This is a genomic window from Embleya sp. NPDC001921, assembly GCF_053594475.1.
In genome coordinates, this window is the sequence record NZ_JBSFEO010000070.1 from 1 (window position 1) to 41,825 (window position 41,825).

Below are 41,825 nucleotides of genomic sequence, written 5' to 3' on the forward strand. Positions count from 1 at the left end.
TGTCCCGGACCAGTTCGGTGGCCTCCTTGGCGAGCGCGCTGTCGGGGATGTCGACGTCGGCGATGCGATCGGACATGAGGGCGGTCCTTTCCGAGGTGGTGCCGGGCGGGGACGCACTGCGGACCGGCCGGGCACGAAGATGGTCGGCGGGTGCCCGAAGGACGGCACACATGCGTCCATGGCCGCCCGTACCTTGGTTGCGGTGGTTGCGGTGGTTGCGGTGGTTGCGGTGGTTGCGGTGGTTGTGGTGGTTGCGGTGGTGAACGGTGGAAGCGGGGGATGGGCATTGGGCACGCGTGGTGCTCCTCGGCGGCCCGCACCAGGTCCCCGTGGGGCTTGGTGGTTGCGGGCCGGGCGCATCCGGTGCGCCCCACGCTGTACGCGGGCCGCACCGGATGCGGATGGTCAGCGGTCGTGGTGGCGGACGACGGGCCAGTCGATGTCGGTGCCGGCGGCCCTGTTGAAGTAGTTGGTGAATACGTTGAGTGCGACATGGCCCAGGACCTCGGCGACCTCGGCGTCGTTCAGGCCGGCCTCGCGGGCGGTCTCGAGGTCGGCGTCGTCGATGCCGCCGCGGGTGCGCACGATGGCGGCCGCGAGTGCCAGGACGGCGGCGGTCTTCGGGGCGTCCGAGGCGCCTCGGCGGGCGTTCTCGGTGTCCCGCGCCGACAGGCCGGCGAGGTTGGTGCCGATGTAGGTGTGTGCGGAGAGGCAGTAGTCGCAGCCGTTCTCCTCGGCGACCAGTAGCGCGATCTGCTCGCGGACCGGCGCGGCCAGGACGCCGCCGGCGAGCGCGCCGGAGAAGTCGAGGTACGCCTTGAGCACGACTGGGCTGTTGACCATCGCCTTGGTCATGTTCGGAGTGACGCCGAGGGCCTTCTGCACGCCGGCGAGTAGGTCGGCGGCGGCGCCGGTGGCGGTGTCGGGCTGGATCAGGGGCAGACGGGACACGGTTGTGCCTTTCGGATGGTGTGCGCTGCTGCTCGGTCGAGTTGCCGGGAGGTGCGTGGCGCGCGCGTTGGCCGAGGGGCCGACGGGGGCGCGCCACGCGACATCCATTTAATGTTTGCAATTGCTATTGAGCATTAGATATTCGAGGTGATTCCGACTCCGGCGAATTTGAAGGCGCATGGTCTGGCCGGGCGGGTTCCCCGAGCTTCGGCTCATGATCGAACCTACGTGCGTCCCCGGCGGCATACGAGAGACCAGGCACGCCGGCGAGAGGACCCGACGCGCCACCGCCCGCAAGACCGCTGCGGCAGGTCGGATCAGGTCGCGCTCTCGGGGTATCCGCAGTTCGTCACCGCCGGCCTCGCCTGTGGTCTCACCCTGGGCGATGTGACGTGGATCGACGGGTGCGGTGTTGTGCCGGCGGTAGACGGCGCGGCCCAGGGCTCGGAAGTCGCGGCAGCCGGTACGGGTCGTGATCGAACTCAGGGGCGGGTCGCCGTCACAGAGCAGATCCGTGACGAACTATGCGCGTACGGCGTCGACTTCCCCGCGCAAGGTGATGCCCTGCTCGCCGAGCCGGCGTTGCCGGGTATGGGGGCCGACGGCCATCCATTTGCGCGACCACAGCCGGCGAAAGCGCGGGATCGTGCACGGTGGTGCGAAGGATGGTACGGAATGTGCATGTCCAGTCGGGCACCCGCCCAGACGACGACGGTGAAAACCTCGTGTTCGGAACGCCGAAGGCGCGCCGACGCGCGGTACGTGGCGGCCAACTCCTGGGCGTCGGCAGACCGTTCGACCACCTCGTCCGCGAGGTCCGGAGCGGGCTTGCAGGCGGGGATCCGGGCCAGGCCCGCCTGATGGCGGCGGGCGGCGCGGGCGCAGTTGCGCAGGATGTCGACGGCGATCCCGAACAGCCGTGGGCGCGGGCTTCCACCTTCGGGGGTGACCTTGGCGCGCAGCCGCCAGGCCTCCGGGAAGGTGAGCGAGACGATGTCGTCGGCGAGGGAGGGATCGCCCGTGATAGGGGTGGCGTGCCGGTGGATGACCCTGGCCTGGGTGTCGAACAGCGCGGCCTCGACACACGGCCGGACCCGCACCGAACGCTGGTCGAGTTCGAGGAGGAATACGCCGCCGCCCTCGTCGAGGCCCGTGACCACGGCGACCTGCAACCCCTCGCACGCATGCTCGGTCCCTGACAGAACGAACTGTGCATGCGCCGCAGCCCCTCTGGGCGCAGACGCAGGCCGCGATCGAGCGACTCGACGCCGGCCTCCCGGCCGAATCCGTACCCGCGATCCCACCCGACACGCAGTAGGAGCGACGGCCATGGCCTACCGGGTCACCTCCCCGTCCCAACCACATCCGTGTGGGCGTCGCGGATGATGACCACGCCGTTTTCGTCGACGGCGTTCGGCGTGTTGTCGAAGACGCCCGTCGTCCTGGTGCCGTCCAAGACCGTGTGCCGGCCCGTCGACCCGGGCGAAGTGGCGGACCGGCCAGTCGAGTTGGCCCAGGGTGCGCCGGCCGGGCGGGTCGCGGACACGGGCGGGCCGCGCGTCTACGAGGCGACGGACCCGGCGCGCTCCTGGGCTGACGGCCGTCGGCCGGCGCCGCCGGATCCTGCCCGTGCGCGTCCCGGGCAAGGCGGGCGCCGGGTTCCGCGCCGGGACCGGTCACGCCGGAGAACGCGGTGGGCGTCCGGACCCGGGAGGACTACCTCGCCGCGAAGCCGTCCTGCTGAGGGCGGCGCGATTCGAGCGCGTTCGCGGATCTCCGATACCCGGGCGATGTCGCAACTCAGGCATCGAAGTGGGTGGGCGCGACCACCGTGTCCGCGCCGTGCAGGCGCCCGAGTTGGACGATCATCCACGCCGACGCGGCCCAGGGCGCCGCGGCGGCCGGGATGGCGAGGAGGATGTCCGTACTGCCGTTCGGGTGGCCGAGTACGAGGGGCAGCAACAGCGCGCCGCCCGCGCCGAGTGTGGCAGGTGTCGTCGGCGGGGTGGAAGAGGACCCCCGGTGCGCCGTCCGGCGCGGTGTACTCGAACGTGCCGGTGGCGGCTTGTGCCGATCCGAGCGTGGAAAGGCCGAGGAGTACGGCGCCGGTGAAAGCGCCCAGGGCGGTGGGGACGCGACAGGGCATGGCCACTCCATGTGTTCGATCGTTTGCGAGTGTTCGGCCGCTACCCCGCACGGTGCATGTCCATCGGCGTTGTCGACCACACGGGTGAGGGCGAGCCCACCGCTCCCGAGCGGCCCAGGGCGGTCCTGTGTGTAGGACGGTCACAGACCAGGCTTTCCCGTCCGGACACGTGTCGCCGGTGCCCCCGGACACCTTTGCCGCGACATTGTTCGGGCTGTCCGTGGGCTCGTCGGAGGCCGCCCGGGCCCAACCGCGGTAGGGCACCGCCGATGTCTGCGACCTTTCGCAGGATGATCGTGCCGGTCACCGGGGCCTGTCCCTGTCTGATTGCGGTAGGTGTGGAGCGGGAGCGGCGGGGCAGGCGTGCGCCGAACCATTGCACGGACGACTCCCGGGCGGCGGCTGCTGTCTGCCGCGTGGGGGTCGTCGATAGTCGACATCCGAGGAGGATTTCCGTGAGCACCGGCGACAACGTGTGGGGTCACCGCCCCGAGTCCGGCTACACCGCGGGAACGAGCCTGGCCGGCTACAAGGTCGATGCCACCGACGGTCACATCGGCAAGGTCGACAAGCACAACGACGACGTCGACGCGTCCTACCTGGTGGTCGACACCGGCGTGTGGATCTTCGGCAAGCACGTCCTGCTCCCGGCGGGCACGATCGCGAGCATCGACACCGAGAACAAGGTCGTCCACGTCTCGCGCACCAAGGAGGAGATCAAGAACTCCCCCGAGTTCGACAAGGACAAGCACCTCGACGACCACGACCACCGCGGCCGCACCGGCGACTACTACGGCAACACCGCACCGGGCGCCCCGGGCACCGGCGCCGCCGGTATGCCGTAACCGGTGAAGCGGATCCGGTTTCGACGCCGACCCGCGAGGCTGTCCGCCGCAGGCGGCGCCATCCGGCATGCCGTCCCTGATCGACAGTCGGCGAGGCCGACGTGCTCCGAGTCCGCCCTTACGACCCACGTCCGCGGGTACCGACACCATCGATCCGGTACCCGCACGCATCGAGAGGCCGGCGGAATCCCATGGCAGGCAAGTTCGAGGTGTACACCGACAAGAACGGCAAGTTCAGGTTCCGGCTCAAGGCCGGCAACGGCGAGATCGTTGCCACCGGCGAGTCCTACGAGACCAAGGCCGCCTGCCTCAAGGGCGTCGAATCGGTCAGGACCAACGCGGCCGACGCCAAGGTCGAGTCCCTCGCCTGACCCCCGCCGGGCCCGCCGCCCTCGCGAGCGCGGCGGGCCCGGGTCCGCCCCGTCGGCAGCGCCCCGGCGCGCGCCCGAGTGCGCGTTCTCCACGCGCCGGCCCGCCGGCGTGGATCGGCGGTGCCTTCACCGAAATCACCACGGGTGGGAGCCCGGATATGACCATTCCGCCACGCAACCCGCCCACAGGGGCCCTGAGTTGGACCCTGACGCACAGTGTCGGTGTCCTGGGCCGGGTCCGCGCCGCGGTCCGCGACGCTCTCGGCGCCTGGGGCTGGCCCCCAGAGCGCGCGGACGACGTCGTCCAGATCGTCTCGGAACTGATCGGCAATGTTCTTCGCCACACCCACGGCGAGGCGGAATTGACCCTGAGCCCGACCCCCGACGGAGTCGAGATCGCGGTGGGCGACCACGCCCGCGACCTCCTCGTGCTCCAACGCCCCGCGAACGGCGACGGCGGCTACGGCCTACGCCTGCTCGACATGCTCACCACAACGTGGACCGTCGAACAACACGAGGCGGGCAAGCACGTGCGCGCCCGCATCCGACGGTGAAGCCGCGCGACACGGCCACGCGATCGAGGGCGACGAGGTGGACGACTCCGACGAGCAAGGCGGCGATCCGATGAGCGTGGCCGAACCCGACCCCGTTTCGACCACACACATCCCACGTCCGGGCGTCGCGGTCGTCGACGTTCGCGGCCATCTCGACCACCACACCGCGCCCCGACTGCGCGGCCACGGCTTCGAGCTGATCGACCAAGGGCACCGCCATGTGGTCCTGAACCTGGCCGGCATGCGGTTCTCCGACTCCACCGGCCTGGCCGTCCTGGTCGCCCTCCTCCACCGCGCCCGCGCCCACCGGGGGAGTGTCGTCGTCGCGGCTCCGCCCGAGCGCTTCCGCAAGATGCTGCGCGTGACCGGCCTGTCCCTCGTCGTCGCCGAACACGACGACGTCGACCACGCCTTGGCCGCGATCGAACCCGACGACACCGCGCTCTCCGGGGCGCGCCACAACGCCTAGGACAGGCGCCCACAGTCCGGACGCCTGCCGCGTGTGTCGCCGAGGCGGGCGTCGAAATCCGCTGCCGCCGGCACCCACGGGCCGACCGCAGCGACAAGGTCCAGGTCGGCACGATAGGCCTGATCAAGGCCATCGACCGGTTCGACCCGGCGTTCGGGTACGAGTTCCCGACCTTCGCCATCCCGACGATCTCCGGCGAGATGAAGCGCTTCTTCCGCGACACCTCCTGGGCCGTGCACGTCCCGCGCCGCCTGCAGGAGTTGCGCCTGGAACTGGCCAGGGCCCGCGACGCGTTCACCACCGAACACGACCGCGAACCCACCAGGGCCGAACCCGCCACCCTCACCGGGACCAGCGTCGAGGAGGTGCCGAGGGCCTGACCGCCTCGGCCGGCTACACCGCCGCGTCCCTGGACGCCCCCGCCGGCGACGACGACGGACCCGTCGGCGCGTACAGCGCGCGGGCGTCGTTCGTGGACCCGGGCTTCGACATGGTCGAGAACCTGCACGTCCTCAAACCCGCCATCGCCGCCCTCCCCGAACGCGAACGCGACATCGTGTCCATGCGCTTCGGCCAGGAGATGACCCAGGCCGAGATCGGCGAACGCCTGGGCCTGTCCCAGATGCACATCTCCCGGCTGCTCACCCGCATCCTCGACCTTCACGGCACAGCTCTCCCGAGTCGGGCCACCATGTCGACCGCGCCGTGTACGGCCCCGGGCTGCGTGCCGGCGGATCTCCCGACCGGCCCGCGGTGAGCGACGCGTTGCACGTCGTGCCGGCCGAGAGCGCCATGGTCGCTGCGGGGAGCGGGAACGCCATGGCCTCCAGGCTCATCCTCCGCGCGCACGCCCAACCGGGCTGGTTCCCGTACGCCCCGGCCTGTGCCCTGGTCGAGGCCGACCGGATCCGCCCCGGCACCGCCGAGCACATCGCCGCGCTGCCCGGCGTCGGCGTCCTCGAACTGGGCCTGTCCGCCGCACTGGCGATCGCCCCCGACGACACCTGGGGCGCGGCACACGCCCGCCACGCGGCCCGGCCCACCCCCGAACGCCCCGACGGCGCGTTCGTGGCCACCACCATCCCCGACCGATGGGCCGGACAAGCAGTACGCGTCCTCGACCTCAGTCTCTGACCCCCTCGGCCCCGGCGACACCCGCCGTGGCGAGTTGGGGGATACAGGGTTCCGATCCGCGGTGCGGCGCCGTTCGAGAGCGTTGCTCCCGGGCGGAAGCACCATGTGATGGTGGATGCTTCACCCCTCCCGCCACCGGCCGCCCCACCCACCCGCCGCTGCGCCGTGGGTGGGCGTCAGTTCTCCGGCCTGCATTTCCGGTGGTCGTGCAGCCGGGCGCGCGTCCCGAGCACCATGTGGGCACCTCACCGGCCCGCTCCGGCGCGGCGTCACATGTCCGGTGATGCCTCTTCGGGACATGTCCCGAACATGTTCCGAACAGGCCAGGGTCTGTTCCCGGCGCTCCCGGGCTTGCCAACCTGAGCGACGCCAGCGGGTCGGCCCGACCACAGGGCCGGACCCATTCGCGCCGAACCGGATGGAGAGAACATGAAAGCCTGTCGAAGGATTCTCGCCGGCACGCTCGCCGGAGTCGCGACCACGGTCGCGGTCGCCTTCGTGGCTCCAATGGCGCAAGCCGAGCCGCAAAGCACCGCGGCGACGACTCGGGTCCAACAGACCGACGGCCAGGTCGGGACCCTTGGCTTCGGCGAATGCGCGGACGTCCTCAGCGCAGCCGGCTACACCGTGAACTATGCGAGGGCGGCCGCCTGTTCCGTGGGAACGGTCGGCACCGTGAGCGCGATCGCCGCGTGCGGTGTCGCACTCACAGCCACGTTCGTGAACCCGTTCGTCGCCGGAGCGGCCTGCGCCGCAGCAGCCCTTCCGTAGTCCACGGCTGACCATTTCGGGGCATTGTCCTCGGTGCGGTCGAGGTGAGCCGACGTCGAAGTGTGGGAGAGTTCCCGGCCGGCCCGGAAGAGAGTGGATCCGTGTCGGCGGGAGCTCTCCCCGCCATCTCCGAACCAGCGGAGCCCGGGGGCGGTGGGCACGGGGATATCCTCCGGTAGGTGCGAGGGGTGTGCGGGTCGGCCGATAGGCAGGCGGCGGGCCCTGGTTGCGTCACGTCGTGACCCGGGGCTTGCGTGCGGGGCGGGGCCCGCGCGCTGCGTCACGCCGGTGCGCCGTCGACGCTTCCCGCGCGCCACGTGGCAGACCTGGAACTCCTGCTCCGCACGCCGTAGCACGCCGGTGTGGGGCCGGACTTCACTTCCCCGCAAGCGTGTCGGCCGGCTTCGGGCGCGGAGCGCAGCCGCCGGCCAAGTGGTGGTTCGTCGACTTCGTGGGGCCGTGCGGCGGGAAGTGGCTCGCGCGGATCTCGCCGTTTCGTTGCCGTGTGCGCCCGGCTGCTCCTACGCTCCGATGTGTAGTGTCTCGGATACTGGAGGTGACGTGGTGCCTGGAGATCACGGTGGTGATCCCGCTCCGATCCTTGAGCCGCCGACGAACCCGCGCCCGAATCCGTCCCCGACGCCGAGCCCGGACGGGGATCGCCCGCCGGGTCCGGGTCGTCGCCGCAAGGACGACTGACCGGTGGAACCGGCCTCGATCGCGGACCTGTTGGTGTCGATGGACCGCATGCCGGCGGGCTGGGAGCGGGCGTTTCGCGACGTCGACCGCGCGCACTTCGCCCCGGACCGGGTGTGGCCGTTCACCTACGACGGCCAACAGCACGCCGTGGACCGCGCGCTGGACCCCGTCGCGTGGGAGGAGGCGGTGCGGGGCAACACCGCGTTGGTGACCCAGTGGGACGACGGCCGGCACGTCGGGCCCGCGCCGGGCCTGGTGGCGTCGTCGTCGGCGTCGATGCCCTCGGCCGTCGCCGACATGCTCCTGGACCTGGACGTCCACGGCGGGGAGCGCGTCCTGGACATCGGCACCGGGACCGGCTACACCGCCGCCCTCCTGGCCGCCCGCGGCTGCGCGGTCACCACCGTCGAGGTCGACGAACACCTCGCCGAACAGGCCCGCAAGAACCTCGCCCGCGCCGGATACCCGGACGTCACCGTGATTACCGGCGACGGCGCCCACGGCCACCCCGCCGGGGCCCCCTACGAGCGGATTCACGTTACCGCCGGAGTCCGCCGCATCCCCGCGGCCTGGCTCGAACAGGCCCGGCCGGGCGCGATTCTCCTCCTGCCGTGGGGCACCGACTACAGCCCCCACGACGCGGCACTGCGCCTGGTCGTGGAAGGACCGGGCCGGGCGAGTGGGCCGTTCACGATGGCGTTGTCGTTCATGAAGCTGCGCGCGCAGCGCGCCGCGCCGGTCGCGATCGATGTACCCGAGGGGTGGCCGGACGTGGCGCGTGCCGGCGGCACCGAGCTGTCGTTGGCGGATGTGGTCGGTGGTCCCTACGATCCGGTCGCCTTCGTGATCGGTCTGCGGGTTCCCGGGTGCGTGCCCGTGCTCGTTCCCGGCGAACGGGCCGGTGACGGCACGCTGTGGTTGACGGGTGGCGGCGCGGTTGCCTCGGTGGCCGCGGCGGGCTTTGCCCGGGGTCGTCGTCCGAACGTCCTTCAAGCGGGGCCGCGTTCGCTGTGGGACGAGGTCGAGGACGCCTACCGGTGGTGGGATCGGGTGGGCCGCCCGGAGGTGTTCGACTTCGGCCTGACCGTGACCGCCGACGCGGGAGAGGTCCACCAGGTCCCCTGGTACGCGAGCCCGGATCACGAGATCCCCGGCATATGAGGAATGTTTTCCCGCGAGCTGTGGGGTGAGGAATCACGCGCTGGGTGAAGCTCTCCGGGCCGGTGTGCTGTGCGGATCGCCGGCTGTTGTGCCGGTGGGGGTTGTCGAGCTGCAACCCGCAGTTCCGGCCGGTTTTCCTGCCCGATTTTCCTTGGCTTGGGATGTAACCGGGTGCGGGGCGGCGGCCCGCCGGCTAGGCTCCGGCCCATGACCTGGCTGCCTGCTGATTTTGTCCATCCGGTCCGTGTGGCACTGCCCGGCCACCACCACCTGCGCCCGATCAGCGGCGCCGACACCGAGCTCGACTACCCGGCCGTGATGGGCTCGCGGGAACGCCTGTGGTCCATCTACGGCGAGGCCTGGGGTTGGCCGGTGGCCACGATGACGTTCGAGCAGGACCGGGAGGACCTGGAGCGGCACGCGGACGAGATCGCGGCCCACAAGTCGTTCAACTACGCGCTGTTCGACGACGCGGGCACGGCCCTGCTCGGCTGCGTCTACATCGACCCGCCGGAGAAGACCGGCGCCGACGCCGAGATCTCCTGGTGGGTGGTGGACGACCGGGTCGGCACCGAACTCGAACAGGCACTGGACGCGCTCGTCCCGCAGTGGATCGCACAGGCATGGCCCTTCGAACGCCCGCGGTACGTCGGACGCGACCTCTCCTGGCAGGACTGGCTGGCCCTTCCCGATCTCGCCTGACCCGGCGGCCCCGGACGCCGCAGAAGCCGCCGCGGACCCGCGCGGCCGACTCCCGGGCCTCCGACTCCTCGAACAACGACCCCATCGGTTGTCAGGGCCGGTTGTTTCTCCCGCCGCTGCGCCGTACCCGACCCTGCCGTCTTGGGGTTCACGCGTTCGGGAGCCGGTGGTTGCATCTCCCAGCGTCGTTCTGGTCGTTCGGCCCAGCCCATTGCCGGTCGGGTTCGACGGGTGATGTCGAAGTCGTAGCCGTGGATGCGGTGTTCGTCCCTCTATCGCAGGGCGGCGTCGACCTCGTCCCACAACCTCCTGGGCCCGCCCTGGATGGCCTTGCCACGGCCGGATCGTCCTCGCCGTCGACGTCGGCCCGTGGCTGCGCTCGGACGCTCCCAGCAGTGCGGAACGCCTGTGCTGCCACGTCTACGGGCGGGCGAGGAGCAACTCCGAGTTGATCCCGGGTCGGCCCTACTCGTTCGTCGCCGCGTCGGAATCCGGACGCACCTCCCGACCCGCAATCCCGGACGTCATCCGCGTGGGACCCGCGCACAGCGCGACGGCCGTGACCGCGAACCAACTCCGTTGCGTGGGGGACAGGTTGACGTATGCGGGTCACTTGACTGAAGGCGACCCGGACATCGTCGTCGTCATGGACGCCGGCTACGACGCCGCCCGCCCGGCGCTCGTCCCGGCCGACCTGCCCGTCGAGATCCCGGGCCGAATCCGCCCGGACCGGGTGATGCTCCACCCTCGACTCGGTCGTGGCCGGGCGTCGGTGGAGAAACGGGTCGGTCCTCGGACCGCGACGAAGAACGGGACGGCACCGGCGGGAACGTGCCGTCGGTGGTCCTGACAAAGCCCGTCCGGGAGGTCTTCGACAACCGTCGAGACCCGGTAGAGGTTGACGATCTTCGACCCGGTGGGGCGTAACACGCGGCCCTGGTCGTTCTGTTCCATCAGAAACGGGCCGGGCTTGAACTCGTCGCAGTACGCGCGCAGGAGGTCGAATCCTCGAGGAATGCCCTGGGAAAGTCGACCCGCCTCGAAGGAGAGCCCCGAGTGTGGCTGTGTGGGTCATGCCCCGCTGTCGACGGCCTCGCGTATCGCGTTGACGACGGCTCGGTGGCGCGCTGAAGTCTGTTTCGCCGATGCCGAGTTCGACGACGTGCACGACATGTCGTCACATCGGGAAGCCCGTCCACCCGCACGACGGGAAGGTAACCAACCAGTTCGAGTCGGGCCTCCCGGGTGCTCCGCATTCCTCCCGTCGAGCAGCATTGCCGGACGACCAGCGATGATCACTCGATCATTGATTCTGATCGAACGATCAAATCACAAAATTGTGAACAGAATTCGTTGTTTCGATCAGATGGTCGTCCTAGTGTACGAACGGGCGCCCACTTTCCCCTGTTCTCCTCCCCAACCTCGGGAGTTCCCGTATGTTCGGTTCCTCCGTTCTCAGACGTGCGGTCACAGCCGTGGCGGGTCTGTCCGCGCTGGCTGTCGCGATACCCGTTTCCGCTGCCGCCGCCGAGGTCGATACGGCCTCCGGGCGGGCCTGGTACCTGGACTGTTCGGCCGCGGCGAGCGGTGACGGCAGCCTGACCGGTCCCTGGAACGCGTTGGCGGACGCCAACGCCCGTGTATTCCGGCCCGGTGACCGGCTTCTCCTCAAGCGCGGTGCCACCTGTAACGGCACTCTCAAGCCGCGCGGTTCCGGAACCGCCGGCAACCCGATCACGCTGGCCGGCTACGGCACCTCCACCGCCCGCCCCGTCGTCGCCGGTACCGCCTCCTCCGGCGAGAAAGCCGCCGTCCACCTCTACAACGTCGAGCAGTGGGAGATCCGCGACCTGGAGATCACCTTCCGCGACACCAACACCACCAAGCGGGAACGCAACGGCCTCCTCGTGGAGATCGCGGACCTGGCCGATGGCGTCGGCACCCACTACCTCGCCGACGACGTCTACGTCCACGATGTCCACGGCGACAGCACCAAGTGGTCCAACGGCATCCAGTTCCGCGTCTCGGGCACCACCACCCCCACCCACTTCGACGACCTCGTCGTCCAAAACTCGCGCATCGCCAACGTCGACCGCGAGGGCCTCACCAACCGCACCACCTGGATGTGCCGACCCATCTACGGCAACACCGACGGCTGCGGCGGCGTGAACAACTGGCGTGCGAACACTCGCGTCGTCTTCCGGGGCAACACCATCAGCAACACCGGCGGCGACGGCATCGTTCTGCGCGCCGCCGAGCACGGCCTCGTCGAACGCAACCACGTCCACGACATCGCCATGCGCCCCATGGGTTCCAACGTCGGTATCTGGACGATCAACTCCGACGACAGCGTGATCCAGTTCAATGACGTGCACGGCGTGCGAAAGCTCCCGGACAACGGGGACGGGCAGGCGTTCGACTCCGACTACGGCAACAACCGCGCCGTCTTCCAGTACAACCACAGCCACGACAACGAGGGCGGCTTCATGCTCTTCTGCGGCGGCTGCGGATCAGGCTCGACGACCAACGGCACGGTGGTGCGCTACAACCTCAGCCGCAACGACAGCGGACGGATCTTCGACGTCACCCGGGACAACAACGCCCAGGTGTACAACAACACGGTGTACCTGCCGGCCGGCGCGACCACCGCGGTGGTCTACCAGCGCTCCGCCACCAACAACATGGTGCTGAGGAACAACGTCTTCCACAACCTCGGCAACGGCGGCTACACCGGCCCGAAGTACACACCCGCGAACTTCACCTGGACCGCCAACACATTCCACGGCAACCACCCGGCAAACGAACCAGCCGACCCGCAGAAGTCCACGAAGGACCCCCTCCTTGCCAACCCCGGTGGCATCGACCCCGTCGACTACCGGCTGCGCCCCGGCTCTCCCGCGCGCCGATCCGGCACGCCGATCGCCGACAACGGCGGCCGTGACTACTTCGGGGCCCCAGTTCCGGACAGATGCCGCCCGGACCGGGGCTTCCACCAGTTGAGCCTCGCGCAGGTCTGCCTCACGGCTGATTCCGCCGAAGATTGACCGGCAAGATGCCCGGCTCGATGTCGACCGCGCCGGGCATCTCCCCGTCCTTCGCTGCGCGGCCACGACGCGGATTGCCGCAGTCGGCTCCGCGAGAAGCCGCAGTGCCGCACGAGGCACGCACCTTCAACTCCGGCGGCAGTTCCACATGGTGGATCGGCAACTCCGGGCCGCTCCCGAGCCGGCGCAGCAGCTCGGGAGCGGCCGTGCCCACCGTGCTCTTGGGGGTGCGACCGTGGTGAGTGGAGGAGCCGATAGCGCGGCGAACACGTCGTCGTAGGCGGTCAGCGACACGTCGTCGGAAAGCCGCAGGCCGCGCGCGCAGCAGCGGCGAGAGCATGATCGCGTCCCTGTCGTTGTGCACCAACGCCGCACGTACGCCTTTCGCCGCGGCGTCCGCGACTCGCGAGGCGATCTTCTCCGCGTCCGCACCCGGATGCTTGATGTCGATGACGGGATGCGCGGGCATCCTCCGACCGACGCTGTCGGATCGTCATCCCCAAGTCGGGATTCCTCGGCGCATTCGGCCAGTTGCTCGCCCACGACCGCGGCCGGGTCGACCGGGTCGAGGCGTTCCGGACCCGGATCGCGGAGAGTCGGGGACACCGGGCCCTCGATGAGGTGTTCGCTGCGCCGGTCGGCGGCCGGCAGTTGATTCCCGACCTGGGGAAGGGCCCGGGCGTCGGGTCCTCCAAGCCGATCCGGACCGCGGCGTGTCACCACGAGCGGGGTGCGCAACTCGTGCGAGCCTGTGAGACGAAGCAACGCTGGGAATCGAACGCGGCGTCCGGACGCGTCGGCAGTGCGTCGAACGTGTCCGGCGGCTGCCCAAGTTCGCCTCGGGGCAGGTCAAGGCGATGGGTTCGTGCAGGTGGTTCGCAGAGATCCGCCGGGTCGTGGTCGTCATCTGGTGGACCGGGCGCAGGGCCCGGGCCACCGTCCATCAGTCGACTGCCATCGCCGGCACGACGGTGATCGGCAACGCCGGGAGCGAGCAATCCGGTTGCTTTTGGGACGCGGCCAGACCGGCACCGTCGCCGAGGTCACGCAGCCGCTGCCCGGTGGCCGACTCGGTGGACTTCGCTACCACCTCCCCGCCGCTTTGAGGGAGTGATCCGGGGTGGGGGTGGTCAACGCTCACGCGCATGGTGGTCATTGGACCGATGGTCACCCCGTGTTGTCGAACCCTCTTGTGGTGTGCGGGACTTCGCGCCGACGGGACGGTCGGGTGGTCGTGTGCCGTCGGACTTCCACGCGGAAATCCCCGTCCGTCGGCGTGGGTGCCCGCGCTGCAGCGTCGGCGAGCCTGACCGGTGGCGGACGTCCGCCGGCTCTCGGCGCCTTGCCTTGCCTCGCCGCCCACCCCCGGCCCGCCGGCCGCTTCGCGCGCACCGCGATGGGGCGGGCGCTGGAGGCCGAGGGGGCCCCGCGCGCCGAGGTCGAGGGGCCCCGCGCGCCGAGGTCGAGGCCGCGGTGCGGCTGCTGGACGAGGGCTGTCGCACGGTGACGTCGTCGGCACCCGGAGGCTCAGGGGTGCGGACCCAGAACTCGATCGAGAGCGGCGGAACGGTGAGGGAGAGGGTGGGGCCGGTCAGCGTGCCCAGCGTCCGGCTGTGGGTGGTGGGGCCGTAGCGGTGGCCTTCGAAGGCGGCGGCGGTTTGGGTGTCGATGTTGTAGGTCCAGGGCCGGCCGGCGGACCGGTTGGTGATCGCGAAGATCTGCTTGCCCTGGGGAGTCTTCCAGGCCATGACCCGGTGGTCCGTGTAGGCGCTGCCGTCCTCGTGGACCGGCTCCTCGACGTGGTGGCGCACGGAGTCCCAGGGCATGTACCGGACGAAGCCCGCCACGGCGTTCCAGTTCTCCGGGTTGAAGTCCCAGTGGCCGGCCTTGATGTTCGGGTAGCGGCTGAAGTCGGTGTCGCTCGGGGGGCGCCAGAAGCCGAGCGAGTAGCCCTTCGACTCCGAGTTCGTGGTGGGCTTCAGGGCGTGCAGCCAGAACCAGGTGGGGGCGTTCTGGAAGGTCATCCAGTTCATGATCGAGTGCGCGGTGTTGATGGTGCGGTTGAACGAGCTGGTGGGGTGCAGGTACTCGAACTCGTTGTTGAAGACCGGCCGGCCGAGCGCACCCGAGGTGTAGTCGCCGGTGACCTGCTCGTCGGCGTTGGTGCCGACCCGGTGGTAGGTCCAGGCGTCGACGTAGCGCAGCGCCTGCGCGTCCGCGATGAGCGCCTTTCCGCGGTCGCCGCTCCAGCCGCCGCGGCTGTCGGCGTGGATCATCACGTTCGGGTACTTGGCGCGGATCTTCGGGGCGACGGCCTTGAAGGCCGCGAGGTATTGGGCGGGCTCGTAGAAGCAGGAGGAGTAGCGGGCGGGCGAGTCGGGCTCGTTCTGCAGGCCCCACATGCTGATCGGGATCCCGCGGGCGGCGAGGTAGTCGAGGTCGGCGACCATCGCCTCGCCCAGCGCGTCGAGATTCGCCGGGGCGAAGGAGGCAAGCCCGTAGGCGGTCTTGCCGTCCGCGCTCTTGCCGACCAGGTCGTTGTTGGCCTTCCAGGCGGGGGCCGGGGACCAGTACTCGGCGGCGACACCCTCGATCTTGGCCTCGCGAACCATCTCGGCGAGCAGCGCGGTCTGGCCCTCGTAGCGGTCGACGAGGCGCTTGCGGTCGGCGGTCACCCCCCGGTGGTAGAGGCCCAGGGCAAGCCGGCAGTAGCGAAAGCCCCGGTCGGAGCGGATCTTGAGCATCTGCCGGTAGAAGCGGGTGCGTTCGCTGGGCGTCAGGTCGTAGGGAACGCCGCTGACCAGGTCGGGCATGCCGTTGTTGCCCGAGCCGATCGAGTCCGACTGGATCTCGAAGCCCAGGCCCTTGATGGTCTGGCGGGCCCCGTTGTCGTAACGGATCGTGTAGTCGCCCGAGTCCAGGCCGGCGGCCCGGGCGGTGGGGAGGTTGAGCCAGGTCGCGCCGGCCACGGCGGCGCCGCCGGCGATCGCGCCGCGCAGCACGCCGCGGCGGCTGATCGGGCTCGGTTCAGGTCTGGGCATGTGCTGCTCCGGGTGGGGAGTGGCCGGTGGGGGCGGGGCGTCGCACCGACAGCGGGTAGGGCCTCGGCCGGGTTCGGCGGACGGTCGGCCTCCCGCGCGGCAGCCTCGGTCGCAGCAAGGTATGCGATATACGACTTGCACGCCAGAGGCTGCCGGGACGAATTCCCGCAACCCCGCCGAGCAGACGCAACAACCAAACGCGACGGCCGGCAGAGCCCGAGGAGCAGCCGGCAGACCGCCCCGGAACTCGATGAGGCGGCAAGAGCGAGCACAAAGGTGGTGCTGCCGGAACGTGGGCGCCCACAGCCGTTGAGGGCGGGGCTCGGATCGTGCACGGCCAGGGAGGTGTTCGGCCGTTCGGGCTGTCCGCGCCGCCGGGTCGGTGGGTGACTCCCGCGGAAGTAGGCCTCGGCGGCCCGGCCGAGCAGTGCGCGGCGGCTGCCGGATTCAGCCCAAATAGCCTTTCAGTGGGAATCCAGGCATGGGTTGAGGCGTCAAGTCGCTTGGCTGCCAGTGGTGTTCGGCAGGATTTGCGCCATACATGCATCCTCGCATCCGCGAAGCTCCGGCCTTGGGCGCCTGATTGCTCCGCTCATCGCACCCCGGATTCCGTCTGGCTTGTCGATGTACAGAAACCCCTATCGGCCAAGTACCTTCCGTGGCGCCGCTGTTCGTGTAGGAGCTCGTCCGTGAGCCGGCGGAAGCCGCACCCCGGCGACCTGTCCGACGCCCGATGGGCCCTGATCGAGCCGACGTTGACGGCCTGGAGAAAAGCCCGGCTCGACCGCAGACCCACCGGCCGGCCAGAGTCGACCTCCGCGACGTGTTCAACGCGATTCTCTACGTGAACCGCACCGGAATTTTCTGGAAATACCTCCAGCACGAATTTCCGACCCACGCCACGGTCTACGCCTACTACGCGGCCCGGCGCGACGAGGGAATCTTCGCCCGGCTCAACTACGACCCGACCGCACCGGCCCGCGTGAAGGAGGGCCGCAAGCCCGAACCCACAGGCTCCGTCATCGACACCCAGAGCGTGAAGACCTCCACCAACGTGCCCGTTACCAGCCAAGGAACGGACGCCGCAAAGAAGACATCCGATGCGAGGAACGCGTCAAGCGGCAAGGGAAAGATGGGGTCCTCGTGGGCCGGAAGCGGGGCATCCTCACCGACACGATCGGCCTCGTCCTCGCCGTGACCGTCACCGCCGCGAGCCTCTCCGAAAACGCCCTGGGAATACGCCTCCTCGGCCAGGCCGAGAAGACGTACCCGACCATCGCCAAGAGCTGGGTGGACATCGGCTTCAAGAAAGCCGTCGTCGAGCACGGCGCCCGGCTCGGAATCGACGTCGACGTCGAAGTCGTGGACAGAAAACCCGGAGTCCGTGGCTTTCACGTCCTCAAAAGGCGCTGGGTAGTGGAGCGGAGTATCGGATGGATCATGATGCGCCGATGTCTCGCCCGCGACTACGAGACCCTCACCGCCGGCTCCGAAGCCATGATCCACGTCGCCGCGATCGACAACCTCGCCAAGCGCATCACGGACGAGACCACACCAACCTGGCGAGGAACCTACTAGGGCATAGGGAGTAATTCGCCCACACCAAACGCTCTTTCAGCGGAAGTCCGCCGCGTGGTCCACCGCCCACTCCCGGAAGGATCGGGCCGGGGTACCCGTGATGCGCTCCACCTCGTCGTTGACCGGTTCCGGGTGGTCGAGCATCTCCAACTGGGCCGGCAACACGGCCTCCACCAGCTCCGCCGGCCAGCCCGCGGCCCTCATCTGCGCGCCGGCCTCGTCCAGGGTGATCTCCTCGAACCGCACCGGCCGCCCGATCGCCTCGCCGATCAGCGCCACCTGGCGTTCCTGGGTGACCGGTTCGGGGCCGGTGATCAGCGGGCGGGCGCCGAGCAGGGCGTCGGTCGTCAGCGCCCGAGCGGCGACCGCGGCAATGTCCGCCTCGTGGATCAGCGGACGGGCCAACCGCGCCAGCGGCGCCCGTACCGCACCGGTGGTGCGGACCTCCTCCGCCCAGCCCAGCGTGTTGCTCGCGAACCCGGTGGGCCGCAGCGCCGTCCACTCCAGGCCCGATGCCTCGATCAGCCGCTCCAGCTCGGTGTGGAACATGGTGATCGCCTCGCCCGGCTTCTCCTCCTCGCTCCCGACGCCGGCGGACGACAGGTACACCACCCGTCGGGCGTGCTTTCCGATCGCGTCGATCACATCCGATGCGCCCTCGGCGCTCATGAAGGGCCACACCAGGAAGACCGCGTCGACGCCCCGCAGGGCCGTGTCCAGCGACGCGGGATCACCGAGATCGCCGCGTACCGCCCGCACACCTTCCGGGAAGTCCGCCTCCCCTCTCACCAACGCCCGCACGGGCACGCCCGCCGCGTGCAGTCGGGACACCAGCGCGCCGCCGACCTTTCCGGTCGCGCCGGTCACCAGGATCTCGGGCCGTGTCATCGGAATCTCCTCGTCTCGCCGTTCGATGACATGACTCTCACACCTCAAGGGAGGTTGAGGTCAAGCGGCATCCTCGCCATCGACCCGGAGGACGAGGGTTCGAGGGAGCGGACCGGCGGCCCGACGCGCCATTCGTTCCAGAGCTGTTCAGCAACGGTGTCCGCGTCGACGACACCTTCGCCGCGTGGCTCACCGCCCACCGCGTGCGCGTCCTGCCGGTCTCCCTCCACGGCCAGGCCGCCACCCACAACGCCCTCGCCCTCAACCCCGCCGGCTAAACCCAGGCCATCGGCGGCATCCGCGCCGGCGTCGCCGCGGGAATGACCGTGATGGCCGAGGCCCTGGTCTCCGCCGACAACCTCCCCGAGATGCCCGCCATGGTCGACGCTCTGCGCGAACTCGGCGTCGTCCACGTCTCGTTCATGCCCTACGCGGCGACCGGCCCCAACGACCCGTGCCGCCCCGTCGCCGCGAGCTCCGTCGCCGACGTGATCAACCACTGCCGCGAACGCACGTCCGGGACCGTCGACTTCCGCGTGCCGTGCGAGCCCCGCCACTGCCTCACCGACACCCCCACCGCCATCACCGCGCCTGTGGACGAGGCGTTCGACGACCACTCGCCGCCGGAGTGGGATTTCCCGGTGGATGGGCCGCAGGGCCACTCCCGGTTCGGTCGTCGGTGCCGAATCGACCGGGTACGCCTCCATGAGCACGGCCGCCGCGGCTCCCGGGCGTTCGACGGGCGTTGACGTCCGTCGGCGGCCGCCCCGCCCAGGCACCTCGGTCCGTCCGACCGGGCTGGGCAGGGCCGAGAGGCGGAATAGGAGCGAAGCCGAAGCACTCCGGCACCCGCCGGCACCGGGTGGCGTTCTACGACTCCCTCAGCGGAGGTTTCGGAAGAACGCGCGGACGTCGGCGACCAGAAGGTCGGGGGCCTCCATGGACAGGAAGTGGCCTCCGCGGTCGAGTTCCTTCCAGTGCACCACGTAGTGGTCGCGTTCGGCCCACCGGCGGATGCTTACGTCGTGGGCTGAGACCAGGACGCCGGTCGGTACGGTGCCGCGCTCGGCGGTCGGCCAGGATTCGGTGCCGCCGTCCGTCCCGTCGTTGTATTCTTCGGCCGGGACTTCGGGTTCCGCACCCCAGGAGGCGGTCTCCTTGACCGACTGCGTCCCCCAGTCGCCGTCCCCGCTCCAGGAGTTCGCGGAGATCTCCTCGTAGTACACCTGCGCGGCCGACGCGGCGGTGCCGGTGAACCAGTAGAGCGCCACATCGGTGAGCATGCGATCGCGATCGACGCTGTCCTCCGGCAGGCCGTCTTCCGGGTCGGTAAACTCCTTGAACTTCTCGACGATCCAGGCGAGTTGACCGACGGGCGAGTCGTTGAGGCCGTACGCGACGGTCTGCGGCCGCTTGGCGTTGCACTGCAGGTAGCCGTCGTTGAAGTCCTGCATCGCCTGCCAACGGCGCTGTTCGACCTCGGTGAGGCCCTCCGTCTCGCCCTCCAGGCCGATCGGGAAGGTGATCAGGGCGTTGACGTGGATCCCCACGACGTGTTCCGTGTCCTGCCGGCCCAGTGCGGGGGCGACCCACGCGCCGGTGTCGTAGCCCTGGACCCCGTAGCGCGCGTACCCGAGGCGGGACATCAGCCGCGCCAGCACCGTGGCCATCCGGGCCGCACCCATCCCGGGCCCGGCCAGCGGCGTGGAGAAACCGAACCCCGGCAGTGACGGGACGACCAGATGGAACGCCTCGGCCGGGTCACCGCCGTGCGCGCGCGGGTCGGACAGCGGCCCGATGACGTCGAGGAAGTCCACCACCCCGCCCGGCCAGCCGTGCAGCAGCATCAGCGGCAGCGCGTCGGGCTCGGGCGAGCGCACGTGCAGGAAGTGGATGTTCTGCCCTTCGACGGTGGTGACGAACTGCGGGTGCTCGTTGAGCGCGGCCTCCTGCGCCCGCCAGTCGTAGGACGTCCGCCAGTACTCGGCAAGCTCCTTCAGATACCGGACCGGCACTCCTCGGCTCCAGCCGACCCCGACCACCTCGTCCGGCCAACGAGTGGCCGCCAGACGCGCGTTCAGATCGTCGAGGTCGGTCTGCGGGACGTTGATACGGAAGGGGCGTACGCCCTCTGTCGTCGTCATGCCGACCACGCTACGAGCCGCTTAGGGCGATTTCGTTCCTAAGCTTCGGGCAGTGTTGTCCTCATGTTGGAGACCTCCGCGCGACTGCTCAAACTGTTGTCGCTACTGCAGACCCACCGCCAGTGGTCGGGCGCCGAACTGGCCGAACGCCTTGAGATCACCCCCCGCACGGTTCGGCGCGACGTGGAAAGGCTGCGCGAACTCGGCTACCCGGTCCACGCCACCCGGGGGACCGCCGGCTACCGCCTCGGTGCCGGGGCGACGCTGCCGCCGCTGCTCCTCGACGACGACGAGGCTGTCGCGGTGGTGATCGGGCTGCGTACCGCAGCGGGCGGATCCGTGGCCGGTATCGAGGCGAACTCACTGCGGGCGCTCACCAAACTGGAGCAGGTCCTGCCATCCCGGCTGCGACACCGCGTCCAAGCTCTGCACGCTGCGACGATCCGGGCCGGTGTCGCTCCCACGCCGCAAGTGTCGCCGAACACGCTGATGGCCATCGCCGACGCCTGCCGCCGGCACGAACGACTGCGCTTCGACTACGCCGGCCCACGCGACGGCGACTCGGTCCGAACCACGGAACCGCACAGCCTCGTCAACTTCGACAGGTACTGGTACCTGGTCGCCTGGGATACCGACCGCCGGGACTGGCGCACCTTCCGCGTCGACCGGCTCACCCCGCGCACGCCGACCGGACCGCGCTTCGCGCCACGGGACCCGCCCGACGGCGACGTGGCCCGCTACCTCACACATCGACTGTCCTGGCGGACCTGGCCCTGTCAGGCGACGGTCACGCTGCACGAGTCCGCCGAGACGATCCTGCAACGCATCTGGCCCGGCATGGGCGTCGTCGAACCGCTCGACGACGGCAACTGTCTGTTGCGCCTGGGCGCCGAAACCCCCCGGGACCTGGTCTGGATGATCACTTCGGTGGACGTCGACTTCACCCTCGACGAGGCGCCGTCCGAGGTCGCCGACGCGCTCCGCAGCCAGGGCGAGCGCTGCCTACGCGCGGTGCGGTAGCGACGGCACCACCTCCGGCGGGCGGTCGCCGTCGCCGTCGCCGTCGAAGGCAGACTCGTCTGCGCTACCGAAGTCTTCTCATCGAACGTGGCGGAGGCGGGCGGCTGGACGGCGGTGCTCGCTCAGCCCGATCCGCGCGGCCAACCGGGAGGCGGCCCCCGGGCCCCGACGAGGCTGTCGCGGAAGCACGCCACATCCTCGCTCTCCCACAGCACGACGGTCACCGTATACGCCCGGCGGCGCACATCGCGGCGGCGGTTTGCTTGGTGTCGGTACGGCCGTGGTCCATGACAACGACCGGAAGTGAAAGGTGCCGGCGGAGGCTCCACCGGTCCTGCCGGCAGCCGCACGCCCCCGAAAGACGACGTTGATCGCCCTTGAGTGAACCGGCCGCCCCGACCATCGGCGAAGCGGCGGCCCACGAGCGGCCGTCCCGGTCGCGGGCAGTTGCTCCCCGATGATGAGCGCGGCCGTCGCCGCGCCGGCATCGCAGCGGCGACAACCCCCTTCTCTCGTCCATCCCCAGAGGCATCCGTGCCCGATCTCCATCGGTGCGGGACGCCCCGAGCCGCCTCCGGGACGGAGACCCGGGGCTTCCGGGACACCCGAAGCCGGAGCAGATTGCCTCCTCTTCGGGCACCGCAAAATCTGTTGTGTCGAGAGTAGACATTGGGTTGTGGTGTGGCTATTGTTTCTCTCGTAGCCCAGAGAGACCGAAGGGCCCGGCAGAGAACGAACTGCCGGGCGGCAGTACAGGTGTTCGCAGTGCGCAGGACGGTTCGGTGGTGGGGTTCCGAAGCCACGGTTGGAGTGAGAGGGCGACGGGACCGACGGCCGAACCGGGTGGCCCGCGGCAACAGGGGTCACCGCAGGCAGTGTCGTGGTCGACGCAATGCAGTACCGGTAGGTGCAGGTCGCAGTACCCGGCAGTGGAGTGGGTGAGCAGTACCTCGGTGAAGGCGTCGGCTGCGGGCGCGCGCACCGGGAGGTTCGACGGTGGGGTTCCAAGCCGAAGCAGCACGCAGGACGGGCGACGGGGCCGGCTGTCGAAGGGTGGCGCTGTGAGAGGCCACCGAAGGTTCGCACCACCCGTAGTGCGCAGTGGAGCAGGTCAAGCAGTCGATATTCGAGGGAAGAACGGAGGAGCCGAGCGCCATCGGGATCGCCCGGGCGGAAGTCTTGGGCCCGGGTACCGCAGGACATCGATAGTGAGGTGGTCTCCGGTCGAGCAACCGCGATCCCCGCACCCCCGACGGCAGTTCGGTCGGGTGGGCGGAAAAACGAGGCCGGCGCAGTAGTCACGGCCGGCAGGTGGTGTAGCAGTTCCTTCGGGGCCCCGGTGCCGCACGGCGCCGGGGCCCCTCTACGCGTTCCCGAAGATGAGGAGCAATCCGCAGCGGCGCGGCGCTCCCGGCCCGCTCTTCCCTCGGGGCCGGGGCCGCGTTCCTCCCGGCGGTCGCCGCAGTCCGCAAGTCATCGACCAGCCCTCTGTACGCCACAACCCGGCGAAGCCGGGTCCCCGGTGCCGGACGAAGGCCCCAACCGGCCCTGGCGTTGCCGCGCGAGACCCGCAGGACTCCCCGGGCGGGAGAAGACGGGCTGATCGAGACCGCCCACGCCACGCGGGTGCCGGTCGGGCGGATCCGACCCAACCCCCGGACGCGGCACCGCCGACGGGCGGTCAACGCCGCCACCGCGCCCGGGACTCGCCGGGACCACCGGGCGAACGAAGCGTCACCTTCGGCCCGCGAACGCCGCGCCCCGGCCCGCGAACGCCGCGCCGACCACCACGCCGTCGACGCCCGGGCAACGCGATCACCCCGTCGACCTGCGGCACCTCGCGGGCCGGATCACCTACCAACCGACCTTTAGCTACTCGCGCGCGGGGATACCGGCACCGGACGTCGGGCGACGACGGACCCGCCGCCCCGATCGCCGCCGTCACCCGCCCGCCCCGGGCGGCCGGCCCGCGGCGGCACGTGGGCGGGGGTCGAGCGCATCGGCCGAAACATCCGGTGGCCCGTCGGCCCCGCAGGAAACGAGGAGCCGCACCGCGGGGTTCGGAGCGACAAGAGACCAAGCGCAACCGGGGAACCATTCCACATCCGACGATGCCGGAAAATCTGTCGCCCCGGGAGTAGACATCGAAGAAGTCGGTGGGTATGTTTTCTGTCGTAGCCAAGCGAATCAGTGAGGCGCGACAGAGACGAACTGGCGCGCGTTGTTGAGGGTTCGACAGCAGAGTCCCGGGGCCGTTCGTTGTTCGGCAAGGGTTCCGGAGGCTGGTTGTCGGGCCGAGGAGAAACCGAGGGGCGCCCCCATGGGCCGCCGTGTAGGACGAGCAGTACCCGGCAGTACCTGCAATTCGGTCGTAACCCGCGGTGGCAGTACACGTTGCACACGCAGGACAGGAGAGGAAGGAGTGAACGCCATCCGGATCGCCCGCTCGGCGCGGTGAGACTTCGGCCGAGTGGGATCCGTGGAGACGCCGGTACGAAAGGTGGTCTACGGTCACACAATTGCGATCCCCGCGCCCCCACTCGTTGGGGCGGATGCGGAACAGGTAGGCCGACACGTCGGTGTCGGTGGATGGTGTGGATTTCTTTCGGGGCCCTGGTGCCGTACGGCACCAGGGCCCCTCGACGCGTTTCCCGACGACTTTGACGAATGTGAACTCAAGAGAGGCGCCGATGGCCCCCGATTCCGGCTCGACCCCAGCCAAGCCCGACCGGCTCGACGACGACGACTACCCCGCCTACACCATGGGCCGCGCGGCCGAACTCATCGGCGCCTCGCAGGGCTTCCTGCGCGCGATCGGCCAGTACGGCCTGATCACCCCCCTGCGCTCCGAGGGCGGCCACCGCCGCTACTCCCGCTACCAGTTGCGCATCGCCCAGCGCGCCCGCGAACTCGTCGACCAGGGCACCGCCGTCGACGCCGCCTGCCGCATCGTCATCCTCGAGGACCAACTCGAAGAAGCCCTGCGCCTGAACGCCGAACTGCGCGACAGGCACGGGACCCGGCCGCACGAGAAACCCTGACCCGCCGAGGACGCCCGGCGCGGATCGCCGCCACCGAAACCGTCGGGCCCAAGTCTCCCCGAGAACCCGCCGAGGTCCTCGTCGCGAGCGGCAACCCCTACCGGAACACGGCAGAGCCCGCGGCCAGGATTTACCCGGGCCGAGGGCCCATCCGACGACAGGAGGCAGACGATGGAACGAGATCCGGGAGACATGGCCGCCCTGGCGAAGCGACTGGCCGCGGCGGCGGAACAGTTGCGCCTGGCCGTCAAGGGCATGGGCGACCTCGGCTGGACGACCGACTCGTACAACAGGTCCCACCTGCGCGACATCGCGAGCTGCCTCACGAACAGCGCCACGCGCATCGCCGCCCGCCACGGACTCCCCGGTACCCGCAGCACCGCGGCCGGGCACGCGCGCTGACGGACGCGCCGCAAACCCGAGGACGAACCGGTCGATTCCCAGACGCCGGAATACGCAGGCAACCACTGCCCGAGCCACCCGGAAAGGCGCGGGCTCGGCCGCTGTGACAGTCGCGGGGGGCGGCTCTGTTACTTCCGGATGCCGCCCGACCGGCACGCGCTCGGCGACATCGTCGTGATCGACCGCCGGAGACGCGGGCAATCAGAACAGGATGCCGTGCGAATCCTCTTTCGAACGGTGTGGCCACGGCAGGCGGTCTGCTCCGGGCGAGTCGCCACGCCGTCCTGGAGGACCTTCCGGCTCTGATCACCGCGCACGCCCGACCGCCGGGCCTGTCCCGTCCGCTGGTCTACCTCGTGGACGTGCAGCGACAACTGCTGCGCCCGGTCCTGGGCCGGGGACAGGGCGAGGGTGCCGCGGACGGGGACTCCGAGGCGGAGCTGCGCGTCGATGCCACGCCGGTCGGTCGCGCCTTCCAGTGCGCCGAAATCGTGGAGGCCCCGACCGGCGCCGACGAGGACGGGCTGCCGGAGCCGCGGATCAGGCGTTTGTGGCTGCCCCTGAGGGACGGGGCCGAACGCCTGGGCGTTTTGGGCCTGGAGACGGACGACGCCGACGACCACGATGGTCGCGGCTTGCGCCGCCGACGGGTCCGGGGCGGCGAAGGGTCCCGAGGACGGCGAAGGCCCTGAAGTATCCGGCCGTGTCCGCCGGTTGGGCGGGTGTGGCCGGCTCTTCAGGGCCGGATGTCGCGGGGCGCGGGTCAGGCGGCGGTGGCCGCGCGGGGTGCGGGGCGGGTGGCCGGGCCGGAGCGGCGGGCCTGGGCGGAGCCGCTGCGGCGTCCGCGTGAGGAGGAGCCGCTGCCGGTGCGGCGGGGGCGCTCCACCACCGGCGCGGTGATGACGACGGGGATTCCGGAGGGCGCCTGGGCACCGGTGATCCGGGTCAGTTCGGCCTCGCCGGAGCGGACCTGGGTGGTCTGCGGCGTGATCCCGGCGTCGGACATCAGGCGGACCATCTGGCGGCGCTCGCCGGGCAGGACCAGGGTGACCACGCTGCCGGACTCGCCGGCGCGGGCGGTACGACCGCCGCGGTGCAGGTAGTCCTTGTGGTCGCTGGGCGGGTCGACGTTGACGACCAGGTCGAGGTTGTCCACGTGGATGCCGCGCGCGGCGACGTTGGTGGCGACCAGGACGGTGACGTGGCCGGACTTGAACTGGGTCAGGGTGCGGGTGCGCTCGGGCTGGGACTTGCCGCCGTGCAGCGCGGCGGCGCGGACGCCGCTGTCGAGCAGGTGCGCGGTGAGCCGGTCGACCGCGTGCTTGGTGTCGAGGAACATGATCACCCGGCCCTCGCGGGCGGCGATGTGCGTGGTGGTGGCGTTCTTGTCCGATCCCTGCACGTGCAGTACGTGGTGCTCCATCGTGGTGACCGCGCCGGCCGAGGGGTCGACCGAGTGCACGACCGGGTCGTGCAGGTACTTGCGCACCAGCAGGTCGACGTTGCGGTCCAAGGTGGCGGAGAACAACATCCGCTGACCGTCGGGGCGTACCTGGTCCAGGAGTTCGGTGACCTGGGGCATGAAACCCATGTCGGCCATCTGGTCGGCCTCGTCCAGGACGGTGACATCGACGTCGGCCAACACGCAGGCGCCGCGGTCGAGAAGGTCCTTGAGCCGGCCGGGCGTGGCCACGACCACCTCGGCGCCCGCCCGCAGCGCGGTGATCTGGCGGCCGATCGGCATGCCGCCGGTCACCGTGGCCATCCGCAGTCGCAGCGAACGGGCGTACGGCGTCAGGGCGTCGGTGACCTGCTGGGCCAGCTCACGGGTGGGCACCAGCACCAGCGCGAGCGGGTGCCTGGGCTCGGCGCGCCGGCCGGCGGTACGGGCGAGCAACGCCAGGCCGAAGGCCAATGTCTTGCCCGACCCGGTCCGGCCACGGCCCAGCACGTTGCGGCCGACCAGCGAGTTCGGCAGCGTCGCCGCCTGGATCGGGAACGGCTCGGTCATGCCCATACCGGTCAGCGTCGCCAGCAGCTCGGACGGCATGTCCAACTCGGCGAAGGCGGCCACCGCGGGCAGCGCCGGGGTGATGGTCACCGGAAGCGCGAACTCCCCTCGGACACCGGAGGAGCGACGGCCGTAGCCGCCATGGCCGCCGGAGCCGCCCGAACGGCCGTAGCCGCCGGAGCGACCCGAGGCGCCGGAACGGCCGTAGCCGCTGCCGCCGGAGGCCGAGCGGGCGTAGCCGCCGGTGCCGCCGCTACGGCCGCGGGAAGAGGAGGTGTACGAAGAATTGGTGGAGCGGGCGTTCGGGTTCACGGGGAACCTTCCTCGACACGGCACGTACCGCGGAGACCCGGCAGCCGAAAGCCGCGCAAGGTACCTCGAGAACGAGCCGAAATGAAAAGAAGAAACGAAGTGGGGCGAAAGAAAAATCCGCGCGAACACACTTCGAAAGGCGCGGCGCCGTCAAAAAAGGCGGCCGACTCGAACGGACTGCGAAGTCCGGGAGCGGTGGGCGGTGCGCGGTCGTAAGCCGTCGACTGCCGCCTACCGGGCAGGGGTACCGCGTCGCGTGCGTCGCCACGACCTCGGGAAAGAGGGACGGGCGGGCTGCGGCAAAAATTCACAAACGCCGTGCGAGGGCCCGCGACCTCACGGTGGCGGGCCCTCGCACGGAGGCACCGAAAGGGCGTCAGGCGGGAACGATGTTCTCCGCCTGCGGGCCCTTCTGGCCCTGCGTCACGTCGAAGGAGACCTTCTGGCCTTCCTGGAGCTCACGGAAGCCCTGGGCGGCGATGTTCGAGTAGTGGGCGAAGACGTCCGGGCCGCCGCCGTCCTGCTCGATGAAGCCGAAGCCCTTTTCCGCATTGAACCACTTCACGGTGCCGGTCGTCGCCATGTCGTTCTCCTTCGTTGGGGGAGCAGTTCCGGAATCCACGATGTGCGATTCCGCGTCGCCGCAAGGAGCCCACCCGGAGATGACCGGCCAAACAAAAAATGCACCCACGGAACACGCCCGTCAGGTGCACACAAAGTTCATGGGTACCACAACTGCAACTGGGATCAACATAGCACGGATAGCGACGGCTTCGCGGACCCCGACGATCAACCGGCACCGTTCTTCGGGCACCAGGGAATTTCGCGGACCGGTGTTCAGGTCCGCGCCCCGGCTCGTGCCACCCCCGCGCCTTCGATCCCGAGCGCGCCTCGGGTCCGGGCGCCCCGGCCCGAAAAAACTCCGTGGAACCGTCGAACTCGACCATGCCACCGTGCTGTTGCACCGCCTCGCCGGCAAGACCGACACCTGGAACGTCGAGGGTCGATCATCTCACCCGCGAGTCCGGGAGGTCGGCGGTCGGCGGGTCAGATGCTCGAGGTAGCGCTTGGTCAAGTGGGCGAGTTCGTCCGGTGGGGTCAGGTGTTTCTCCTGCTCGAAGACGTCGGAGATCCAGGCGTTCTTGTCCCTGCCTCCGATGCCGGGGTGCCAGCGCTCGAGTTCACCGACGGGCACCAGAAGGGCCCCGAGATCACCCAGGTAGGACAGGAGTTGTTCGAGCGCGTTGTACTCCTGCCCGTCCAGCCCGCGGAGCCCGGAGCGCTTGAGGTCCTTCCAGTACGTCGACCTCTTGCCCAGTTCGGCGATGGCGTTCGTCTGGGTGACGCTGAGCGTGTCCTGGCCGTTCGACGAGCCCAGGATCTCGTTCATCCGTTTCCTGACATGGGCGACGTTCTGCGTGCTGCGCACGACCGCTCCCGCGGCCCGGTGGAGCAGGTCCAAGTGAGGGGCGACCCGATCCCATTCACCGTCCAGGGCCTGGACCAACTGTCGGACGCGGGGCTTGGTGTCGAGCATGTCGATGTCGGCGATGACGACGGCGGGAATCCCGAGACTGCGCAGCTTGCGGACCGCCACCGCCAGCCGGGCCTTCCCGCCCACGTGGATGAACGCCAGGTTCGGGTCGGGAGTCGCGGGAACGGCGGACACCATGGCCTCGAGAGTCGCCGCGTAGAACCGGCAATCACCCTCGGCCTCACACACCACGACACCGTCGTGAAAGAAGCCGGACACGATGTTGGCGTATCGAGTGAACGGATCCGTCAGGATCTCCCGCACATCGCCCGGCCCGAGCACATGCACATCCTGGTGCTCCGCCGTCCTCGACAGACGGATCAACCGGGTGTTGTCGGGCTTCGATTCCAGCACCCCGTGCAGAAAATCCGCGCTGTGCGTCGCGACGATCACCTGGCATGCCGCACGCGTCTCCTCCGCGAGGATCTTGCCGAGAAGCCGAGCCTGCGGCGGATGCAAGAACGCCTCCGGCTCGTCGATCACCACGACCGCCGCCGGCCGGACCAACGCCTGGAGCAGGACATGAACGAAGCTCCGGACGCCATCGCCCTGCTCAGCCAAGGACGGCTGCGCGGCAAACCACTCGAGATAGCTCGCGGGCGCGGGCGGACTCACCTCGTCCGGTTCCCTCTCCACGCTCAACTGGAGATTGATCTGCAGATTGTGGCGATTGATGACAATCCTCTGACCGAAGGCTCTTTCCACCCAGATCGAGAACTGCTCGTGCACAGTCTTGTCCAGCCAAAGGTGCTGTACCGGATGAGAAGGCTGCTGCGTCCCGCGATCCCATTGCGGCGCACTCGCACCCTCTTGTAGCCGCGAGCCCGTCGACAGCCCGGATATCAGGGCCGAGCCGATGGGGGCGATGTCGCAGTTCTGCCAAGCCTGAGTCAGATGAGCCCTGGTGGCTGGCCGCCCGAGAGTCGGGTCCACCACTGAAAAGGCATCGACGCCGTTGTTCGAACTCTGCAGCAAACCCCGCCCGATCAGCCAGTCCACGAACGCATCCGCGTCACCCTGCCATGTGGCCTCGACCCCGGCAATCCACCGTCCCACCCCCTGCGGGGGCGTCGCCACGCTCGATACGAGTTCCTGGAGAAACAGACTCTTTCCGGAGTTGTTGCCGCCCGTGACGACAGTCAGCCCATCGAAGGAAAGCTCGATGACCCACCCGTCGGCCAATGTGACCGCTTTGATCCCGAAACCGAACTCGGACGGCTCGCTCATATGACTCCTGTTGCCGATCAACGACTCCGCAATGCCCTGACCGGCCATCATGACGCCCCAACCCGACACTGTCCGAGCTTCCACGGATCACGACCACAGGCGCCCGTCCCGGACCTCGCATCACTCCACCGTCTGTGGCCGAAGTCAGGTCCATCGCATGTCGAGTGCGGAGAGCGCATCGAGCTGCTCGGGCGGGTATGTGGCGCGTCGTTGTCGCCCGTTGGCGAGGGCGACGCCGAGCTTGACCGGGTGTGTCTCGCCGTCGTGTTCGACCGCTTCGACGTGCTTGCGCGGGACGGTCAGGTGCCCCTCGCGCTCGCGGAACGCTGCTGCTGCGGCGAGGGTGAGCGTCCACCGATCCACCCGCGCCGCCGACGCCGGCGCAGCCGGCTGTACGTCCTGCTCGGTGACGTCGACACCGACCTTGGCCAACGCCGCCCGCTGCGCCGGTGTCAGGTCCGCCGCGCTGCGCCCGTCCGGCTTTGGCGAGGCCCTCGGTGGGGGGCGGACGCTTTCCATGCGGCTCTTGGTGGCGGTTTCGCCGAGGGCTTCGGTGAGTCGGCGGACGTTCATGGGTTCGCCGGTCTTGTCCAGGAGTTCGGCGATCTCGTCGCGCAGGTGGGTCCGAACCGGTCGCCCCGTCGCCGGTTCGGGGACGGGTTTCGTGGTGGGGGCGTTCTTCACGCGGGCCTTCTTCGCGGGAGCGGCCGCGGGTGCCGGTGAGTGCGGCGACGGCGTCGGGCGCCCGGCCGCGCACCGAAACCGGGCTTCGCCCCCGGGTCAGGGCCTTGGAAACGACGTGGGCGGCCGGCGAACGTCGGGGGAGAGACATCGAAGGTCGGGATCACCCCCGCCCGGGCGGGCAGCGAGCGGCTTCAGCGCCCGGCGGATGCGGTGTCCTCGCCTTTTTCGTGCCGTCGGCGCGCCCGGAACTCGTCGCCCTTGCGCGCGCTCCAGGCGTAGAGCGCGGTTCTGGCCGGGAGGAGCACGCTGCAGGCGGGAAAGATGAGCGCCGGGAACAGCCACACCTCGACACCGTTCTCGCCCATCACCGATCGGACGATCACCGTCACCACGTAGGCGGCGGCTCCCGCGCCGAGCCACCACTTCCACGCGCTCCTGCTGGGGCCGTCGGTGGGCCGGGTCGAATCCTCGTCTCCCCGGGTGCTCACCGGCTGTCCCCTCCTCTTGCGCAACAGGGCGCGAATCAGGAAGGCCCCACCGAAGACGGCGAGGAGCACTCCCAGCAGCCCCCACTCCATCGGCGACTCCGGTACTCCTCGGGCGTACTCGTTCACGTCCCCACCTCCGCGGTCGCTCCTGTGACGCAGGTCGGCCGAACGTGTTCCCGGGGGACCAAGGATCACACCCACTGCGGGAGTTGCGGCCGATCAACAAGCCCGTACCGCGGGCGAAATCCACAGCGGAAGCGACTGGGGACGGCGTGGGACGACGCGTGCTCCGGTCCGGGGGAGCCCGCCCGATCACCCGCTCGACGTGATGTGGAAGCCCCGTGCGGGACGCCGGGGCCAGGCCGCGCGATCGCGGACCGACTACGAGCAAAACGTTCTCTCGGACGTTCGAACGCGCCGGCGCGCCTGGCACCAGACCGCGTCGACGCTCTCTCGCGCGAGGCGTAATTCGCCAGGTGCCCGGGGACCAGAACCAGGCACATGGGCGAGACGGGAGTTCCATATACGACTACGCGCCGAACTCCGCCGCACACTCACGACTCCGGCCACGCCGCCGGTCGCCGGCCCGGTCGTCGAACACGCCGGGCGCGTGTCGCGCTCCAAGGGCCACGGTGAGATTCGCGCCGTGCCGGCGACATCCGGTGCCACAGCCGTGCCGGGCGGCCAAGCCGTGACCCTTCTCCTCGAGTACCCGGAGCGGACCGGCACTGAGCGGACGAGCACCCGCCTTCCGAGACGGTCGAATCGCCGTGCGAAGGCCGAAAGCGTCGATGACGTCGGACCGGTATCGCACAATAGCCCGCATACTCCCCGATGACACCTATCTGTCGAAACTCGGACGACTGACGTACTCCCTGGCCCTGCCGGCGAGCACGGCCCTCACGCCCTGGCGCAACTCCCGGGTCTGCCGCCGGCGTTGACCGCCCGCAAACCGATTGGCAGGACCCTCGGATCCGCCTGCAGGATGCCGGTCATGGTTGTTGGTTCACCTCCCGGGAGCGGCGGTCGGTGCGAGACCGTCGGCCGGGCGGGAGGACAGGACTGTGACGAGTGCCCGGGGCAACAGGCTCCCATTCGGTCACCGCCCGCGCGGCCGACGGGCCGCATCACACCTGCCGACGGAGTGACCGACAGATCAACAGCAAGGACACCCGAGGGGTCAGTCGTAACACCAGTCAGGACGCCCCGGCGACGGTGCCCCCATCCTCACTGTCGTAGGAGTCGCCCACCGCACCCGTCGAGGCGGCAACTCGCGTGTGCAGAAGGCGCGTTGTCAGTTCCATCGACGTGTATTGTGCCCGCTTCGGCGCCGGCGCCGTTGTAGGCGAAGCCTTCCTGGCCTTCGCGTTGTGGTCGCAGCCCGCGCCGGTGTGGGTGAGGCGGTGACCAGAGCCGTGCACCGGGCATAGACCCGGTTACTTCTGTGCGGCCGGGATGGTGCCGGGGGCGGTCCTGAAGGAGATGGCCTCCAACAGCGGCTTGCGTTGGGTGTTCTGGAAGGCCGCCACCCGCCACTGCCCGTCCGGCTCTCGCACGAACGTGCACGTCTGCACCTTCGACAACTTCGACGACCGGGGCGCGGCGGCGCCCTTGTAGGTGTCGCCGCGGCCGGTGACGACCGCGGTATCCGGACCGTGGAACCGGATGTCGGTGATCTCCCCCGCGAGTTTGGTGTTCTTCAGAAACTTCGCGAACAGCGTGCGGTGGCACTCCACGATGTCGGCCCTGCCGCTGTAGTACGTCCCGACGAACGTGACGTACGTGGCGTCCTGGGTGAACAGTGCCCCATACGCGTCGGCGTCGTTGCGGGCCCACGCACGGTTCATCTCGGCCATCACCGCGGTAATGGCCGTCTTGTCGTCCTGTGTGGTCATGCCGTCATCCTGTTCGTTAAGATGAAACAGAATCTGTTTGCAAACAATATCTGCATCATTGCAACTATGAGCCTAGGGGGCATCCACAGCGATGGCAAACGAGACGCCCGGAGACCAGCACGTGATCTTCCGCCGGTACCTCGACGCGGTGGGCCTGCACGGGATGGCCGGCGCGGAAGCCGCCGGCCTCCAGCCCACCGAGTGGTACGCGGTCAGCCTGATCACTCTGGCCGGACGCATCACCTCGGGTGACCTGGCCGCCCGCACCGGCCTGACCACCGGGGCCACGACCCGGCTCATCGACCGGCTGGAGAAGGCCGGCTACGTGCGCCGCTCCTCGGACGCGGCCGACCGCCGACGGGTCATCGTCGAAGCCTCAGCCGAGACCTTCCCCGACATCGAGGACGTGGTCGGCCCCGCCCGCCGACTGATCGCCGAGGTCCTGGACCGCTACACACCCGAACAGCGCGAGGTCCTCTTCGACTACTTCACCCACGCGGCCCCCGCCTACCGGGCAGCCACCGAAGAGATCCGCGCCCGCGCCGCACCCAGCCGCCGCCCCGGCCCCAAATCCAAGGGAAACACCCCTCGCCCCACCCCTGGCGCGAGCGAGTGAGCGCCCGTTACCCCGCCTTCCGCATCACAGGACCCGGCACGGAAAGCCTGGCGCGGGCCTGCTCTCCCCAACGGGACCCTTCGCGCGAGCAAGATCAAATAGGGCCGGGCCGAGATCACCGAGAAGCGGATCGGCTCTCAACTCATCGACGGAGGCGTTCGCGCTGCTCTTCGTGCGACGACCCGATGACGGCGGGGAAGACCCGGCCGTCGTGGGTCGACTCGCGTCGCGACAATCCGGCGGGCAGCGACTCCATGTCACCGGTGGACTGCGAGACCAGGCGGTTGTAGCCCGGCGCCGTGCGGCATCACCACGAGCGGGGCGTCCAGGTGGCGCCTCTCCGGGTGTTTCGCGGCGGCCACCGCCAGGTGGAAACGACGACTCGTCGCCTCCTCCCAGGACAGGACACGCCTGCCCAGGGAACGCAGGTGGTCGGCCGGCCTCGCGGCGAACGCGGATCCGGAGTCGATGGGGAAGGAGACGCCGATCCCGCCCTCGGGACGTCATAAGGGAAGCGCGTCCAGCAGAGGTGTGGCCGACGGCAAAGTACGTGCGCCGGCGAGGACTTCGGTCGTGTTCCGTGAGGGGCCCCGGCGGGAACCTGCCGGTCTGTCGGACAGCGACACGGTCGTTCCGGGCACGGGCGGGGCGAAGGGGGTGCGCGGGTTCGACGAACGGCGCCGGGCCCCGAGGCTCGCGCCCCGATGCCGGCACCGGTGGTCGACGGCGGTTGTTCGGCCGAGGCTGCCGATGTGGCAGAGCGTCAAGACCTCCGCCAACGTCCCCACCGCAGGTCGAGGCATCGATGCCGGCAAGAGAATCACGGATAGGAAACGCCAGGTCGGTGTCGACGCCGTCGGCCTTTTGCTCGCCGCAGTCGGTCACCGCCGCGAGCGTCTCCGACAACGTCGGCGGCATCCCACCCGCTCTCGGCGATCGCCGACCCACCCCCGCGTCACCAAGGCCTGGGCCGACGCCGGCTACCGCACCACGGCGATCGCGCACGGCGCAGCCCCGGGCATCGACGTCGAGGTCGTCCAACGCGACCTGACCGTCAAGGGATTCAAGGTCTTTCCCAGACGTTGGATCGTCGGGCGGACCCTCGGCCGGCTCACCTCATGAGCAGACGACTCACCCACGAAGACATCCCGAACTGGCGCTACACCTGAAGTTTGAACCACTATGATTCACGGGACAAAATGCTCTTTCGCACACCGATCCGCCGGAGGTGGCGTCGGTTTCCACGGTGGGCTCGCCTGTTCCGGGCACCCGTCGCCGCCCCCGTGGGTCCATCGATGGGCGGAGGCCGGGCACGCCACGGGCTGCGCGCACAGATGGCGCGGACACTCAGGACGTGAGGGCCACCGCTTGCAGCACAAAGCCGGCGCCCAGAACGGACAGGCCCACGTACCAACGGATACGGGGCGGCAGGCCGGCGGTCAGGAACATGCTCACCAAGGCCGCGACACCACTGAGTCGGGCCCACAGGACCAAGCGGTCGCTGCGCTCGACCGGATCGAACGAGCAGCGCCCCGCGCAGGCTTCGCCGTCAGCGGTGATGGTCAAAAGTGCAGCCATGTCGATCAGGGCCATGACCAGCATGGCGCAGACGACCGCGATGACGAAGAGGGTGATCGGGCTGCGGCCGGGCTTGTTGGCTGCGTCTGTGGTTTCGGGCATGGGACCGATGCTAGGGAGAGGCGGCGTGCGCGGGCACGAGTACCGATACTCAATCCGGGGGAGAGTATCGCCTCCGACGCGACGGTGCCCTTGTCGAGACCGACGCGGTCGCGTGCGGACCATGCTCCAAGCGGAGTTGTGCCGGGAGGGCACACGTCAGGTCGTGTGGGGTGCCCTAACCGGGCGCGGATACGCCGCCGCCTCAACCCCCGCACCACCACCGGCGCCGAAACCGCCGACCTGTCGAAGAGACCTCACCGAACGCATCGGCGCCACCTTCGTCTACGCGGGCATCGACACGGCGGCCGCCACGCCGTTGTTCAGTGGTGGGGATGCGGGGCGCAACTCGCCGGGCGGGCCTCGCTGATCGAGTGGGGGCGTTCCCGGCACGGCTCGGGGAACGCGAACCGTTCAAAGAATCGATCGCCGGAGTGGCAACCGCGCTCGATCCGGACGCGCACCGGCCCGGGACACTCCCCCAACTCACGTCCTACCTCCACCAGCGCACCGCCGACCGGATCGGACATCGACAAGCCGGACGGAATTCGGGTGCGATGAGCGGAGTTCACCGCCCGCGTCGACGTGCTGCGCGCGGTGCGTACGGACCCCGTATCGTTGCCGGCGATGCCGTGGTGCGGGAGAGGCGAGCATGGGACGCGGGTGGGGCTGGCTGGGTATCGCGGTGGGCGTGGCCGCAACACTGGGGCTGCTGGCGACACCCACCGGTAGCGGGGGCAACGCGTACGGCGGCGCCATATGCGCCTCGGTGCTGGGGGGTGCGCACGGTGATCGGCCCATCGTCACGCTCTTGGGCGGGGTCGACAAGGTGGACACCAAGGAGGCCGTCCGCACCGCTCTGCATGATTGCGAACGCCGACGCGGCAACCGCCTCGGCTGGGCCCTGGCGGCGACCACCCCCACGGCCGCACTCCTCGGCGGCCTCCTGGCCACCCTCCCGCCCCGGGGCCGCCGGGCGGCAACGCCGGGCTACCGCTGATTCGCGGCTTCCGTCCGGCGTTCCCCACCTCGACCGACATACGGAGCATCGAGAGTCCGTGAAGCGGGCCAAGCACGGGTCCATCGCCGACCGGATCCGGCGGGGCGAGACGTGACGACCCGTCCACGGGCCGCCGGCCTTCCCCTCCGTCGGTGCTCGTGAGACGCGGAGAAGGCGTCGACCGCACACGTGGTCGACGCCTTCTCCTTCATTCCATCGCGGGGCACAGCCCGCACAGCCGCCGACAGCGAACGTGTGGACCCCACGAACGGCACCTACCCACCGGGTCGGCAACCCCGGGCGGGGCGCGAGGACTTCACCCGAAGGATGCGAACGCCCGCTCGTGTCGGGCGAGGTGGCAGTACGCCTCCGGCTGCCCGCCCCGCCCCGCCCCGGCCCTCCAGCCACGCCGGCACCGGCAACGACGCCCGCGCGAGCCGCCACTCGGCGTCCGTCATCTCCGACGGATACGCACGCGCCCGGACCGGTCGGCCGCCCGCGTTCCCGTACACGTGCGCGAGGCAGTCACACTCAGGGCGGAACGGATTGGACTTGCCTCCCGCAACCACGTACAACCGTGACAACAGGGCCTTCTGGACATCTCGTACGGTCTCGACAACCACCGAGGTTCCAAGAGGCCCTGCCCTCATGTGCCGACAGCAGCAACATCACCCAACGAGGATCCAAGTCCTATAAACCGACGCCAAGTTCGATAAGAAGACGGCTTCTCAGCCGTCACCCGGACGGCCAATGGAAGCGCCCCGGCGAATCCCCAACACCTCGGCCCCCACACCAATCACCATCCCCGGAATCACGTCGCCGTCCCGGAACAACGGTCACGTTTCCCCCATCGATTCTGCCGGTCTGCCGATCAACGTCTCGCAAGGTGCGCCCGGGAACCGGGCCGTCCGCAAATGTGGGTCGAGAGCCCGTGTCCGAACAACAATGAGACCCGAGGATCCATGGCCAACCCGTCGCTCCTCCCGGTTGGCATCGACGAAGCCGCAGCCGAGCCCCCCGACCCGTCGGTACCCGGCCTCCCCGCACGGTTTCGACGTCGAAACGCGTTGGCCGTGGTGGTGCCCACGATCGTGTTGGGAGTGCTCGGGTGGCGGCATCGGGCTCTCGCCGACGACGGCGTCATCTTCCTGCGGACCGTCCGCCAGATCCTCGCCGGCAACGGCCCCGTGCTGAACGTGGACGAGCGCGTCGAGGCCAATACGAGCACGCTGTGGCAGTGGCTGCTGGTTCTCCTCGGCGCGATCACGCCGGGCGACCTGGGGTTCGTCGCGGTCATGGCGGGGCTGGTGCTGACCACGGCGGGAGTGGCCGTCGCACTCGACGCCACCAGGCGGCTGTACACAGAGCCCGCGGGCAGGTTGCTCCTTCCCGCGGGTGTGCTGGTGCCAATGGCGGTGCCGGTCTTCTGGGACTACGCAACCGCCGGTCTGGACACCGGGCTCGGCACGTTCTGGCTCGCCGGTTGCTGGTGGCTGCTCGTGCGTTCCCGCAGCGGGACGAGCGCGGGTCGGGCGTGCGCGGATTCCGTCTGGTACGGGCTCGGGGTCCTGGTGCGGCCCGATCTGGCGCTCGTGACCGGGGTGTTCCTCGTGGGTGCGTTGCTCGTGGCGCGGCCGGGCCGCGGCGCGTGCGTCGCACGGATCGCGGCCGCGAGCGCGCTGCCGATCGCGTACGAGATCCTCCGTGCCGGCTACTACGGCCTGCTGGTCCCGATGCCCGCGCTCACGAAGGAGGCCGGCACGAGCGACCCGGGCCGCGGAATGCGCTACCTCTGGGACTTCACCGCGCCCTACGTCCTGTACGTGCCGGCGCTGCTGTTCCTCGCCGTTTTCGCGGCTTGGTCGATCCGGTCGCGGACCGACCGGCGCAAGCTGGTGGTGCCGCTCACACCGATCGTGTCGGCCCTGGTCGTCACGGTCTATGTGATCAACCTCGGCGGGGACTACATGCATGCCCGGATGCTGCTCCCGGCGATGTTCCTGGCACTCATGCCCGGGTTGCTGCTACCCGCGACACGCCGGACGAGCCCGGTGGCCGCGCTCGTGGGGGTGTGGGCCGTGGCCTGTGTGGGCCCGTGGCACCCTGCGGCCTACCACGGGCACGACGCCTCGACGACCGCACGGGTTCGCGACAGCGACATCCGCATCACCGGCACCTCCAACGCCGACCACACGCGTGACTGGGTCCTCGCGTTCCCCGGACTGCGTGAGTCGACGGCCGCGGGATTGGCCGCGAATCGCCCCGTCCTGCTGCGACTCGGACCCGATGGCCGGTCCACCATGATGCTGCCGCTGAACCCGGATCACGCCCCGGCCCGAGTATCGATCCCGGGCGGCTTCCTCGGAGTCACCGGCCAAGTGGTCCCGCTCGACCAGTACATCGTCGAGATCTGGGGCCTGGCCAACACCGTCGGCGCGCACCTCGAATACACGCCGGGCTGGCAACACAAATGGCCGGGCCACCGCAAACACATCGACGACGTCTGGCTCCTCGCCCTCGAACTCGACCCTGCGACGAACGAGTTGCCGGCCCCCGGCGTTTTGGGCGTCGACCCCGAGAACCTGGCCGCCGCCCGGCACGCACTTTCGTGCGGCGACCTGAAGGAACTCCTCGACTCCACCCGCGCACCATTGAGCCCGAGCCGCTTCCTCCGCAACCTCGCCGGTTCCTACCACCGCACGACACTGCGCATCCCCCGCGACCCCGTGGCGGCGGAACACAAGTTCTGTGGAGACCAGCCGAAGTGAATCCCGCCCGCGCGGGTGTCCGCGGAGAGCGGGGCCACCCGGATCGGGCTCCGGACCGCCGCGCACCGATGATCGAGTGGTCGATGCTCGTGCGGGTGATGTCGAGATGATGCGTCGGATGTCACCGGGCGTGGTCGCCGGGGACGTTTCGGCCCCAGGGTGATCCAGCGCCGGTCGCGATGCGGGTCGTGGCGGCCGAGCACGCTCGCGACGGCCCTGTTCTCCCGAAGGAACGACGAAGCGCGGCCTCGTACGCCGCTGCTGTCACCGTCGCGGCTTCGACACCTGCTCCCCACCGGCCTCGGCCCGGCTCGGGCAGTCGGCCAACAGTGCGGTGCCGTCCGCGTACCGGACGAACACCTGCGGGACCCACGGCTGCACCCGCCCGTCCGCCGCGTCGCGCCACGGCCGCCGCACGGGCGTGGCCCTGCGAGGCGCCGCGGAACGCTTCCAGGTCTCGGTCCCGACCGCCGTCCGATGGGCCGCCCGCTGCCGCGAATCCGGCGAGGCCGGAATGGCCGACCACTCATCCAGGCCCCGCCGCACCCCGACCCGCACCGAAAGGTCCTACCTCGAAGGCATGATGCCGGATCTCGGCCTCGCGGCGACGGCCCGCAACGCCTACTTCGAGTCGCTGCAACAAGCCAGCCAATCCGCGAACGCCACGCCGTCTTCGTCATCCGACTTCGTAGCGGACAACGACTTTCCTGACGACGGCGACTCGCGGGGCGCGGCACCCGAGGACGAGTGACCCAGAGCGGCCGGTTCGACATTCACGCCGCGATCGCAACCCCCAACACGTCAGGGAGGCGTCCGGTCGCACAGGGGTTCATGCCTCACGTCGCTGTGCCGCAGGCGGCGAGAGTCCGAGTGCATGAGGTTCCTCGTTCTTGCGATCACGTGGTGTGGGCGAGGACGCTCGTTCCGTAGCAGGCGCGTGTCGAGGGTGGGGGAGGTCGCGCGGTGGGTGAGCACGAGGGTGACAAGGACTTCGGTCAGCAGAAGCCGAGTCCCGACGGTTCCAAGCCGGCGCCGGTCCCGGGGCGGCACAAGAAGGACGACCCCAAGGACGGCAAGTGAGTGTGCACGACCCGCTCGAGCGTGCCGCCCGGCTCGCGGACACCGTGGCCGCGTCGGTTCCCGGCCTGGACCCGCGGTGGCGCGAGGCGATCGCGACCGTGCGCAGGGACCTGTTCCTGCCGGACCGCGTCCGGACCGACACCGGCCCCGTAGACCGCTCGATCGACGAACAGGCGTGGTGGGACGTGGCGTACGACGACATCCCGGTGATCACCAAGGTGGATGGCGCGCCCGGTCGTGAGGACTGGCCCACCTCGTCCGCCTCGCAGCCCTCGGTCGTGGCGGCGATGCTCGCCCTGCTCGACCCGACCACGGGCCCGTTCCTGGAGATCGGCGCGGGCACCGGGTGGAACGCCTGCCTCCTGCGCGCCGCCACCGGCCGAGAAGTGGTCAGCGTCGAGATCGACCCGGACCTGGCCCGATCCGCTCGCGGCGCTTGCGAACGCGCGGGCGTGCACCCGCACATCGTCACCGCGGACGGCACCCTGGGACACCCCTCCCGCGCCCCGTACGCCGCAGTGGTCGCCACCTGCTCCGTCCATGCCGTCCCGCCCGCGTGGGTCGAACAGACCTGCCCCGGCGGGACGCTCCTGGTCCCGTGGACCTCGCCGTGGGCGTCCTACGGCATCGCCCGCCTGATCCGCGACGACGACGGGGGAGCGACCGGCCCGTTCGCCGCCCTGGGCTCGTTCATGCCGCTGCGCGCCGCGGCGGCCGGGTACGACGACAGCCCGCCGCCCGTGGACCACGACGCCCCCACCCGCGAGCGCGTGTCGGACCTGGCGCCGTGGGCGGTGCAACCCGAGGAGCCCGAGGCCGCGTTCGTCGTCGGCGCCACGCTGCCCGGATACCGCTTCCTCACCGCCCGCGCCGACGACCCGCAGCCGGGTGAGTGGTGCTGCACCCTGCGGGTGATCGACGCCACCGGGGCGAACCGGGCCGACGTCGACCACACCCGAGGCCGCGACGAGGGCCCGTTCTCGGTCACCGTGCACGGCGAACGCGACGTGTGGGCCGACATCGAACACACCCACGCACGCTGGACCACCCAGGGCCGCCCCGGACCCGAACGCTTCGGCCTGCGCGTCGAGCCCGACGGCGGCCAACACGTATGGTTCGACGACCCGTCCGGCCCGACCTGGCCCCTGCCGGAACCGGCCCCCCACGCGATCACGACCTGAACCCGTCCGGCATCGCGAGGGGCGGAGACAGCGCCACCAGGCTCGGCCCCGCGTCCCCCGTCCTTTCGATCGACTCGGGGTCGAACAACCCGTCGGATGGGCGGTAGTCACGGGTTCGGCGGCGCCGTGCACGGTGGCGGCCTTGACGAGGAGGAGGACCGGGAGCCGCCCGCCTGCGGCTCGTGGGGGAGCCGATGTTGACGTCGCTGCTTCGACGGCAGCAACCCCAAGACCGACACCGATCCCCGGAACATCCCGCCGCTGTTGGGGCGCGGTACCGCCCGGGACGGGTGGCGCCGGGTCCCGCACGCCTTGCCCGAGGCCGTCCGTCGCGGCACCCCCGACGCGCACGGCCGACGCGCCCTCGCGCCGAACGGCGCGCACGTACCGG

Annotated in this window: 36 protein-coding genes and 4 pseudogenes; 24 read left to right on the plus strand and 16 right to left on the minus strand. The window is 70.0% G+C overall.

Going from position 1 to position 41,825, the window contains the following annotated elements; all coding sequences use genetic code 11:
• Nucleotides 1-405 precede the first annotated feature (405 nt).
• The 3 genes from ACWCPW_RS46885 to ACWCPW_RS46895 form a co-directional block, all read right to left on the minus strand.
• On the minus strand, nt 406-951 hold the full coding sequence (locus ACWCPW_RS46885; protein WP_449767761.1) for a carboxymuconolactone decarboxylase family protein: 546 nt from the start codon (nt 949-951) through the stop codon (nt 406-408).
• 482 nt (nt 952-1,433) lie between these two features.
• Nucleotides 1,434-2,111, minus strand: coding sequence for an RNA polymerase subunit sigma-70 (locus tag ACWCPW_RS46890; RefSeq protein WP_449767762.1), 678 nt, complete (start codon nt 2,109-2,111; stop codon nt 1,434-1,436).
• Nucleotides 2,112-2,751: 640 nt separating this feature from the next.
• The gene (locus ACWCPW_RS46895) at nt 2,752-2,913 is read right to left on the minus strand and encodes a hypothetical protein (protein ID WP_449767763.1); all 162 of its coding nucleotides are present in this window, start codon (nt 2,911-2,913) and stop codon (nt 2,752-2,754) included.
• Nucleotides 2,914-3,552: 639 nt separating this feature from the next.
• Between ACWCPW_RS46895 and ACWCPW_RS46900 the strand changes: the two genes are divergently transcribed.
• From ACWCPW_RS46900 to ACWCPW_RS46955, 12 genes and pseudogenes are all read left to right on the plus strand, one after another.
• On the plus strand, nt 3,553-3,942 hold the full coding sequence (locus tag ACWCPW_RS46900; RefSeq protein ID WP_449767764.1) for a PRC-barrel domain-containing protein: 390 nt from the start codon (nt 3,553-3,555) through the stop codon (nt 3,940-3,942).
• A gap of 191 nt (nt 3,943-4,133) precedes the next feature.
• On the plus strand, nt 4,134-4,313 hold the full coding sequence (locus ACWCPW_RS46905) for a YegP family protein (protein WP_449767765.1): 180 nt from the start codon (nt 4,134-4,136) through the stop codon (nt 4,311-4,313).
• Nucleotides 4,314-4,471: 158 nt separating this feature from the next.
• Nucleotides 4,472-4,867, plus strand: a complete 396-nt coding sequence (locus ACWCPW_RS46910) for an ATP-binding protein (RefSeq protein WP_449767766.1) — start codon at nt 4,472-4,474, stop codon at nt 4,865-4,867.
• Between the two features lie 37 nt (nt 4,868-4,904).
• Nucleotides 4,905-5,336: an STAS domain-containing protein gene (locus tag ACWCPW_RS46915; RefSeq protein WP_449767767.1), complete on the plus strand. Its 432-nt coding sequence runs from the start codon at nt 4,905-4,907 to the stop codon at nt 5,334-5,336.
• Nucleotides 5,337-5,536: 200 nt separating this feature from the next.
• The gene (locus tag ACWCPW_RS46920; RefSeq protein ID WP_449767768.1) at nt 5,537-5,716 is read left to right on the plus strand and encodes a hypothetical protein; all 180 of its coding nucleotides are present in this window, start codon (nt 5,537-5,539) and stop codon (nt 5,714-5,716) included.
• Nucleotides 5,717-5,808: 92 nt separating this feature from the next.
• Nucleotides 5,809-6,093 (plus strand): sigma-70 family RNA polymerase sigma factor, encoded by a 285-nt coding sequence (locus ACWCPW_RS46925; RefSeq protein WP_449767769.1) that lies wholly within the window; start codon nt 5,809-5,811, stop codon nt 6,091-6,093.
• Nucleotides 6,090-6,470, plus strand: a complete 381-nt coding sequence (locus ACWCPW_RS46930; protein WP_449767770.1) for a hypothetical protein — start codon at nt 6,090-6,092, stop codon at nt 6,468-6,470. The genes ACWCPW_RS46925 and ACWCPW_RS46930 overlap by 4 nt, the downstream gene beginning before the upstream one ends.
• A gap of 429 nt (nt 6,471-6,899) precedes the next feature.
• Nucleotides 6,900-7,241: a hypothetical protein gene (locus ACWCPW_RS46935; protein WP_449767771.1), complete on the plus strand. Its 342-nt coding sequence runs from the start codon at nt 6,900-6,902 to the stop codon at nt 7,239-7,241.
• 702 nt (nt 7,242-7,943) lie between these two features.
• Entirely contained in the window at nt 7,944-9,101 is a 1,158-nt protein-coding gene (locus ACWCPW_RS46940; protein WP_449767772.1) for a methyltransferase domain-containing protein, read from the plus strand.
• 207 nt (nt 9,102-9,308) lie between these two features.
• The gene (locus tag ACWCPW_RS46945) at nt 9,309-9,803 is read left to right on the plus strand and encodes an N-acetyltransferase (protein ID WP_449767773.1); all 495 of its coding nucleotides are present in this window, start codon (nt 9,309-9,311) and stop codon (nt 9,801-9,803) included.
• Between the two features lie 337 nt (nt 9,804-10,140).
• Nucleotides 10,141-10,563: pseudogene (locus tag ACWCPW_RS46950) on the plus strand (transposase); the annotation flags it as partial.
• Nucleotides 10,564-11,278: 715 nt separating this feature from the next.
• Nucleotides 11,279-12,847 carry a right-handed parallel beta-helix repeat-containing protein gene (locus ACWCPW_RS46955; RefSeq protein WP_449767774.1) on the plus strand — a complete coding sequence of 523 codons (1,569 nt, stop codon included), beginning with the start codon at nt 11,279-11,281 and terminating at the stop codon, nt 12,845-12,847.
• Here the strand turns inward: ACWCPW_RS46955 and ACWCPW_RS46960 are convergent.
• From ACWCPW_RS46960 to ACWCPW_RS46970, 3 genes are all read right to left on the minus strand, one after another.
• On the minus strand, nt 12,822-13,316 hold the full coding sequence (locus ACWCPW_RS46960) for a hypothetical protein (RefSeq protein ID WP_449767775.1): 495 nt from the start codon (nt 13,314-13,316) through the stop codon (nt 12,822-12,824). The genes ACWCPW_RS46955 and ACWCPW_RS46960 overlap by 26 nt on opposite strands.
• Nucleotides 13,317-13,790: 474 nt before the next feature.
• A complete protein-coding gene (locus ACWCPW_RS46965) occupies nt 13,791-13,994 on the minus strand; it encodes a hypothetical protein (RefSeq protein ID WP_449767776.1) in 204 nt (67 codons plus the stop codon).
• The gene (locus ACWCPW_RS46970) at nt 13,978-15,888 is read right to left on the minus strand and encodes a hypothetical protein (RefSeq protein ID WP_449767777.1); all 1,911 of its coding nucleotides are present in this window, start codon (nt 15,886-15,888) and stop codon (nt 13,978-13,980) included. Before ACWCPW_RS46970 ends, ACWCPW_RS46965 begins: the two co-directional genes overlap by 17 nt.
• A 689-nt stretch (nt 15,889-16,577) precedes the next feature.
• Between ACWCPW_RS46970 and ACWCPW_RS46975 the strand changes: the two are divergent.
• Nucleotides 16,578-17,466, plus strand: a pseudogene (locus ACWCPW_RS46975) (IS5 family transposase).
• Between the two features lie 36 nt (nt 17,467-17,502).
• Here ACWCPW_RS46975 and ACWCPW_RS46980 read toward each other — a convergent pair.
• Nucleotides 17,503-18,354, minus strand: a complete 852-nt coding sequence (locus ACWCPW_RS46980) for an NAD(P)H-binding protein (RefSeq protein WP_449767778.1) — start codon at nt 18,352-18,354, stop codon at nt 17,503-17,505.
• Between the two features lie 44 nt (nt 18,355-18,398).
• Nucleotides 18,399-18,767 carry a hypothetical protein gene (locus tag ACWCPW_RS46985; RefSeq protein WP_449767779.1) on the minus strand — a complete coding sequence of 123 codons (369 nt, stop codon included), beginning with the start codon at nt 18,765-18,767 and terminating at the stop codon, nt 18,399-18,401.
• On the opposite strand from ACWCPW_RS46985, the gene ACWCPW_RS46990 reads away from it, so the two are divergent.
• Entirely contained in the window at nt 18,732-19,103 is a 372-nt protein-coding gene (locus ACWCPW_RS46990; protein ID WP_449767780.1) for a hypothetical protein, read from the plus strand. The two genes, ACWCPW_RS46985 and ACWCPW_RS46990, sit on opposite strands and share 36 nt — an antisense overlap.
• 132 nt (nt 19,104-19,235) lie before the next feature.
• Here the strand turns inward: ACWCPW_RS46990 and ACWCPW_RS46995 are convergent, their stop codons facing one another.
• Nucleotides 19,236-20,498 carry an epoxide hydrolase family protein gene (locus ACWCPW_RS46995; RefSeq protein ID WP_449767781.1) on the minus strand — a complete coding sequence of 421 codons (1,263 nt, stop codon included), beginning with the start codon at nt 20,496-20,498 and terminating at the stop codon, nt 19,236-19,238.
• A gap of 63 nt (nt 20,499-20,561) precedes the next feature.
• On the opposite strand from ACWCPW_RS46995, the gene ACWCPW_RS47000 reads away from it, so the two are divergent.
• The 4 genes from ACWCPW_RS47000 (at nt 20,562) to ACWCPW_RS47015 (ending at nt 25,653) form a co-directional block, all read left to right on the plus strand.
• Nucleotides 20,562-21,518: a helix-turn-helix transcriptional regulator gene (locus ACWCPW_RS47000; protein ID WP_449767782.1), complete on the plus strand. Its 957-nt coding sequence runs from the start codon at nt 20,562-20,564 to the stop codon at nt 21,516-21,518.
• A 2,690-nt stretch (nt 21,519-24,208) separates the two neighbouring features.
• Entirely contained in the window at nt 24,209-24,559 is a 351-nt protein-coding gene (locus ACWCPW_RS47005) for a MerR family transcriptional regulator (RefSeq protein ID WP_449767783.1), read from the plus strand.
• Between the two features lie 171 nt (nt 24,560-24,730).
• A complete protein-coding gene (locus tag ACWCPW_RS47010) occupies nt 24,731-24,961 on the plus strand; it encodes a hypothetical protein (RefSeq protein WP_449767784.1) in 231 nt (76 codons plus the stop codon).
• Between the two features lie 239 nt (nt 24,962-25,200).
• Entirely contained in the window at nt 25,201-25,653 is a 453-nt protein-coding gene (locus ACWCPW_RS47015) for a hypothetical protein (protein WP_449767785.1), read from the plus strand.
• Nucleotides 25,654-25,724: 71 nt separating this feature from the next.
• Here ACWCPW_RS47015 and ACWCPW_RS47020 read toward each other — a convergent pair whose 3' ends face one another.
• The 6 genes from ACWCPW_RS47020 to ACWCPW_RS47045 form a co-directional block, all read right to left on the minus strand.
• Nucleotides 25,725-27,284: a DEAD/DEAH box helicase gene (locus ACWCPW_RS47020; protein WP_449767786.1), complete on the minus strand. Its 1,560-nt coding sequence runs from the start codon at nt 27,282-27,284 to the stop codon at nt 25,725-25,727.
• A gap of 376 nt (nt 27,285-27,660) precedes the next feature.
• Nucleotides 27,661-27,867 (minus strand): cold-shock protein, encoded by a 207-nt coding sequence (locus ACWCPW_RS47025; protein WP_020554951.1) that lies wholly within the window; start codon nt 27,865-27,867, stop codon nt 27,661-27,663.
• 429 nt (nt 27,868-28,296) lie between these two features.
• On the minus strand, nt 28,297-30,045 hold the full coding sequence (locus ACWCPW_RS47030) for an AAA family ATPase (RefSeq protein ID WP_449767787.1): 1,749 nt from the start codon (nt 30,043-30,045) through the stop codon (nt 28,297-28,299).
• Between the two features lie 144 nt (nt 30,046-30,189).
• Complete coding sequence (locus ACWCPW_RS47035; RefSeq protein WP_449767788.1) at nt 30,190-30,729, minus strand: helicase associated domain-containing protein; 540 nt, start codon at nt 30,727-30,729, stop codon at nt 30,190-30,192.
• Between the two features lie 191 nt (nt 30,730-30,920).
• Entirely contained in the window at nt 30,921-31,343 is a 423-nt protein-coding gene (locus ACWCPW_RS47040; RefSeq protein WP_449767789.1) for a hypothetical protein, read from the minus strand.
• A gap of 1,310 nt (nt 31,344-32,653) precedes the next feature.
• Nucleotides 32,654-33,112, minus strand: a complete 459-nt coding sequence (locus ACWCPW_RS47045) for an SgcJ/EcaC family oxidoreductase (protein ID WP_449767790.1) — start codon at nt 33,110-33,112, stop codon at nt 32,654-32,656.
• Between the two features lie 91 nt (nt 33,113-33,203).
• On the opposite strand from ACWCPW_RS47045, the gene ACWCPW_RS47050 reads away from it, so the two are divergent.
• Complete coding sequence (locus ACWCPW_RS47050; RefSeq protein WP_449767791.1) at nt 33,204-33,728, plus strand: MarR family winged helix-turn-helix transcriptional regulator; 525 nt, start codon at nt 33,204-33,206, stop codon at nt 33,726-33,728.
• A 756-nt stretch (nt 33,729-34,484) separates the two neighbouring features.
• A pseudogene (locus ACWCPW_RS47055) lies at nt 34,485-34,835 on the plus strand (transposase); the annotation flags it as partial.
• Between the two features lie 240 nt (nt 34,836-35,075).
• Here the strand turns inward: ACWCPW_RS47055 and ACWCPW_RS47060 are convergent.
• Nucleotides 35,076-35,408 (minus strand): hypothetical protein, encoded by a 333-nt coding sequence (locus ACWCPW_RS47060; protein WP_449767792.1) that lies wholly within the window; start codon nt 35,406-35,408, stop codon nt 35,076-35,078.
• Between the two features lie 649 nt (nt 35,409-36,057).
• Here ACWCPW_RS47060 and ACWCPW_RS47065 point away from each other — a divergent pair.
• The 4 genes and pseudogenes from ACWCPW_RS47065 to ACWCPW_RS47080 all read left to right on the plus strand — a co-directional run bounded on the left by ACWCPW_RS47065 (nt 36,058) and on the right by ACWCPW_RS47080 (nt 41,434).
• Nucleotides 36,058-36,405: a hypothetical protein gene (locus ACWCPW_RS47065; protein ID WP_449767793.1), complete on the plus strand. Its 348-nt coding sequence runs from the start codon at nt 36,058-36,060 to the stop codon at nt 36,403-36,405.
• Between the two features lie 1,073 nt (nt 36,406-37,478).
• The gene (locus tag ACWCPW_RS47070) at nt 37,479-39,173 is read left to right on the plus strand and encodes a hypothetical protein (protein WP_449767794.1); all 1,695 of its coding nucleotides are present in this window, start codon (nt 37,479-37,481) and stop codon (nt 39,171-39,173) included.
• Between the two features lie 418 nt (nt 39,174-39,591).
• Nucleotides 39,592-39,750: pseudogene (locus ACWCPW_RS47075) on the plus strand (leucine zipper domain-containing protein); the annotation flags it as partial.
• Between the two features lie 499 nt (nt 39,751-40,249).
• A complete protein-coding gene (locus ACWCPW_RS47080) occupies nt 40,250-41,434 on the plus strand; it encodes a methyltransferase domain-containing protein (RefSeq protein WP_449767795.1) in 1,185 nt (394 codons plus the stop codon).
• Nucleotides 41,435-41,825: the final 391 nt, after the last annotated feature.

Excerpts from the sequence above, each read along its gene's own strand:
- ACWCPW_RS46980 (WP_449767778.1), bottom strand. The coding sequence starts at position 18,354 with ATGACACGGCCCGAGATCCTGGTGACCGGCGCGACCGGAAAGGTCGGC.
- ACWCPW_RS46920 (WP_449767768.1), top strand. The coding sequence starts at position 5,537 with ATGAAGCGCTTCTTCCGCGACACCTCCTGGGCCGTGCACGTCCCGCGC.
- ACWCPW_RS47050 (WP_449767791.1), top strand. The coding sequence starts at position 33,204 with ATGGCAAACGAGACGCCCGGAGACCAGCACGTGATCTTCCGCCGGTAC.
- ACWCPW_RS47060 (WP_449767792.1), bottom strand. The coding sequence starts at position 35,408 with ATGCCCGAAACCACAGACGCAGCCAACAAGCCCGGCCGCAGCCCGATC.
- ACWCPW_RS47005 (WP_449767783.1), top strand. The coding sequence starts at position 24,209 with ATGGCCCCCGATTCCGGCTCGACCCCAGCCAAGCCCGACCGGCTCGAC.
- ACWCPW_RS46995 (WP_449767781.1), bottom strand. The coding sequence starts at position 20,498 with ATGACGACGACAGAGGGCGTACGCCCCTTCCGTATCAACGTCCCGCAG.
- ACWCPW_RS46905 (WP_449767765.1), top strand. The coding sequence starts at position 4,134 with ATGGCAGGCAAGTTCGAGGTGTACACCGACAAGAACGGCAAGTTCAGG.
- ACWCPW_RS46910 (WP_449767766.1), top strand. The coding sequence starts at position 4,472 with ATGACCATTCCGCCACGCAACCCGCCCACAGGGGCCCTGAGTTGGACC.
- ACWCPW_RS47025 (WP_020554951.1), bottom strand. The coding sequence starts at position 27,867 with ATGGCGACGACCGGCACCGTGAAGTGGTTCAATGCGGAAAAGGGCTTC.
- ACWCPW_RS46990 (WP_449767780.1), top strand. The coding sequence starts at position 18,732 with ATGGTCGACGCTCTGCGCGAACTCGGCGTCGTCCACGTCTCGTTCATG.
- ACWCPW_RS47000 (WP_449767782.1), top strand. The coding sequence starts at position 20,562 with ATGTTGGAGACCTCCGCGCGACTGCTCAAACTGTTGTCGCTACTGCAG.
- ACWCPW_RS46970 (WP_449767777.1), bottom strand. The coding sequence starts at position 15,888 with ATGCCCAGACCTGAACCGAGCCCGATCAGCCGCCGCGGCGTGCTGCGC.
- ACWCPW_RS46960 (WP_449767775.1), bottom strand. The coding sequence starts at position 13,316 with ATGCCCGCGCATCCCGTCATCGACATCAAGCATCCGGGTGCGGACGCG.
- ACWCPW_RS46935 (WP_449767771.1), top strand. The coding sequence starts at position 6,900 with ATGAAAGCCTGTCGAAGGATTCTCGCCGGCACGCTCGCCGGAGTCGCG.
- ACWCPW_RS47030 (WP_449767787.1), bottom strand. The coding sequence starts at position 30,045 with ATGAGCGAGCCGTCCGAGTTCGGTTTCGGGATCAAAGCGGTCACATTG.
- ACWCPW_RS47065 (WP_449767793.1), top strand. The coding sequence starts at position 36,058 with ATGGGACGCGGGTGGGGCTGGCTGGGTATCGCGGTGGGCGTGGCCGCA.
- ACWCPW_RS47045 (WP_449767790.1), bottom strand. The coding sequence starts at position 33,112 with ATGACCACACAGGACGACAAGACGGCCATTACCGCGGTGATGGCCGAG.
- ACWCPW_RS46965 (WP_449767776.1), bottom strand. The coding sequence starts at position 13,994 with ATGCGCGTGAGCGTTGACCACCCCCACCCCGGATCACTCCCTCAAAGC.
- ACWCPW_RS46945 (WP_449767773.1), top strand. The coding sequence starts at position 9,309 with ATGACCTGGCTGCCTGCTGATTTTGTCCATCCGGTCCGTGTGGCACTG.
- ACWCPW_RS47010 (WP_449767784.1), top strand. The coding sequence starts at position 24,731 with ATGGAACGAGATCCGGGAGACATGGCCGCCCTGGCGAAGCGACTGGCC.